Raw genomic sequence first — 48943 nt, 5'->3', positions numbered from 1 at the left:
ACGGTGGGCTCCGCCACGAGGAAGGCCCGGGCGATCTCCTCGGTCGTGAGGCCGCCGAGCAGGCGCAGGGTGAGCGCGATGCGCGCCTCGGCGGAGAGCACCGGGTGGCAGGCGGTGAAGACGAGACGCAGCAGGTCGTCGTCGATGTCTTCGGGGCCGGAGACGAGATCGGCGGGGTCGGGTTCGTACGCCGCTGCCGCCACCTCCAGGTCGCGGCCCATCTCGGTGAGCTTGCGGGCGTACGTGTCCCGGCGGCGTACGAGATCGATGGCGCGGTGCTTGGCGGTGGCCATGAGCCAGGCACCCGGGTTGTCCGGGACGCCTGCTTCGGTCACCGCTCAGAGGCTTTCGAAGGGTGGGACAATCCTCACTACGACGATCAGTTGTGCTCTGGGCGCGGCAAGAAAGTAGAACCACCCTCCGGCGGCGTCCATGCGGCGCAGACCACCCGGCCGTGGTCCCTCACCCATGTCCGTGACGTCGACGCCCATCTCCGCAAGCTCGACCAGCTGCCCCATGAGACGTTCGACTTCCGCGACGACAGCGTCCGGAAGGCCGCCTGCGACGTGCGCGTGGTCAGGGTCGTACTCCCACCGCCACGGCTCACTCACCGCCGGTCCCGGTCAGTGCCTCCCGGGCATCGTCAAGGAGTCGGCCGAGCTCGGCGGCGGCCTCGCGAACCTGATCGGCGTCCCCGCTCGCCGCCAGATGCTCCAGCTCACGGAAGCGGGCTGCCTGGCGTGGTCGGCGCTGGATCTCCACATAGACGGCCCAGTGTCTGGTGAAGCGCCTCAGCGGTGCGAGGTCCGAGCCCAGTCGCGCTTGGTCCGCAGCCTGATCCAGCTCGCGGGTGAACGCCGGCAGGGCGGCCGGGGCGATCTGCGCGACGGCCTGGCGCAGCGCCGCGACTGTCGGCGGCGGCTGCGGGATCAAAGGCTGCTCGGACGCACTGGCGGTCATACGTTCTCCCATAGCCGGGATTCTGAGCCGTGTGTCAACCCTATCGGGCAGGAACCTGTGACAGTCATTCCATCGGGCGACGCTCACACGTGGTCTTCAGAGAAATCGACGGACTCGAAGCGCCAGCGGTGCACCGGGCGGGTGATCAGGTCCGCGGCCGGCTCCGGGAGTTCGGGCGGCCCGGCGTCGCCGTCCGGCACCTCCCACCAGGTCAGCACCAGGACCCGCTCCCCGGGCGCCCGGAACGTCTCCCGTCGCAGGGGCGCCGCGTCGAGGGCCTGCGCCCGCGCCCACTCCAGCAGCTCGGCGCCCCGCCCCTCGGCCGCCCGCGCCTCCCACATCAGCGTGACGACGCTCATGAGTAGAGGTTGTCCTTGCTGATCTCATGCACATGGTCGTGATCGTGGTGGTGGCTGCCCGGGACGTGCGGGTCGGTCACCGGCAGGGAGGAGTCCGCGGACAGCTCCCAGTCCGAGGCCGGCCGGTTCCTGGCGACCATCTCCGCGCCGAGCGCGGCGACCATCGCGCCGTTGTCCGTGCACAGCTTCGGCCGCGGCACCCGCAGCCGGATCCCGGCCCGCTCGCAGCGCTCCTGCGCCAGCGCCCGCAGCCGCGAGTTCGCCGCGACGCCGCCGCCGATCATCAGGTGGTCGACGCCTTCGTCCTTGCAGGCCCGCACCGCCTTGCGGGTCAGTACATCCACCACGGCCTCCTGGAAGGACGCCGCGACGTCCCGTACGGGCACCTCCTCGCCCGCGTTCCGCTTCGCCTCGATCCAGCGGGCCACGGCCGTCTTCAGCCCGGAGAAGGAGAAGTCGTACGCCGGGTCGCGCGAACCGCTCAGCCCGCGCGGGAACGCGATCGCCGACGGGTCGCCCTCCTTCGCCAGCCGGTCGATGACCGGGCCGCCGGGGAAGCCCAGGTTCAGCACGCGAGCGATCTTGTCGAACGCCTCACCCGCCGCGTCGTCGATCGTCGCGCCCATCGGCCGCACGTCGTTCGTGATGTCGGGCGCGAGCAGCAGCGACGAGTGACCGCCGGAGACCAGCAGCGCCATCGTCGGCTCGGGCAGCGGGCCGTGCTCCAGCTGGTCCACGCAGATGTGGGACGCCAGGTGGTTCACCCCGTACATCGGCTTGCCCAGCGCGTAGGCGTACGCCTTCGCCGCCGATACGCCGACCAGCAGCGCGCCCGCGAGACCGGGGCCGGCGGTGACCGCGATGCCGTCGAGGTCGCGGGCGGAGACGCCCGCGTCCTTCAGAGCACGCTCGATGGTGGGCACCATCGCCTCGAGGTGCGCGCGGGAGGCGACCTCCGGAACGACCCCGCCGAAACGCGCGTGCTCGTCGACGCTGGAGGCGACGGCATCGGCGAGCAGGGTCGTCCCGCGGACGATGCCGACGCCCGTCTCGTCGCAGGACGTCTCGATGCCGAGTACGAGAGGTTCGTCAGCCATGGTTCTCGGTTCCTTGTACGTGTAGGCGCATGACGAGGGCGTCGATGTTGCCGGGCTGGTAGTAGCCGCGGCGGAAGCCGATGGGCTCGAAGCCGAAGCGCTCGTACAGCTTCTGGGCGCGGGTGTTGTCCACGCGGACCTCGAGCAGGATCTCGTCGCATTCGAAGGCGGTGGCGTGCTGCAGCAGATCGGTCAGGAGCTGGGCCCCGAGTCCGGTGCCCCAGTGGTCGCGGACGACGGCGATGGTCTGTACGTCGCCGAGTCCGCCGGCTGCGGCGAGGCCCGCGTAGCCGACGATCCGGCCGTCCCGGGGATCCTCGGCGACGACATAGCGGCGGGTGGAGCGCGGACCGCGAGCATGGGCCAGCTCGGACCAGAACATCCCGGGCGACCAGGCGTCCTCGGGGAAGAGCTCGTGCTCCAGCCGCAGCACCGGCTCGATGTCCCACCACCGCATCTCGCGCAGCACAGCGGCGGTCGTGGCGGTCATTTCGGCGTGACCACCTTGTAGTTCTTCGGGACCTGCGCATCCGGGCGGCGCAGATACAGCGGTCGCGGAGGCAGCATCTCCGCGCCGGCGGCCAGCTTCTCCGCGGCGAGCGACGCCAGCGCGGCGGCCGACTGGTGCTCGGGGGCGCGGGCGTCCGGGAAGACCTCGGGGTAGAGCAGCGCGCCCGCACCCACCGCCGGGAGCCCGGCGACCTGCTCGGCGATCTCGGCGGGACGGTCGACGCCCGGCTCGCTCACCCGGGTGCGGAAGCCGTCGTACCGCGCCCAGTAGACCTCCTTGCGGCGCGCGTCCGTCGCCACCACGAAAGGCCCGTCGAGCCCGGAGGCGTAGGCGAGGCCGTCGAGCGTGCACAGGCCGTGGACGGGGACGCCGAGCGCCGAGCCGAACGTCGTGGCGGTCACCAGACCGACGCGCAGCCCCGTGTACGGGCCGGGGCCGACGCCGACGACGAGGTCCGTGACGGCGTCCGGTTTCAGCCCCGCCGAGGCGAGCACCCGGTCGACGGCGGGCAGCAGCAGCTCCCCGTGCCGGCGCGCGTCGACCTGGCTCGACTCGGCGACGACTGAGTCGCCGTCGTGCAGGGCGACGGTGACGGCGGGGGTGGCGGTGTCAACAGCGAGGAGGAGCACGCAAACAGCCTACGGCCACCGGGACAGGGCACGGCGTCCCGTCCGCCCCGGCCCCTGCTGCTACCGTCACCCACGGACGGGCGTACGAAAGGGGAGCCAAGGTGGCAAGGAGCAGCTCGGGAATGGTGGCCGGGCTCACCACAGCGGCGATCGCCGTGGTCGCCTTCCTCGCCTACCAGGCCTCGGCGAACGTTCCGGGAAACCTGGGAAAGCCCGCCGCCACCTCCCCCGCCGTCCACCCCTCGGACGCCGCCAAAGCGCCGCGCAAGGACCCGCTGGCCGTCCCGGAGAAGTCCGGCAAGGGCGCCCGGGTCGTCTACTCGCTGGGGGAGCGCCGGGTCTGGCTGGTGGATGCGGACGGGCAGCCCACGCATACCTTCAAGGTCGTGCCGAGCACTGTCAGCCCGGTTCCGGGCGCGTACGTCGTCACGTCGCGGAGCGGCAGGATCCAGGGGTCGGACGGGGTGCCGATCGAGCACGTCGTACGGTTCGCGAAGGTCGATGACGTGTCGATCGGCTTCAGCGCCGCCATGGACGGTTCGCTGCAGAGCCCGGACCCGGACAAGAAGACGGGCGGCGTGCGGATGAAGCGGGTGGACGGCGACGCGATGTGGGCGTTCGCGACGATCGGCTCGAAGATCGTCGTCGTCCTCTAGGCCGTACTCCAAGCCGCCGTCAGGCTGTCTTCAGGCCGTCTTCAGGCCGCTTCTGGCCATCCTCCAGGCCGTGATGTGCCCCCGCGCACGGGCAGGGCGCGCGAGGGGTCCCGGGGCGCCCTGTCCATCACCAGAACGGGCTACGCCGCGTCGCGGCGCGCTTCACGCTCCTCGGCGACGGCGGCCTCCGTGCCCGCGTCGCGCCGACGCGGCGGAGTGGAGACCGCAGTGGCCGCCGCGCATGACGCCAGCAGATCGCTCATCGAGAACGCCGACGGCGACGGTGTCTGCGGCTTGGGCCGCGGCTGCGCCTCGCGCTCGGACGCCGACATGGATGCCTCCTGGGGCTCAGGGGGGCGTGGTTAGGTAGACCTAACCTTGTCTCGGTATCCATGTGACCATGCCTGGAGCAACAGACGCAACATTTTGCCGACGACTTGTCGGAACGTACACAAACGGCCGGTCGGCCCCCGGCCCTCGGCCTTCGGCTTCAGGCCAGGCGGGCGGCGAAATCCGGCCGTCAGGCCATCAGGCGGTGAGCCCCGCGAGCCCCGCGTCCACCCAGCGCGCCCCGAGCCCCGTCACGGTGACCTCGCGGCGTTCGTCGTCCGTGTTGCCCACGACGCGGTGGATGACCACGTGCAGCCGGTCCTCGGACAGGTCCTCGACCTTGTCGTCGCCCCACTCGACGACCACCACCGACTCCGGCAGCGACACGTCGAGGTCGAGGTCCTCCATCTCGTCGAGCCCGCCGCCCAGCCGGTACGCATCGACATGCACCAGCGCGGGGCCGCCCACCAGCGACGGGTGCACGCGGGAGATCACAAAGGTCGGGGAGGTGACGGCACCGCGCACGCCCAGGCCTTCGCCGAGCCCGCGCGTCAGCGTCGTCTTGCCTGCGCCGAGTTCGCCGGTGAGCATCACCAGATCACCGGGCCGCAGCAGCTTCGCGAGCCGGCGGCCCAGCTCCTGCATCTGGTCGGGCGAGGTGAGAGTGAGACGGGCGGCGGCCGGAGGGGCCGCCTCAGCCGCCGGGCTGTGCCTTGCTTCCATCGGTTTCCTCGTAGCGGCGCCTAGCGCCGTGGTAGCTTCTTCCGCCTTTTCGGAGGCCGGTTCGGGCTGGACCGCAACCCGGATGGGTTGGAAGCCCGCCGCATCAGCGGTGGGCGGAGTCACACGTGCCAACGTTAGCCGCACGGCAGGAGCACCCCGACACGCGCCAGCAGATCGGCCAGCCGGTCCGTGACCGTTTCGGGGTGCTCCAGCATCACCAGATGCCCGCCGTCGGGCACGATCACCAGCTCCGAGTCGGGAAGCACATCCGCGATCGCCTCGCTGTGCGAGCTGGGCGTGACCAGGTCCTTGTCCCCGGCCAGGACCAGCACCGGCACCTCCTGGAAGATGTCCAGCGCCGCCGCCTTGTCGTGCTCCGCGAACGCCGGGTAGAACTCGGCGACCACGTCGATCGGCGTCCCCTCGATCATCCGCTCCGCGAACCTGGCCACCGCCGGATCCACGTCCCGCGAGCTGAACGAGTACCGCTTGATCAGGCCCGCGAAGAGATCGGCCGTCGCCCGGCGCCCCCGCTCCACCAGCTCTGCCTGCGAGCCCAGCGCCTTGAGGACACCCGGCAGCACCCGCCGTACCGCGTTCACCCCCGCCACCGGCAGGCCGTAGTTCACCTCACCGAGCCTGCCCGCCGAGGTGCCGGCGAACGCGACGCCCACCACCCGCTCCCGGATCAGCTCGGGGTACGCGGCGGCCAGCGCCATCATCGTCATGCCGCCCATCGAATGGCCGACCAGCACCAGCGGCCCCTCGGGCGCGGCCGCGTCGATGACCGCCTTGAGGTCGCGGCCCAGCTGGTCGATGGAGACCGGCACACCGTCCGGGCCCGACTGGGCGGCCCCGCGCCCCGACCGGCCGTGGCTGCGCTGGTCCCAGTGGACGGTACGGATCAGACCGCGCAGGGCTGCCCGCTGGAAGTGCCAGGAGTCCTGGCTGAGGCAGTACCCATGGCTGAAGACCACGGTGACCGGCGCGGGGGCCTTGCGGCCGAAGAGCCGGCGCCTGCGCGGAGCGGCCTGGCCCGTCTCCGGGTCGACCTCGTCGGTCTCGTAGTACAGGGCCGTGCCGTCGTCGGCGACGGCCCTGCCCGGGGTGCCGCGCAGCGCCCCGTACGGCCCCGAGGCGTCCAGGGCGAGCCGGGCCTTCCTGCGCATGCCGCGGCCCACGGTCATCCGCTCTATCGCGACGCCCGCCGCCGCACCGGCGGCGATCACCCCTATGGCGGCGCCGGCGAAACCCGCCCGGCGCCAGTTGCCCGTGGCGGCGTCGGACACCGCCGCCGCCACGTCCCCCGCGCTGCTCTCGCTCACCGTGCCGCTCCTACTGGTCGTCCGGTCTCTCGTCGGATTCCGCATTGAGGTAGACGCGCGGGACGCGTGTCCCGATGCGTGTCACGATCTCGTACGCGATCGTGTCCGCCGCCTCCGCCCAGTCCTCGGCGGACGGCTCGCCCCGGTCGCCGGGGCCGAACAGCACCGCCTCCGCCCCTTCCCGTACCTTGCCGCCGTCCGGGCCGAGATCGACCACGAACTGGTCCATCGCGATCCGGCCCGCCACCCGCCGCCACGCGCCGCCGACCAGCACCGGGCCGCGTCCGGAGGCATGCCGCGGGATACCGTCCGCGTACCCGACCGGCACCAGGCCCAGGGTGGTCTCGCCCGGGGTGATGTAGTGGTGCCCGTAGCTGATGCCATGGCCCGCCGGGACCTGCTTGACCAGGGCCAGGGACGCCTTGAGCGTCATGACCGGGCGCAGCCCGAAGTCGGCGGGCGTGCCCAGCTCCGGGCTGGGCGAGATGCCGTACACCGCGATCCCCGTGCGCACCAGGTCGAAGTGCGTGTCCGGAAGGGTCAGCGTGGCCGGGGAGTTGGCGATGTGCCGGACCTCGGGCTCGATGCCCTCCTTCTCGGCGTACGCCACCAGATCCTTGAAGACGGACAACTGGGCGGCGATGGAGGGGTGGCCGGGCTCGTCGGCGCACGCGAAGTGCGACCACAGGCCGGTGACCTCGACGGTGCCCGCCTCTTCGGCGGCGCGGGCGGCGGCGACCAGTTCGGCCCAGTCGGCGGGCTGGCAGCCGTTGCGTCCGAGACCGGTGTCGGCCTTGAGCTGGATACGGGCCGGGCGACCCGCCTCCTGGGCCGCCCGCGTCACCTCGCGCAGCGCCCACATACCGCTCACCGACATGTCCAGATCGGCCTCGATGCCCTCGCGCCAGGGGCCGCCGGGCGTCCACAGCCAGCACAGCATCCGGCCGCCGATGCCGGCCGCACGCAGGGCGAGCGCCTCCTCGGGAGTGGCGGTGCCCAGCCAGGTCGCGCCCGCGGCCAGCGCCGCCTTCGCGCAGGGCACCCCCCCGTGTCCGTATGCGTCCGACTTGACCACGGCCATGACGGCGGCACTGCGCGCCCGCGCGCGCAGTGCGCGGACGTTGGCGCGCAGCGCGGCGAGGTCGATCTCGGCGCGGGCTCGGAAGGGTGCGTTCTGAGTCATCGCCGTCAGTGTCTCAGAGCCCCCCGGCATAGTTCGTACGGCAAGGACCACGAGTGGCCCTGGTCACCCGCCTGCTGTGCCGGGGGTGGGATGTCAGGGGCTCGTCACGTCACGCCAGGCCTGGGGAATCGCCATGGCCACGTCGTTCGCCGACACGGGGGCGTCGCGGGAGACGCGCCGGGCGGCCAGGCCGTGGAGGTACGCGGCCACGGAGGCGGCGTCCTGCGGCTGGAGGCCCGCGGCGAGCAGCGAACCGGCGAGCCCCGACAGCACGTCTCCGCTGCCGGCCGTGGCCAGCCACGACGTGCCCGTCGGGTTCACCCGGACCGCGCGGCGGGTGTCCGGATCGGCCACCAGCGTCGTCGAGCCCTTGAGCAGCACCGTCGCACCGTACTTCGCGGCCAGCGCCCGCACGGAGGTGAGCCGTGCCCCCTCGACCTCCTCGCGCGCCACGCCGAGCAGCGCCGCCGCCTCACCGGCGTGCGGGGTGAGCAGCGTCGGTGCACTGCGGCCGCGCACCTCGTCGGGGTCGAGGCCGCGCAGCCCGTCCGCGTCGACCAGTACCGGAACGTCGGAGTCCAGCAGATCCTGCACGCCGGGCCCGTCGCCCAGGCCCGGGCCGACGACCCAGGCCTGGACCCGGCCCGCCTTCGAGGGAGGCCAGCCGTGCACCAGCGCCTCCGGGAACCGGGCGATCACCGCGTCCGCCCCCGGGCCCACGTACCGCACGGCTCCCGCGCCGCCGCGCAGTGCGCCCGCCACCGCGAGGACGGCGGCGCCCGGGTAGCGCGGGGACCCGGCGACGACACCGACCACGCCTCTGCGGTACTTGTCGCTCTCCGCGGCGGGCACCGGCAACAGCTGGGCCACGTCCGCGTGTTGCAGGGCCTCCAGATCGGGCACGGACGGCAGATGCGGCTCCAGGCCGATGTCGACCAGCCGCACCGCTCCGGTGTGCTCCCGGCCGGGGTCGATCAGCAGGGCCGGCTTGTACGTACCGAACGTGACGGTCGCATCCGCCCGCAGCGCCTCCCCCGCGACCTCGCCCGAGTCCGCCTCGACCCCGCTCGGCAGATCGACGGCGAGCACGACCGCGCCGGAGCCGCGTGCGGCGCGGGCGACCGGTACGGCGTCGGGGCGGAGGCCGCCGTGGCCGCCGATCCCGGTGATGCCGTCCAGTACGAGGTCGGCCACGGCCAGCACCTCGAACGGGTCGTCGGCGACCCGCCCGCCGGATTTCAGCAGCGCGGCAAGACCGGCCCCGTGGGTCCGGTCGGGGGCGAGCAGCACCGCGGTCACCCGGGCGCCCCGGCGGGCGAGCCGCGCCCCCGCGTAGAGCGCGTCGCCCCCGTTGTCCCCGCTGCCGACGAGCAGGACGACGCGGGCCCCGTACACCCGCCCGAGCAATCCGGCGGCCGCGGCGGCCAGCCCGGCGGCGGCCCGCTGCATGAGCGCACCCTCCGGCAGCCGGCTCATCAACTCGGCCTCTGCGGCCCGTACGGTCTCCACGCTGTAGGCATGACGCATGCTCAGAAGTCTGCCGCGCCCCGCCCTCCCGGGCCACGCCACGAATCGCGCCAACACCGCCCGCGCGGCCGGGGCGGAAACGAAACGACCCCCAACACCCACGGTCCGCACTCGGCATCCGGACGGAACCCAGGACCAAGCCGACCCACCTCCCACAACCCGCAGTCGGGCGACGGCCAGGGGCGGGGCCGTGCAGGGTCGGCCCCGCAGGGGCGGCATCGTGCCGGGGCACATGGGTCCCGGGCCGGATGCCGCCCCGAGGAGTCGAGCCCGGAGGGGCCCCGCCCCACCACCCACCGCCGCACCCCAAGCCCGTCCGGCACTTGAGGACGGACACACCGGCCGCCGCCACGGCACCGCGCACACCGCCACCGCCCCCCGCCGGAAACGCACCGCACCCCCACCCACCGGCAGCAGCCCGCACCAAGCCCGTCCGGCGCTTGAGGACGGACACACCGGGTCACCCGCGGTACCGGCGCACCCCAAGCCCGTCCGGCGATTGAGGACGGACACACCGGCCGCGCCCACGGCACCGCGCACACCATCACCGCCCCCGCCAGAGGCGCACCGGGCACACCATCACCGCCCCGCCAGAGGCACCCCGCACCCCACGGCACGAGGCCCGCGGAGGGCCTACCCCTCCGCGATCACCACCGCCGACGCGACGCCCGCGTCATGGCTGAGCGACACATGCCACGACCGCACCCCTCGCTCCTCCGCCGCCGCCGCCACCGTGCCCCGCACCCGCAGTCGCGGCTGCCCGGAGTCCTCGACGTACACCTCGCAGTCCGTCCAGTGCAGCCCGGCCGGCGCGCCCAGCGCCTTCGCGACCGCCTCCTTCGCGGCGAAGCGGGCCGCGAGGGAGGCGACGCCGCGCCGCTCACCGCTGTCCAGGAACAGCTCGCTGTCGAGGAACAGCCGGCGCGCCATCCCCGGCGTCCGCCGCAGCGCGTCGTCGAAGCGGTCGATCTCGGCGACGTCGATCCCCACCCCGATGATCATTCGACCGTGACCGACTTCGCCAGGTTCCGCGGCTGGTCCACCTCGTTGCCACGGGCGGTCGCCAGCTCGCACGCGAAGACCTGCAGCGGCACGGTCGCGACCATGGGCTGGAGCAGCGCGGGCGTCGGCGGGATGCGGATCAGATGGTCCGCGTACGGCACGACCGCCTCGTCGCCCTCCTCCGCGATCACGATCGTCCGCGCACCGCGCGCCCGGATCTCCTGGATGTTCGACACGATCTTGTCGTGCAGCACGGACCGGCTGCGCGGCGACGGTACGACCACCACCACCGGCATATCGTTCTCGATCAGCGCGATGGGCCCGTGTTTGAGCTCACCCGCCGCGAAGCCCTCGGCGTGCATGTAGGCGAGCTCCTTGAGCTTCAGCGCGCCCTCCAGCGCGACCGGGTACCCGACGTGCCGGCCGAGGAACAGCACCGTGTTCTTGCGGGTCAGCGAGCGGGCCAGCTCCCGCACCGGCTCCATGGTCTCCAGGACCTGGTCCACCTGCGTGGCGATCTGCGACAGGTCCCGGATGACGGCCCGGATCTCGTCGCCCCACTTCGTGCCCCGGACCTGCCCCAGGTACAGCGCCACCAGGTAGCACGCCACCAGCTGGGTCAGGAACGCCTTCGTGGAGGCGACCGCGACCTCGGGGCCCGCGTGCGTGTACAGCACCGCGTCCGACTCGCGCGGGATCGTGGAACCGTTCGTGTTGCAGATGGCCAGCACCTTCGCGCCCTGCTCGCGCGCGTGCCGCAGCGCCATGAGGGTGTCCATGGTCTCGCCCGACTGGGAGATCGCGATCACCAGGGTCCGCGGGTCCAGGATCGGGTCCCGGTACCGGAACTCGCTCGCCAGCTCGACCTCGCACGGGATACGCGTCCAGTGCTCGATGGCGTACTTGGCGATGAGCCCGGCGTGGAACGCCGTACCGCACGCCACGATCACGATCTTGGTCGCTTCGCGCAGCACCGCAGCCGGAATCCGCACCTCGTCCAGGGTCAGCGAGCCGCTCGCGTCGATCCGGCCCAGCAGTGTGTCGGCGACCGCCTTCGGCTGCTCGGCGATCTCCTTGAGCATGAAGTAGTCGTAGCCGTCCTTCTCGGCGGCGGACGCGTCCCAGTCCACGTGGTACGCCCGCACTTCCGCGGGCGCGCCCTCGAAGTCCGTCACGGTCACGCTGTCGCGCCGCAGTTCGACGACCTGGTCCTGGCCCAGCTCGATCGCCGAGCGGGTGTGCGCGATGAACGCGGCCACGTCCGACGCGAGGAAGGCCTCACCGTCGCCGACCCCGACGACCAGCGGCGAGTTGCGGCGGGCCCCCACGACGACGTCCGGCTCGTCCGCGTGCACCGCGACCAGCGTGAACGCGCCCTCCAGCCGCCGGCACACCAGCCGCATCGCCTCGGCCAGCTCACCGCTCGACGAGAACGACTCGGCGAGCAGATGCGCCACGACCTCCGTGTCGGTCTCGGAGGCGAGGTCGTGCCCGCGCTCGGCCAGCTCGTCCCGCAGCGCCGCGAAGTTCTCGATGATGCCGTTGTGGACGACCGCCACCCGGCCCGCGTTGTCGAGGTGGGGGTGGGCATTGACGTCGGTGGGGCCGCCGTGGGTGGCCCAGCGGGTGTGCCCGATGCCCGTCGAACCGGCCAGGAGCGGCCGGTCGACCAGCTCCTTCTCCAGGTTGACGAGCTTGCCCGCCTTCTTCGCCGCGGCGAGCCCGCCGTCGGCGAGTACGGCCACGCCTGCCGAGTCGTAGCCCCGGTATTCGAGCCGCTTGAGCCCGGCGACGACGACATCGAGCGCGGACTGCGCTCCTACGTATCCCACGATTCCGCACATGGCCGCAGCCTACGACTCCGGCGGGCGCACCCGGGCCGCCCCGGTCCGTGGCCGCGCAACGCGTCCGGCGGAAAGGTGACGCGTCGACGTGAGCGACGCCACGCCGCGCTCCGCCCGTCCTGCGACCACAATGAGCATGTGATCACTTCGCCGCCACGAAGCCGTAGGCCCGAGAGGACAGAGTCGTCCCCCTACGTCGACCTCACCCGCGAGGAGTGGAGCGCGCTCCGCGAGAGAACGCCGCTCCCCCTGTCCGCGGCCGAGGTCGAAAAGCTGCGCGGTCTCGGCGACGTCATCGACCTCGACGAGGTACGCGACATCTATCTGCCGCTGTCCCGGCTGCTCAATCTGTACGTCGGCGCCACCGCCAATCTCCGGGGCGCCCTCAACACCTTCCTCGGCGAGGCGGGCAACGGCCACGGCACCCAGCGCGGCACCCCCTTCGTCATAGGCGTCGCGGGCTCCGTCGCCGTCGGCAAGTCCACCGTCGCGCGCCTCCTCCAGGCGCTGCTCGCCCGCTGGCCCGAGCACCCGCGCGTCGAACTGGTCACCACGGACGGCTTCCTGCTGCCGATGAAGGAGCTGCAGGAGCGCGGCCTCATGTCGCGGAAAGGTTTCCCCGAGTCGTACGACCGCCGCGCGCTGACCCGCTTCGTCGCCGACATCAAGGCCGGCAAGGACGAGGTCACCGCCCCCGTCTACTCGCACCTCATCTACGACATCGTGCCGGGCGAGCGCCTCACCGTCCGCCGCCCGGACATCCTCATCGTCGAGGGCCTCAACGTCCTCCAGCCCGCCCTGCCCGGCAAGGACGGCCGCACCCGCGTCGGCCTCGCCGACTACTTCGACTTCTCCGTGTACGTGGACGCACGCCCCGAGGACATCGAGCGCTGGTACCTCAACCGCTTCCGCAAGCTGCGCGCCACCGCGTTCCAGGACCCGTCCTCGTACTTCCTCAAGTACACCCAGGTGTCCGAGGACGAGGCGCTGGACTACGCGCGCACGATGTGGCGCACGATCAACGGGGTCAATCTGCTGGAGAACGTCGCACCGACCCGGGGGCGTGCCACCCTGGTCGTGCGCAAAGGCCCCGATCACAAGGTCCAGCGCCTGTCCCTGCGCAAACTCTGAACCGCCGAGGAGCGCCGCGTTGCTGCACCTGCGCCTGATCGTCCCGTCCGACCGCACCGAGAAGGTCGTCGACACCGTCGAGAAGACGGTCGGCACCACGCATCTCGCCGTCCTGCCCGGTGCCGCCCGCAACCCGTCGGGCGATCTGGTCCTGTGCGACGTGGCACGCGAGGCCGGCGACGAACTGATCGCACGCCTGCGGGAACTGGGCCTCGAGAAAGAGGGCTCGATCGCGGTCGAGAACATCGACCTGTCGCTGTCCAAGCGCGCCGACAAGGCGGAGGACGAGGCTCCGGGCGAGGGCGCGGACGCGGTGCTGTGGGAGCAGCTCACCGACGCGACCCACGAGGAGTCGACGCTCTCCTTCACCTACATCGCGTTCCTGACGCTGGCGACGATGATCGCCGCGTGCGGTGTGGTGCTCGACAACGCGATCCTCATCGTGGGCGCGATGGCCGTCGGCCCGGAGTTCGGGCCGCTCGCCGGATTCAGCACGGCCGTGGTGCAGCGGCTGCCGCGGCTGGCGTGGCGCTCGCTGGTGGCGCTGGTCGTGGGCTTCGCCGCGGCGATACTGCTCACGGTCCTCTTCAGCTATTTCATGAACGGCATCGGCCTCTTCGAGCGCTCGATGCTGGAGGCGGACCGGCCCAACACCGCCTTCATCTACGCTCCCAACGCGTTCTCGTTCGTCGTCGCCGTCCTCGCGGGCATCGCCGGCACTCTCTCGCTGACCTCGGCCAAATCGGGCGCGCTGGTCGGCGTGGCGATCTCGGTGACGACGGTCCCGGCCGCCTCGAACGCGGCGGTGGCCCTCAGCTACCGCGACTACGGGCAGGCCTGGGGCTCCAGCGAGCAGCTGCTGCTCAATCTGCTGGGCATCATCGTCGCCGGGACGCTCACGCTGTTCACCCAGAAATGGCTGTGGAAGATCCAGCGGCAGCGTACGGCGAGGTCAGCGGCCTGACAGTGTCTCCTGCAGCCAGTCGAAGACCACCTCGCAGTGCAGTTGCGGGGCCATCGGGGAGCAGTGCAGCTGGGCGCCCTCGGCCGTGGTGAGCTTCACGTAGTCCTTGGGAGCCGTCAGCTTGTCGAACATCTGGCGCGGCTGGGCGGGATAGAACTGCTCGTAGTCGTAGTCCAGGACCAGCGTGGGCATCTTGATGCGGCCCACGACATCGGTGATGGCCAGCGCCTGGACGCCCTGCGCGGGGGTCCACAGGTCGGTGAACATCTTGCCCTCGCGGGCGGCCAGCATCGCCGGGATGGAGAAGGGCTCGAAGCGCTTCTTGATCGTCGCGGCATCGGCCGGGGTCAGCTCGGGAACGACCTCCTTGTTCCAGATGGCGTTGGTCTCCTGCTTGTCCGGGGTGACCAGCGCCTGGAGCTCCGCGGGGAAACCCATCCACGGGTTCACACAGCCTGGCATCGCCACCAGTGCGGCGATCCGCTGCTCGAAGGCCGCGGCACGGGGCGCGAGGTCGCCGGCCATGCTCAGCCCGGTAAGGGCGATCTTGTCGGTGTCCACGTCCGGGCGGGCGACCAGCCAGTCGACGAGCGGGGTGACGACCTTCTCCCAGGTCGGGGTGAAGACCACCTGGTCCACGAAGAGCAGCTGTCCCTGACCGGGCCCGTCGTACACCAGGGCGTTCCAGCCACGGTCCAGGGCTGCCGACACGCCGTAGGTCCACATGTCGACGTTCTGCCCGTCACTGCCGTTGGTGAGGATCACGGTCGGGCGGCGCTGCTCGGCCTCGCCCGGACGGAAGAACCACACGGGCAGCGCGGACTTCCCGTACGGGACGTTCGTCTTCACCGGCGCCGGGTCGCACAGGTCGCAGAACCTGTCCCAGGCACCGCGTCCGGCCTTGTAGAGCTGCTCCTCGCTGCCGGGGTCGTCGGAGCCGAGGACGAAGAACAGAGCCTGGGCGTAGTACTGCGCGGCCCGCAGCGAACGGAAGCGCGCGGTCTGGTCGTCGGGCTTGCTGTCCTCGGGTGCCTCCATCAGCTGGTCGCCGAGCTTCCTGAAGGTCTCGACGTACGTCTGCGAGGAGAGGCCGGCCTTGTTGATGGTGTTCACGGCGGTGAGCACCTCGCCCACCTCAGCGGCGCCGAAGCCGGACCCGCCGAGAGCGAAGAGCCCGTTGAAGTTGAACGACGGGTCCTTGAAGAGCGTCATCACTCCGGGCGTCGGACCGCCCGCGGCGGCCGGGGCCGACGCCGTGGGGCTCGGGCTGGATGCGGGCGCCGCGTCCGAGCGTGTGCACCCGGCGACCATCGCAGCCCCACCGACGAGCCCGGCAAGCGCAGCGCGCCGACTGCGCAGCTCCCTCGATACGTCCGTCATACGACCTGAACGTACGAGCCCGGCCGGCGGCCCTCGCATCGCCACACACACGGCTGGGCCGAACGGCGGCCCATCGGCACCCCGACCGGACCTCAGCCGGCGGACGGACCGGACCCCACCCTTCCGGGCCGCAGTCGGGGGACGGCCCGGGGCGGGGCCGTGCAGGGTCGCCCCCACAGGAAATCGGGCGGTGGTGCCGGATGACGCCGTATCCACCGATTTCCGAGGAGGCGAGCCCGAAGGGGCCCCGCACCACCACCACCCACCCACAGCAGCCGCACCAAGCCCGTCCGGCGTTGAGGACGGACACACCGGCCGCGCCCACGGCACCGGCCACACCGCCCCGCCAGGGGGTACGCGCAGGGGGGCCACCCCCTGCGCACACGTCAGCGTCAGCCCAGCGCCGACTTCACCGCGTCAGCCAGCCGTCCCGCCACCGACCGCGCCTGGTCGATGTCCGCGGCCTCGACCATCACCCGGACGAGGGGCTCGGTGCCGGACGGGCGCAGGAGGACCCGGCCCGTCGAGCCGAGCTCGCGCTCCGCGTCGGCGACGGCGGCCGACAGCTCGTCGGAGGTGGCGACACGCGACTTGTCGACGTCCGGAACGTTGATCAGGATCTGCGGGAGACGCTCCATGACGCCCGCCAGCTCGGCGAGCGAGCGGCCCGTCGCCGCGACCCGCGCCGCCAGCATCAGACCGGTCAGCGTGCCGTCGCCCGTCGTGGCGTGGTCGAGGACGATGACGTGGCCGGACTGCTCGCCGCCCAGCGCGTAGCCCTCGGCCTTCATCGACTCCAGGACGTACCGGTCGCCGACCGCGGTCTGCACGAGCTGCACGCCCTCGCGCTCCATCGCCAGCTTGAAGCCCAGGTTGGACATCACCGTCGCGACGACCGTGTCGCCGCGCAGCGTGCCCGCCTCGCGCATGGCCAGCGCCAGCACCGCCAGGATCTGGTCGCCGTCGATCTCGTTGCCCGCCGCGTCCACGGCGAGGCAGCGGTCCGCGTCACCGTCGTGGGCGATACCGAAGTCGGCCTCGTGCTCGACGACCGCGGCCTTCAGCAGGTCCAGGTGCGTGGACCCGCAGCCGTCGTTGATGTTGAGCCCGTCCGGCTCCGCGCCGATCGTCACGACCTCCGCGCCCGCCCGCGTGAACGCCTCGGGCGAGACCCGGGCCGCGGCGCCGTGCGCCTCGTCGAGGACGACCTTCAGCCCGTCGAGCCGGTTCGGCAGAACCGCGATGAGGTGGGCGACGTACTTGTCGAAGCCCTCGTCGTAGTCGCGGACACGGCCCACACCGGAGCCGGTCGGCCGGTCCCACGGCGCACCGGTGCGGTGCTCCTCGTACACGGACTCGATCCGGTCCTCCAGGTCGTCGGCCAGCTTGTGGCCGCCGCGCGCGAAGAACTTGATGCCGTTGTCGGGCATGGCGTTGTGGCTCGCCGAGAGCATCACACCGAGGTCGGCGCCCAGCACGCCGGTCAGGTACGCCACCGCGGGCGTGGGCAGCACACCGACACGCAGGACGTCCACGCCCGCGCTCGCGAGACCCGCCACGACGGCGGCCTCCAGGAACTCCCCGGACGCGCGGGGATCACGCCCGACCACCGCCGTCGGCCGATGGCCCTCGAACGTACCCGCCTCGGCGAGTACGTGCGCCGCCGCGACCGACAGACCGAGCGCGAGCTCCGCCGTCAGATCCGCGTTGGCGACACCGCGCACACCGTCCGTGCCGAAGAGTCGTCCCACTGGTGTCCTCCGAAAATGCTCCGAAAACGCGAGCCTCTGGCGCTTTCCTGTGTTTATACGCCCGAGGCGTCGAGCTGTGTCACCCCGGGGGGTCTCCCCGGTGGCCGAAACAGAACGCCCCGGCAGCACGGAGTGCCGCCGGGGCGAACGTATGCCGTATGTGGCAAGCAGGCGGGATTAGCGCTTGCTGTACTGCGGGGCCTTGCGGGCCTTCTTCAGACCGGCCTTCTTGCGCTCGACGGCACGGTCGTCGCGGCTCAGGAAGCCGGCCTTCTTCAGCGGGCCGCGGTTGTTGTCCACGTCCGCCTCGTTCAGCGCGCGGGCCACGCCGAGGCGCAGGGCGCCGGCCTGGCCGGAGACGCCGCCACCCGAGATACGGGCGATGACGTCGTAGCGGTCGTCGAGCTCGAGCACCTTGAAGGGCTCGTTGACTTCCTGCTGGTGCACCTTGTTGGGGAAGTAGTCCTCAAGGGTGCGACCGTTGATCTTCCACTTGCCGGTGCCCGGAACGATCCGGACGCGGGCGATGGCGTTCTTGCGACGACCCAGGCCGGCGGCCGGCTGGGGCTCGCCGAAGCGGGACGCGAGCGACTCGCTCGTGTACTCGCCCTCGACGGGGACGTCGGACTCGAAGGTGGTGACCTCGGCGTAGGTCTCTTCGCCCTCGACGGGGGTTTCAGCGGTGGTCTCGGCCACGATGCTCCTCAGATTCTTTTCGTCTTAGGGGGTGGCCGGACTTACTGCGCGACCTGGGTGATCTCGAACGGAACCGGCTGCTGAGCAGCGTGCGGGTGGTTCTCGCCCGCGTAGACCTTCAGCTTCGAGAGCATCTGACGGCCCAGGGAGTTCTTCGGGAGCATGCCCTTGACGGCCTTCTCGATGGCCTTCTCGGGGTTCTTCTCGAGCAGCTCGTCGTAGCGGACGGAACGCAGACCACCCGGGTAGCCGGAGTGGCGGTACGCCATCTTCTGGGTCCGCTTGTTGCCGGACAGGTGCACCTTCTCGGCGTTGATGATGATGACGAAGTCACCAGCGTCAACGTGCGGCGCGTAGATCGGCTTGTGCTTGCCCCGCAGAAGGGTGGCGGCAGTGGTCGCCAGACGCCCCAGGACGACGTCCTGGGCGTCAATGACGTGCCACTGGCGGGTGACATCGCCGGGCTTGGGGCTGTACGTACGCACGGTCGTAGCCTTCGCTTCTCAGTGTTGGGGTATCCCCAAGCCCTAGGGCTTAGGGGAAGGGTCCTAAGGCCACCCGGACGATCACGACAGCCTTGGCCGCACATCGGGGACGCAACCCGAGTGCATGCCGCTGGTCATCGGCCCGGTGGACCGGCGTAAGGGCCCCTCGCGTGAGAACGACCAAGCCAATACGCATAACGAACCAGAAGAATACCTTCGGGCACCCACGCGGGTCAAAACGCCTCGGCCCCACGGCCGGGGAGCCGACCGAAGGCCGGGGCGGCGCTACCGCTCCCGCACCACCCTGCGCTCGTCCCAGACCGGCTCCGGGGAACCTCTCCCCCACGCCACCCTCGCACGGCTCGGCCCCAGGGGGCCTCCCCGGCTTCGGCCGGCTGCGCCGGACTCCGTCCGCCGACAGGGCGGCCGCCCGCCCCCTACCGCTCCCGCACCACCCTGCGCTCGTCCCAGACCGGCTCCGGAGTCTCCCGCACCACCCCGTCGGAGCCGAAGACCAGGTAGCGGTCGAAGCTCTTCGCGAACCAGCGGTCGTGGGTCACCGCCAGCACCGTCCCCTCATACGCCTCGAGCCCTTCCTGCAGCGCCTCCGCCGACTCCAGGTCCAGGTTGTCCGTCGGCTCGTCCAGCAGCAGCGCCGTCGTCCCCCGCAGCTCCAGCAGCAGGATCTGGAAGCGCGCCTGCTGCCCGCCCGACAGCCGGTCGAACGGCTGGTCGCCCTGCCGCTCCAGCTCGTACCGCCGCAACGCGCTCATCGCGCCCCCGCGGTCCTTCGCATGTTCCGTCCACAGGATGTCGACGAGCGTGCGGCCCAGCAGCTCGGGATGCGCGTGGGTCTGGGCGAAGTGCCCCGGCACGACCCGCGCGCCCAGCTTCCAGGTCCCCGTGTGCGCCACCTGCTCCCCCGCCAGCAGCCGCAGGAAGTGCGACTTCCCCGAGCCGTTCGACCCGAGGACCGCGACCCGCTCGCCGTAGAAGATCTCCAGCGAGAAGGGCTTCATCAGCCCCGTCAGCTCCAGGTTCTCGCAGGTCACCGCCCGCACGCCGGTACGCCCGCCGCGCAGCCGCATCCGGATGTCCTGCTCGCGCGGCGGCTCCGGCGGCGGGCCGGCCTCCTCGAACTTCCGCAGCCGGGTCTGGGCCGCCGCGTACCGCGACGCCATCTCATGGCTGACCGACGCGGCCTGCCGCAGATTGATCACCAGCTTCTTCAGCTGGGCGTGCTTCTCCTCCCAGCGCCGCTTCAGCTCCTCGAACCGCGCGAACCGCTCCCGGCGCGCCTCGTGGAACGTGCCGAAGCTCCCGCCGTGCACCCACACGTCGCTGCCCGCGGGCCCCGGCTCCACCGCCACGATCTTCTGGGCCGCGCGGGACAGCAGCTCCCGGTCGTGGGAGACGAAGAGCACGGTCTTACGGGTCTCCCGCAGCCGCTCCTCCAGCCAGCGCTTGCCCGGGACGTCCAGATAGTTGTCCGGCTCGTCGAGGAGCAGCACCTCGTCGGGGCCGCGCAGCAGCGCCTCCAGCACCAGCCGCTTCTGCTCACCGCCCGAGAGCGTCCGTACGAGCCGCCACTGCGCCTTCTCGTACGGGACGCCGAGCGCGGCCATGGTGCACATGTCCCAGACCGTCTCGGCCTCGTAGCCCTGCACCTCGGCCCAGTCGCTCAACGCCTGCGCGTACCGCATCTGCGCGGCCTCGTCGTCGACCGTCATGATCAGCTGCTCGGCCTCGTCGACCGCCCGCGCCGCCTCCCGGATCCGCGGCTGGGCCACCGAGACCAGCAGGTCCCGGACCGTGCGCTCATCCCGCACCGAGCCCACGAACTGCGGCATCACCCCGAGACCGCCGCTCACCGACACGGTCCCGCCGTGCGGCTTCAGCTCCGCGGAGAGCAGCCGCAGCAAGGTCGTCTTGCCCGCGCCGTTCGCCCCGACGAGGGCGACGACCGAGCCGTCCCCCACCCGGAAGGAGACGTCGCCCAGCAGCACCCGCCCGTCCGGCAGGTAGTACTCCAGATGCGCGGCCTCGAGATGTCCCATGGCGGGCATTGTCGCCGCCGGACACGCTCCCGCCCAACCGGTTTAGGATGCGCGGCATGAGCTTTGGGGGACCCCAGTGGCCGCAGGAGCCGCACCAGCAGTACGGACAGCAGTCACCGCAGTCGCAGCAGTCACAGTCTTTGCAGACGCCGGACTGGGCGGCGCTGGCCGACGCCTCGGCCGCCCGCACCCGCCGCAAGAGGTGGCTGCTGATCGGCGGCGGCGCGCTGGCGACCGCCGCGATCGCCGCGATCGTGGCCACGGCCGTCGTGACCACGAACAAGGGCGGCGAGTCCGGCAAGAACGCCACTGATCTGCCCACGGCGCCCGATCTGCCGAACGAGACCACCGAGCCCGAGCCGTCGTTCTCGTCGGTCGCGCCGCCGCCCCCGCCCAACCCGAAGGACTTCATCTCCAGCGAGAAGAAGGACAAGGCACCCCTCAGCGCCGACACCCTCTACCCGGGCAAGAAGCTGACGATGGGCGACCGGGTCTACGCCAAGGGCTCCACCGCCCGCACCACCAACTGCGCCTCGGCCACCCAGGGTTCGCTCGGCGCGGCCCTGCGGTCCCACGGCTGCGACCAGGTGATCCGCGCGACGTACACGAAGGACGGCGTGGCCGTCACCATCGGTGTCGCGGTCTTCCCGACGGAGGCTCAGGCACAGGCCGCCGTGAAGCAGTCGGCGCGCAACATCGCCCCGCTGGCCGGCTCGGGCGTCGGAGGCTTCTGCAAGGGCGGCCCGGTGTGCCGCTTCGTGGGCAACTCCTACGGCCGCTACGCCTACTTCACCGCGACGGGCTATCTGAACGGAAAGTCCGTCACCAAGGGAGACACCAAGGCGTTCCAGCCGGGCGACGACCTGGCGGAGTTCACGTTCCGTCAGATCGTGCGCCGGGGCGAGATGCAGGCGTCAGCAGCAGCCACCGCTCCCGCCGGTCAGTGACCCCGGCAACGACCGCTTGTTGCGGGCCGCCAGATTCCTCGCGGCCAGCAACTCGTCGGCGGGATAGCCGACTTCCTCCAGGGTGAGTCCGTGCGGCCGTACGACGTGTACGGCCGAGTCACGGACGCCCGCGGCCAGCACCTGTCCCGGCCAGTCCACGGGACGGTGCCCGTCGCCGACGAACAGCATCGCGCCGACCAGCGAGCGCACCATGTTGTGGCAGAACGCGTCGGCCTTCACGGTCGCGGTGAGGATCCCGTCCGCGCCGCGCTCCCAGCGCAGCCCCTGCAGGGTCCGGATGGTCGTGGCGCCCTCGCGCTTCTTGCAGTACGCCGCGAAGTCGTGCTCGCCGAGGAGCTTCTCGGCGGCGGCGTTCATGGCGTCCACGTCGAGCGGCCAGTCGTGCCACAGCACATGACCGCGCAGCAGCGGGTCGACGCCGCCGGGGTGGTCGGTGACGCGGTAGGCGTAGCGCCGCCAGATCGCGGAGAAGCGGGCGTTGAACCCGGCGGGGGCCTCCTCGGCCTTCCACACCCTCACGTCGTGCGACAGCCGCCCTGCGAGCCGTCGCAGCAGCTTCTCCCTGTGGTCGTCCCACACCGCCTGCGGCAGATCGACATGCGCCACCTGCCCCCGGGCATGCACCCCCGCGTCGGTGCGTCCGGCGACGGTCAGCTCGTACGTCTCCGACGACCGTGTCACCGTACGGATCGCGTCCTCGATCTCGCCCTGCACGGTCCGCTGCCCGCGGGTCTGCCTGGCCCAGCCCGAGAAGTCCTTGCCGTCGTACGACAGGTCCAGCCGCACCCGTACGAAGCCGGGCTTCACGTCATCGCTCACGTCTCGTAATCCCTTTCAGCAGGAACGGGCCCGCCCCCACAAAGGGGAACGGGCCCGTCCGTCAGCCGTAAAGCCGTCTCAGAACGCTCAGGCGTCCTTCGACTCCTCGGCCGGAGCCTCGGCGGCGTCCTCGGCCTTGGTCTCCTCGACCTCGGCCTCGTCAGCCTCCTTGACCGCGCGCTTGGTGGCGGCCTCGGCCTCGGCGACCGTGGCCTTCTTCGCGATCTCGCCCTCGACGAGCTCGATCACGGCCATCGGGGCGTTGTCACCACGACGGTTGCCGATCTTCGTGATCCGGGTGTAACCACCCGGACGCTCGGCGTAGCGCGGAGCGATCTCGGTGAAGAGCGTGTGGACGATGCCCTTGTCCGTGATCGTCTGCAGCACCAGGCGACGGTTGTGGATGTCGCCCTTCTTCGCCTTCGTGATCAGACGCTCGGCGACCGGACGCAGGCGGCGGGCCTTGGCCTCGGTCGTGGTGATGCGGCCGTGCTCGAACAGCGACTTCGCGAGGTTCGCGAGAAGCAGCTTCTCGTGCGCGGCGCTGCCGCCCAGACGGGCACCCTTGGCGGGCTTCGGCATGGTGTTTCTCCTTGTGATCTGCACCGGCCGTATCAGGTACCGATGTCAGTTCCCCCAGGCGGTCGCGAGGGGGCAGGTGCGGGGGCGCGAGCCCCCCGCAAATCTCTCAGTGCTGCTCGGTCTCGACGCTGCGTTGATCCGGGGGACAACCCCCGGACCCCCGGCCGAAGACGCGAGCCGCGACTCGGATCAGTACTGCTCGGTCTCCACGAAACCCGCGTCCGCGTCGTCGTCGGCGCCGAAGGCGTCGGCGGCGGCGGTCGGGTCGAATCCGGGCGGGCTGTCCTTGAGGGCCAGGCCCATGCCGGCCAGCTTCGCCTTGACCTCGTCGATCGACTTCGCACCGAAGTTGCGGATGTCGAGCAGGTCGGCCTCGGAGCGGGCGACGAGCTCACCCACGGAGTGGATGCCCTCGCGCTTGAGGCAGTTGTACGAGCGGACCGTGAGCTCCAGCTCCTCGATCGGCAGCGCCAGGTCGGCAGCGAGCGCGGCGTCCGTCGGGGACGGGCCCATGTCGATGCCCTCGGCGTCGATGTTGAGCTCGCGCGCCAGACCGAACAGCTCGACCAGGGTCTTACCGGCCGACGCCATGGCGTCGCGCGGACGCATGGCCTGCTTGGTCTCGACGTCGACGATCAGCTTGTCGAAGTCGGTGCGCTGCTCGACACGGGTCGCCTCGACCTTGTAGGTGACCTTGAGCACCGGCGAGTAGATGGAGTCGACCGGGATCCGGCCGATCTCCTGGCCCACCTGCTTGTTCTGCACGGCGGAGACGTAGCCGCGACCGCGCTCGACGGTCAGCTCCATCTCCAGCTTGCCCTTGCCGTTGAGCGTGGCCAGGACCAGGTCGGGGTTGTGGACCTCGACACCGGCCGGCGGGGCGATGTCGGCGGCGGTGACCAGACCCGGACCCTGCTTGCGCAGGTACATCACGACCGGCTCGTCGTGCTCCGAGGAGACGACCAGCTGCTTGATGTTGAGGATCATGTCGGTGACGTCCTCTTTGACGCCCGGCACGGTGGTGAACTCGTGCAGGACACCGTCGACGCGGATCGACGTGACCGCCGCACCCGGGATCGAGGAGAGGAGCGTACGGCGCAGAGAGTTGCCGAGCGTGTAGCCGAAGCCGGGCTCCAGCGGCTCGATGACGAACCGCGAGCGGTACTCGTCAACAACCTCTTCGGTCAGCGAAGGACGCTGAGCGATCAGCATGGTGTTTTTCCTTCAGTCGTGGACGCCCACTATTTGACGCCCGACGGAGTACTGCGTACTGCAAGGGTACGGGCGGTACGGCCCGAAAGGGGGCCGTACCGCCCGAACACTCAGGTCAAGCGCTACACGTCAGACGTGGCGGCGCTTGGGAGGGGACGGCAGCCGTGCTGCGATTTCGTGGGGGTAACCCCCACACCCCCAGCCGGGGGCCGCACCACGAGCAGCCGTACCGTCAGCGCGACGCGTCAGACGCGGCGGCGCTTGGGGGGACGGCAGCCGTTGTGCGGCGTGGGGGTGACGTCCTGGATCGAGCCGACCTCGAGGCCCGTGGCCTGGAGGGAGCGGATCGCGGTCTCACGGCCGGAGCCGGGACCCTTGACGAAGACGTCGACCTTGCGCATGCCGTGCTCCTGCGCGCGGCGGGCGGCCGACTCGGCGGCCATCTGCGCGGCGAAGGGGGTGGACTTGCGCGAGCCCTTGAAGCCGACGTGGCCGGCGGAGGCCCAGGAGATCACGTTGCCGGTCGGGTCGGTGATCGAAACGATGGTGTTGTTGAACGTGCTCTTGATGTGCGCGTGGCCGTGAGCGACGTTCTTCTTTTCCTTGCGGCGCACCTTCTTGGCAGCGCCCTGACGTCCCTTGGGGGGCATGTCTTAACTCCAGATGGAGAGGAGGTGGTCGGTCCTACAGCGAAGACCGCTGATGAGCGTCCGCTGTGGACTACTTCTTGCCCGGCTTCTTCTTACCGGCGATGGCGCGACGCGGGCCCTTGCGGGTACGAGCGTTCGTGCTGGTGCGCTGACCGTGGACGGGCAGGCCACGGCGGTGGCGCAGACCCTGGTAGCAGCCGATCTCGACCTTGCGCCGGATGTCGGCCTGGATCTCGCGACGGAGGTCACCCTCGGTCTTGAGGTTGGCGTCCACGTACTCGCGGATCTTGACCAGGTCCTCTTCGGCCAGGTCACGAACGCGGGTGTTCGGGTTCACACCGGTCGCGGCGAGAGTCGCCTTCGACTGGGTGCGGCCGATACCGAAGACGTAGGTGAGTGCGACCTCCACACGCTTGTCGCGCGGGATGTCAACACCGGAAACGCGTGCCATTCAATGGCTCCTGTGGTGTTCGGGGGTCTTCCGCAGTACCGCTCCCGACCGCCGACCTCTCCTTGCCGGAGAAGTGGTACGTCCGGGTCCCCGGCCCCCGCCGGAGGTGTCGTCAGCCGCGTGGTTCAAGAACCGTGCGGCTTGGACGGGCACTGCTTATGTACGTATTGCTTGCGTCGCGCGAAGTACTGCGAAGTGCAGGTTGGCGTGCGTCAGCCCTGGCGCTGCTTGTGGCGCAGGTTGTCGCAGATGACCATGACCCGGCCGTGACGGCGGATCACCTTGCACTTGTCGCAGATCTTCTTGACGCTCGGCTTGACCTTCATGGGATGTGAGGTTCTCCGGGTCAGTGCCAGCACCCCACGGGAGGGGGTGAGGGCAAGATCTACTTGTACCGGTAGACGATCCGGCCACGCGTCAGGTCGTACGGAGACAGCTCCACGACGACCCGGTCGTCCGGAAGGATACGGATGTAGTGCATCCGCATCTTGCCGGAGATGTGCGCGAGGACCTTGTGACCGTTCTGGAGCTCCACCTTGAACATGGCGTTCGGCAGGGACTCGATCACGGTGCCCTCAATTTCGATGGCACCTTGCTTCTTGGCCACGCTTCGCCCTTCGAATCGGCTACCTTGATCGACTCTCGTCGCCGCATGCGGACATACGGGTACACGAGAGCCGACGAGTCAGTCTACGTCAGGCCCCTGGAAAAGACGAATCAGAGGAGTTTGCCCAACGTGGAGATCATTAAGCGACAGGGGTCTCCCCCGGCCCTCAGGGCCTGGCGGAAGGGTCCGGGGCCGCCGTGACGCCCAGCTCCGCCAGCTTCGCCCTTCCGCCGTCCACGGCGGTGAGCACCAGCGGGCCCTCCTCCGTCAGCGCCACCGAGTGCTCCCAGTGCGAGGACCAGGTGCCGTCGATGGTGATGACCGTCCAGTCGTCCGAGAGGACCTCGGTGTGCGGGGTGCCGAGCGACACCATCGGCTCGATGGCCAGGCAGATGCCGGGGACCAGCTTCGGGCCCTTGCCGCGCTTGCGCGAGACGTAGTTCAGCAGGTGCGGGTCCATGTGCATCTCGGTGCCGATGCCGTGGCCCCCGTACTCCTCGATGATCCCGTACTTACCGCCGCCCGGCTTCGGCTGGCGGCGGATGTACGTCTCGATCGCCCGGGAGATGTCGACGAGCCGGTTGCCGTTCTTCATCGCGGCGATTCCGGCCCACATGGACTCCTCGGTCACCCGGGAGAGCTCGATCAGCTCCGGGGCGTGACCGTCACCCACGAAGGCGGTGTACGCGGCGTCGCCGTGCCAGCCGTCGACGATCGCGCCGGCGTCGATGGAGATGATGTCGCCGTCCTTGAGGACCGTCTTCTCGTCCGGGATGCCGTGGACCACGACCTCGTTCACCGAGGTGCAGATGGTGGCGGGGAAGCCGCCGTACCCCAGGAAGTTCGACTTGGCGCCGTGGTCGGCGATCACCTTGCGGGCGACCTCGTCCAGATCCTTCGTGGTGGCGCCGGGAACCGCGGCCTCACGGGTTGCCGCATGGATGGCGGCGACGACCAGCCCCGCCTCGCGCATCTTCGCGATCTGCTCGGGGGTCTTGATCTGCACCATGAGGGCCGGCGCCTTTCGGGTTCGGAGAGTGTTTCGTCGGTATGCGTCGGTAATCAACGATACGGCCGCGGCGTCTCTGGGACACCGCGGCCGTATCGCATAGAGCTTCAGAGGTACAGCGTGGCTCAGGCCTGCGCGGCCCGGTCCTTCTGCAGCGCCTCCATCGCCCGCTCGGTCACTTCGGTGACCTTGCCGAGCGCGGAGATGGTGACCACGAGGCCCTGGGCCCGGTAGTGGTCGATGATCGGCTCGGTCTGCGTGTGGTAGACCTCGAGCCGCTTGCGCACGGTCTCCTCGGTGTCGTCGTCGCGCTGGTACAGCTCGCCGCCGCAGACGTCACAGACGCCCTCGGTCTTCGCCGGGCTGTACGTGACGTGGAAGACGTGTGCGCTGTCGTTGCGGCAGATCCGGCGACCCGCGATCCGCTTCACGACCTCGTCCTCGGGGACCTCCAGGTCCAGCACCGCGTCCAGCTTCACGCCGTCGACCGCGAGCGCGGCGTCGAGCGCCTCGGCCTGGGAGACGTTGCGCGGGAAGCCGTCGAGCAGGAAGCCGTTCTCGGCGTCCGGCTGGGCCATGCGGTCCCTGGCCATCCCGATGGTGACCTCGTCGGGCACCAGGTTGCCGGCGTCCATGTACGCCTTGGCCTGCTTGCCGAGCTCCGTACCCTGGCTGATGTTGGCCCGGAAGAGGTCGCCCGTGGAGATGTGCGGGATCGACAGGTTCTTGGCAAGGAACGCGGCCTGCGTTCCCTTGCCGGCACCGGGCGGTCCGACGAGGACGATTCGCATCAGCGGAGGAACCCTTCGTAATTGCGCTGCTGGAGCTGGCTCTCGATCTGCTTCACGGTCTCGAGACCGACACCCACGATGATGAGGATGCTGGTGCCACCGAACGGGAAGTTCTGGTTCGCACCACCGAAGCCCGCCAACGCCATCGTCGGCACAAGAGCGATCAGACCCAGATACAGCGAGCCCGGCCAAGTGATCCGGTTGAGCACATAGCTCAGATACTCAGCAGTAGGTCGACCAGCCCGGATACCCGGGATGAAGCCACCATACTTCTTCATGTTGTCCGCGACTTCCTCGGGGTTGAACGAGATCGCCACGTAGAAGAAGGCGAAGAACACGATCAGAAGGAAGTACAGAGCGATGTAGTACGGGTGGTCACCCTTGACCAGATGGGTTTCGATCCACGTTTTCCAGCCCGCGTTGGAGTTCGAGAACTGCGCGATCAAGGCGGGAATGTAGAGCAGCGACGACGCGAAGATGACGGGAATCACACCCGCCTGGTTCACCTTGAGCGGGATGTATGTGGACGTACCGCCGTAGGACCTGCGGCCGATCATGCGCTTCGCGTACTGCACCGGAATACGGCGCTGGGCCTGCTCGACGAAGACGACGAGGGCGACCATCACGAAGCCGATCAGGATGACCGTGCCGAACTCGATCCAGCCCTTGGCGAGCTTGCCGCTCTCCTTGATGGCCCACAGCGCGCCGGGGAAGCCGGCCGCGATCGAGATGAACATGAGGATCGACATGCCGTTGCCGATACCGCGGTCGGTGATCAGCTCACCGAGCCACATCACCATGGCCGTACCGGCGGTCATCGTGATCACCATGGTGGCGGTCACGAAGATCGACTGATCGGGGACGATGTCACGGGCGGCCGAACAGCCGGAGAACAGCGCACCGCTGCGGGCGGTGGCCACCAGACCGGTGCCCTGGAGCACGGCCAGGGCGACCGTGAGGTAGCGCGTGTACTGCGTGATCTTCGCCGTGCCGGACTGGCCCTCCTTCTTGAGGGCTTCCAGGCGCGGGATGACCACGGTCAGCAGCTGCAGGATGATGCTCGCCGTGATGTACGGCATGATGCCGAGCGCGAAGATGGTGATCTGCAGCAGCGCTCCGCCGCTGAACATGTTGACGAGGCCGAACAAGCTGTTGTTGTTCTTCGAGGCCTGGTCCACACAGATCTGGACACTCTCGTAGCTGACACCGGGGACGGGGATGTGTGCGCCGATCCGGTACAGCACGATGATGCCGAGCGTGAAGAGCAGCTTCTTGCGCAGGTCGGGCGTCTTGAACGCCCGGGCGAACGCGGTGAGCACGGTGCCTCCTGCGACCCCCGCGCAAAGCGTCAGAGGTGACGGTCTTGAGGTTCGACGAATACGTATGGGTCAAGAGCCGCTCGGAGTGCCCTGCGGGCGGACCTCACGGCCAGGGGGTCGCCCCCCAAGGGGATAACAGCAACAACGCACGCCACCTTACCGGCGAGTGTGCCCCGCTTGGAACGACCAACCGGGGATGCCTCGATTGCGAGGCATCCCCGGTTGATGTTCAAGCCATCGGCTCGTCTCAGACGAGCTCGGTGACGGTGCCGCCTGCGGCGGCGATCTTCTCCTTGGCGGAGCCGGAAACGGCGTCAACCGAAACCTGCAGCGCCACGGAGATCTCGCCCTGGCCCAGGACCTTGACGAGGCTGTTCTTGCGCACCGCGCCCTTGGCGACCAGATCGGCCACCGTGACCTCGCCACCCTGCGGGTAGAGCGCGGCCAGCTTGTCCAGGTTCACGACCTGGTACTCGGTGCGGAACGGGTTCTTGAAGCCCTTCAGCTTCGGGAGACGCATGTGGAGGGGCATCTGCCCACCCTCGAAGCGCTCCGGAACCTGGTAGCGGGCCTTCGTGCCCTTGGTACCACGACCGGCCGTCTTACCCTTCGACGCCTCACCACGACCCACACGGGTCTTGGCGGTCTTGGCGCCCGGGGCGGGACGGAGGTTGTGGATCTTGAGCGGGTTGTTCTCCGCCATGATCAGTCGACCTCCTCAACCGTCACGAGGTGGCGGACGGTGTGCACCATTCCGCGGAACTCGGGGCGGTCCTCCTTGACGACCACGTCGTTGACCCTCTTCAGGCCAAGCGAACGCAGGGTGTCGCGGTGGTTCTGCTTGCTTCCGATGTACGACTTCGTCTGCGTGATCTTGAGGCGGGCCATTACGCACCCGCTCCCGCACGCGCACGAAGCAGGGCCGCGGGGGCGACGTCCTCGAGCGGCAGACCACGGCGAGCCGCGATCTCCTCGGGACGCTGCAGGCCCTTCAGGGCCTCCACGGTCGCGTGCACGATGTTGATCGCGTTGGACGAGCCGAGCGACTTCGACAGGATGTCGTGAACGCCGGCGCACTCCAGCACGGCACGCACCGGGCCACCGGCGATAACACCGGTACCGGGGGAAGCAGGCTTGAGCAGGACGACGCCCGCGGCCTTCTCGCCCGTGATCGGGTGCGGGATGGTGCCCTGGATACGGGGGACCTTGAAGAAGTGCTTCTTGGCCTCCTCAACACCCTTGGCGATGGCGGCCGGCACCTCCTTGGCCTTGCCGTAACCGACACCCACGGTGCCGTCACCGTCGCCCACCACGACCAGCGCGGTGAAGCTGAAGCGACGACCACCCTTCACAACCTTGGCGACACGGTTGATCGCGACAACGCGCTCAACGTAAGCGGTCTTCTCGGCGGCAGCTGCGCCGCCGTCACGGCCCTTCCGGTCCCGCCGCTCGCCGCCACCGGCACCGCTTCCGCGGCGCTGGGGTCCAGCCATTGGAATTACCTCTCTTCGTTTTCCGCTGAGCTACGGAACCGGCTCAGAACTTCAGGCCGGCTTCGCGGGCGGCGTCCGCCAGGGCGGCGATGCGCCCGGCGTACTGGTTGCCGCCACGGTCGAACACGACAGCCTCGACGCCGGCGGCCTTGGCACGCTCGGCCACGAGCTGGCCGACCTGCTTCGCCTTCGCCGACTTGTCGCCTTCGCCGCCGCGGATGGACGAGTCCAGGGTGGACGCCGACGCGAGGGTGTGACCCGCGAGGTCGTCGATGACCTGAGCCGTGATGCCGCGGTTGGACCGGGTGACGACCAGACGCGGACGCGCCGGGGTACCCGAGATCTTCTTGCGGATGCGGATGTGGCGACGCTTCAGGGAAGCGCCCTTGTAGGCCTTGCCCTTGGCAATCTTCACGCCGTATGCCATGGCTTACTTACCAGCCTTTCCGACCTTGCGGCGGATGACCTCGCCCGCGTACTTCACGCCCTTGGCCTTGTACGGGTCGGGCTTGCGCAGCTTGCGGATGTTCGCGGCGACCTCGCCGACCTTCTGCTTGTCGATGCCCTCGACCGAGAACTTGGTCGGCGACTCGACCTTGAAGGAGATGCCCTCGGGGGCCTCCACCAGGATCGGGTGGCTGTAGCCGAGCTGGAACTCCAGGTTGGAGCCCTTCGCGGCAACGCGGTAACCGACACCGCTGATCTCGAGCGCCTTGACGTACCCCTGGGTCACACCGGTGATCATGTTGGCCACCAGCGTGCGGGACAGGCCGTGCAGGGCCTTGTTCTGACGCTCGTCGTTCGGGCGGGTGACGTTGAGAACGCCGTCCTCACCCTTCGCGATCTCGATCGGCGCGGCAACGGTGTGGCTGAGGGTGCCCTTGGGACCCTTCACCTGGACCGTACGGCCATCGATGGTGACATCCACGCCGGCGGGAACCGAGATGGGGAGCTTGCCGATACGCGACATGTTTCTTCTCCTCCGTTCCCGACTACCAGACGTAGGCGAGGACTTCCCCGCCCACACCCTTCTTGCTGGCCTGCTTGTCGGTGAGGAGACCGTGCGACGTGGAGATGATCGCCACGCCCAGGCCGCCGAGCACCTTCGGCAGGTTGGTGGACTTCGCGTACACCCGGAGACCGGGCTTGGAGATCCGCTTGATGCCCGCGATGGAGCGCTCACGGTTCGGGCCGAACTTCAGCTCGAGGACGAGGTTCTTGCCGACCTCGGCGTCCTCGACCTTCCAGCCCGTGATGAAGCCCTCCTGCTGGAGGATCTCCGCGATGTGCGACTTGATCTTGCTGTGCGGCATCGTCACGGAGTCGTGGTACGCCGAGTTCGCGTTACGCAGACGAGTCAGCATGTCCGCGATCGGATCAGTCATGGTCATGAATTGGCCTTCGGCCTCTCTCGCCGGGGTTTCCTGTATGCGCCATCCCTCTCCCCACACATGGGCGGGACGGGTGCGGCGCGGGGACCTACGGCGTAGTAAGTCGATCAGGGCGGCGGGCGCCCAACCCCACAAGCCTACGGCATGTAAGGGAGGGCCCCGCCGTCCCGTTGCTTACCGAGAGCCTCCGGTAATTCCGGGAAACCCGGAATTACCAGGAGCTCTTGGTCACGCCCGGCAGCTCGCCACGGTGAGCCATCTCACGAAGGCACACGCGGCACAGGCCGAACTTGCGGTACACGGAGTGCGGACGGCCGCAGCGCTGGCAGCGGGTGTACGCACGCACACCGAACTTGGGCTTACGAGCAGCCTTGGCAATCAGAGCCTTCTTCGCCATCTCGCTTACGCCTCCTTGAACGGGAAGCCGAGGTGACGGAGAAGGGCACGGCCCTCAGCGTCGTTGGTCGCCGTGGTCACCACGGTGATGTCCATACCCCGGACGCGGTCGATCTTGTCCTGGTCGATCTCGTGGAACATGACCTGCTCCGTGAGACCGAAGGTGTAGTTGCCACGGCCGTCGAACTGCTTGGGGGACAGGCCACGGAAGTCGCGGATGCGCGGGAGCGCGAGCGACAGGGTGCGGTCCAGGAACTCCCACATGCGGTCGCCACGAAGCGTGACGTGGGCACCGATCGGCTGGCCCTCACGCAGCTTGAACTGCGCGATGGACTTGCGGGCCTTGGTGACGGCCGGCTTCTGACCGGTGATCGTGGTGAGGTCCTTGATGGCGCCCTCGATCAGCTTGGAGTCGCGGGCGGCGTCGCCCACACCCATGTTGACCACGATCTTCACGAGGCCGGGAACCTGCATGACGTTCTCGTAGGAGAACTCCTCACGCAGCTTGCCCGCGATCTCCTCGCGGTACTTCGTCTTGAGACGCGGAATGGTGGTGGTAGCCATCAGATGTCCTCACCCGTCCGCTTGGCAACGCGGATCTTGTTGCCCTCGTCGTCGAAGCGGTAACCGACGCGGGTCACGACCTTGTTGCCGTCCTTCTCCACGACGAGCTGAACGTTGCTCACGTGAATGGGGGCCTCGGTGGTGACGATGCCGCCGGCCTGCGACGCACGGCCCGGCTGGTTGGCCTTCGTGTGCTTCTTGACCCGGTTGACACCCTCGACCAGGACACGGTCCTCGCGGGGGAAGGCCGCGATGACCTTGCCCTGCTTGCCCTTGTCCTTACCGGTGATGACCTGGACCAGGTCGCCCTTCTTGATCTTCATGCTTACAGCACCTCCGGCGCGAGCGAGATGATCTTCATGAACTTCTTCTCGCGCAGCTCACGGCCCACCGGGCCGAAGATACGGGTGCCGCGAGGGTCGCCGTCGTTCTTCAGAATGACGGCGGCGTTCTCGTCGAAGCGGATGTACGAGCCGTCCTGGCGGCGGCGCTCCTTGACGGTGCGAACGATGACCGCCTTGACGACGTCACCCTTCTTCACGTTGCCACCGGGGATCGCGTCCTTGACGGTGGCGACGATGACGTCACCGATGCCCGCGTAGCGGCGGCCCGAGCCACCGAGAACACGGATGCAAAGGATCTCCTTGGCACCAGTGTTGTCGGCGACGCGAAGCCGCGACTCCTGCTGGATCACGTCTATCTCCTGTTTGTCTGCCGGTTCCCGGCCGGGGCTTCGCATGGAAGCCCCGGCCGAGCCTGGCGGAACTGACTCGAAGGGTTACCCCTTCAAGAATTACTTGGCCTTCTCGAGGATCTCGACGATGCGCCAGCGCTTCGTCGCCGACAGCGGACGCGTCTCCATGATGAGGACGCGGTCGCCGACGCCGGCAGCGTTCTGCTCGTCGTGCGCCTTGAGCTTGTTCGTACGGCGGATGACCTTGCCGTACAGCGCGTGCTTGACGCGGTCCTCGACGGCGACGACGACGGTCTTGTCCATCTTGTCGCTGACGACCAGACCCTCGCGGGTCTTGCGGAAACCGCGCTCGGTCTTGTTCTCAGTCACGTTGCTCTCGCTCATCAGGCGCTCTCCACCGTCTCGATGCCCAGCTCGCGCTCACGCATCAGGGTGTAGATCCGCGCGATGTCCTTGCGGACGGCCTTCAGCCGGCCGTGGTTCTCGAGCTGACCGGTCGCCGCCTGGAAGCGGAGGTTGAACAGCTCTTCCTTGGCCTCGCGGAGCTTGGCAACAAGCTCCTCGTTGCCCAGCTCGCGCAGCTCGGACGCCTTGGTACCGGCCGACATCACGCTTCACCTGCCTCGCGCTTGACGATCCGGCACTTCATCGGCAGCTTGTGAGCCGCGCGAGTCAGAGCCTCACGTGCAATCTTCTCGTTCGGGTAGGACAGCTCGAACATGACCCGGCCCGGGTGCACGTTCGCGACCCACCACTCCGGGGAACCCTTACCGGAACCCATGCGGGTCTCGGCAGGCTTCTTCGTCAGCGGGCGGTCCGGGTAGATGTTGATCCAGACCTTGCCGCCACGCTTGATGTGGCGGGTCATCGCGATACGAGCCGCCTCGATCTGGCGGTTGGTCACGTACGCCGGAGTCATGGCCTGAATGCCGTACTCGCCGAACGCAACCGTCGTACCACCCTTGGCCATACCGCGGCGCTTGGGGTGGTGCTGCTTGCGGTGCTTGACCCTGCGGGGGATCAGCATTTCGGTCAGGCCTCCGTTCCGGTGCTCTCAGCAGCCGGAGCGGCGGCGGGAGCGTCGGCCTTGGGGGCCTCGGCAGCCGGCGCGGACTGCTGCTGCGGCTTGCGACCGCGACCGCCACGCTCGCCACCGCGGCCACCACGGCCGGCCGGGCGGTCAGCGCCGCCACGGGCCGGGCGGTTGCCGGCGCGGGCAGCGGCGTTCTCGGCGCGGACCTCGGCGATGTTCTTGACGTCGCCCTTGTAGATCCAGACCTTCACACCGATGCGGCCGAAGGTCGTCTTGGCCTCGAAGAAGCCGTAGTCGACGTTCGCGCGGAGCGTGTGCAGGGGCACACGGCCCTCGCGGTAGAACTCCGAGCGGGACATCTCGGCGCCGCCGAGGCGGCCACCGCACTGGATCTTGATGCCCTTGGCGCCGGCCTTCATCGAGCTCTGCATGCTCTTACGCATGGCACGACGGAAGGAGACGCGGGAGGAGAGCTGCTCGGCGACGGCCTGGGCCACCAGCTGAGCGTCCACCTCGGGGTTCTTGACCTCGAGGATGTTCAGCTGGACCTGCTTGCCGGTCAGCTTCTCCAGCTCGCCACGGATGCGGTCGGCCTCGGCGCCACGGCGACCGATGACGATGCCCGGGCGGGCGGTGTGGATGTCAACGCGGACGCGGTCGCGGGTGCGCTCGATCTCAACCTTCGAGATACCGGCCCGCTCCATGCCCTTCGTCATCATGCGACGAATGGCGACGTCTTCCTTGACGTAGTCCTTGTACAGCTTGTCGGCGTACCACCGGGACTTGAAGTCCGTGGTGATGCCGAGCCGGAACCCGTGCGGGTTTACCTTCTGGCCCATTACCGGGTTCCTTCCTTGCTGCTGACGACCACGGTGATGTGGCTGGTCCGCTTACGGATCCGGTAGGCACGGCCCTGAGCACGCGGACGGAACCGCTTCAGGGTCGGGCCCTCGTCCACGTACGCCTCGCTGATGAACAGCGAAGAGGCGTCCGTGTGGTCGTAGTTGTGCGCGGCGTTGGCGATGGCGCTGTCCAGCACCTTGCCGACCGGCACGCTCGCGGCCTGCGGGGCGAAACGCAGGACCGCCTGAGCCTCCGTGGCATCCATGCCACGGATGAGGTCCACCACGCGGCGGGCCTTCATGGGCGTGACGCGGATGTACCGCGCCTGGGCCCTGGCTTCCATGGTTGTCCCTTCGGTGTAAGTCATAGTCGTTCCACCCCGCGATTAGCGGCGCTTCGACTTCCGGTCGTCCTTGACGTGGCCGCGGAAGGTGCGAGTCGGCGAGAACTCGCCGAGCTTGTGGCCGACCATCGACTCGGTGACGAACACCGGGACGTGGGTCTTGCCGTTGTGCACCGCGATCGTGTGGCCCAGCATGGCCGGGACGATCATCGAGCGACGGGACCAGGTCTTGATGACGTTCTTGGTGCCTGCCTCGTTCTGCACGTCCACCTTCTTGATGAGGTGGTCGTCGACGAAGGGCCCCTTCTTGAGACTGCGCGGCATCTAAACCCGCTCCTAGCGCTTCTTGTTCGTCTTGCGGCGGCGGACGATGTACTTGTTGCTCGCCTTCTTGGGAGAACGAGTACGACCCTCCTTCTGACCCCACGGGGAGACCGGGTGGCGACCACCGGAGGTCTTGCCCTCACCACCACCGTGCGGGTGGTCGACCGGGTTCATGGCGACACCGCGGACGGTCGGGCGGACGCCCTTCCAGCGCATACGGCCGGCCTTGCCCCAGTTGATGTTCGACTGCTCGGCGTTGCCGACCTCGCCGATGGTGGCGCGGCAGCGGACGTCGACCAGGCGGATCTCGCCGGACGGCATACGAAGGTGGGCCATGGAGCCCTCCTTCGCCAGCAGCTGCACGGAGGCACCCGCGGAGCGGGCGAACTTCGCGCCGCCGCCGGGCCGCAGCTCGATGGCGTGGATGGTCGTACCGACCGGGATGTTGCGCAGCGCCAGGTTGTTGCCGGGCTTGATGTCGGCGGCCGGGCCGTTCTCGACACGGTCGCCCTGGTTCAGGCCACGCGGCGCGATGATGTAGCGCTTCTCGCCGTCCGCGTAGTGCAGAAGAGCGATGCGCGCGGTGCGGTTGGGGTCGTACTCGATGTGCGCGACCTTGGCCGGCACGCCGTCCTTGTCGTGACGACGGAAGTCGATCACTCGGTAGGCGCGCTTGTGGCCACCGCCCTGGTGGCGAACGGTCACACGACCGGCGTTGTTACGGCCGCCCTTGCTGTGCAGGGGACGGACCAGCGACTTCTCCGGCGTGGACCGCGTGATCTCGACAAAGTCGGCGACGCTGGAGCCACGACGGCCCGGAGTCGTCGGCTTGTACTTGCGGATACCCATTTCTCAGTCCTCGTCCGATATTCGGACCAGGGCTCTCCGTTAGGAGGCCTGGCCGAAGATGTCGATACGGTCGCCCTCGGCAAGGGTCACGATGGCGCGCTTGGTGTTGGCGCGCTTACCGAAACCGGTGCGGGTGCGCTTGCGCTTGCCCTGGCGGTTGATCGTGTTGACCCCGGTGACCTTGACCTTGAAGACCGCCTCGACGGCCTGCTTGATCTGGGTCTTGTTCGCACGCGGGTCGACGACGAACGTGTACTTGTTCTCGTCCAGCAGCGCGTAACTCTTCTCGGAGACGACCGGCTTGATCAGCAGGTCGCGCGGGTCCGTGAAGCTCTTGCTGGTGATCGTGGCCTCGGACATCAGGCCTCGCTCCCTTCGGTCTCAGCGGCCTTGGGGCCAGACACGAAGGACTCGAAAGCGGCCTGGGTGAAGACCACGTCGTCGGAGACGAGCACGTCGTACGTGTTCAGCTGGCCCGGCTCCAGGATGTGCACCTGGGGCAGGTTGCGGGCGGACAGCCACGCGGCCTCGTCGCTGCGGTCGACGACCAGGAGCAGGTTCTTGCGCTCCGAGATCTTGCCGAACAGCGTCTTGGCGGCCTTGGTGGAGGCGGCACCCTCGACCACGCCGGAGACGACGTGGATACGGGAGTGACGGGCCCGGTCGGTGAGGGCACCGCGCAGGGCGGCGGCCTTCATCTTCTTCGGGGTCCGCTGCGAGTAGTCACGCGGCACGGGGCCGTGGACGACGCCACCGCCGGCGAACTGCGGCGCACGGGTCGAACCCTGACGGGCGCGGCCGGTGCCCTTCTGGCGGTAAGGCTTCTTGCCACCACCACGGACTTCGCCGCGGGACTTGGTCTTGTGCGTGCCCTGACGGGCAGCGGCCAGCTGCGCGACGACGACCTGGTGGATCAGCGGAACGCTGACCTTGGCGTCGAAGATCTCCGCGGGGAGCTCGACGCTACCGGCCTTGTCGCCAGCGGGCGAAAGGATGTCAATGGTGCTCATCGGTTACCTCAGGCCCCCTTGGCCGCGGTACGGACCAGGACGAGGCCGCCGTTCGGACCAGGAACCGCGCCCTTGATGAGCAGCAGACCCTTCTCCGCGTCAACGGCGTGGACGGTCAGGTTCTGGGTGGTGACCCGCTCGTTGCCCATACGGCCCGCCATGCGGAGGCCCTTGAACACACGGCCCGGGGTGGCGCAGCCACCGATGGAGCCGGGAGAGCGGTGCTTGCGCTGGGTGCCGTGACCGGCGCCGAGGCCCTTGAAGTTGTGACGCTTCATGACACCGGCGAAGCCCTTGCCCTTGCTCTTGCCGGTGACGTCGACCTTCACGCCCGCCTCGAAGACCTCGGCGGTGATCTCCTGGCCGAGGGTGTACTCGCCGGCGTCGGCGGTACGGATCTCGACGAGGTGACGACGGGGGGTGACGTCGGCCTTGGCGAAGTGGCCCTTGAGGGGCTTGTTCACCTTGCGCGGGTCGATCTCGCCGAAGGCGATCTGGACCGACTCGTAGCCGTCGGTGTCGTTCGTGCGGACCTGGGTGACGACGTTGGGGCCGGCCTTGACGACGGTGACCGGGACGACACGGTTGTTCTCGTCCCAGACCTGAGTCATGCCGAGCTTCTCGCCCAGGATGCCCTTGATCTGCTTAGCCATCTTGCGCGTCACCTCAGAGCTTGATCTCGATGTCGACGCCGGCCGGCAGGTCGAGACGCATCAGCGAGTCAACCGTCTTCGGCGTGGGGTCGAGGATGTCGATGAGGCGCTTGTGCGTGCGCATCTCGAAGTGCTCGCGCGAGTCCTTGTACTTGTGCGGCGACTTGATGACGCAGTACACGTTCTTCTCAGTGGGCAGCGGCACCGGGCCCGCGACCGACGCACCAGTGCGGGTCACCGTCTCGACGATCTTCTTCGCCGAGGAGTCGATGACCTCGTGGTCGTAGGCCTTGAGCCGGATGCGGATCTTCTGTCCCGCCATGGCTACTTCGTAGTCCTGTCTGTCTCGTAACGCTCTGGAACCCGGTGTTACCAGCCCTCTCCTCCGACCCACGCGGTCGGGCGTGTCGCACTCCCGCTACGCAGATATCCGGTGACGGATTCCCTGCTGGAGGGGATTGCGATCCGCAGAAGAGACCGCTGGACGGGGGCGAAGACCCACCGGGTGCCTGGCCGGGGCCCCGCTGACACTTCCCGGAAGATTCCCGTACGTCCGCCCCAGCGCTGCCGTGAGGCAGTTGGGACGACGAGTACTGTGGGACTCGCTTCCGGTCCTCCCGGCGGGAGGCGCGCAGCATCGGCACTCAACCGAGCAACCCCGATAGTCTGCCATACGGGGCGCTCGGGCCGCCAATCGAGCGGAAGACATTACCCCGACGGGGTTGGCTGTCAAACCGCGGCGCGCGAAGCCCCGCGGCTTGACAGGTTCTGCTCAGGTCCCGCCTCAGGCACGCAGACGGCCGCCCCGCGGCTCGGCGGGCACCGCTGGACAGGACTTACGAATCTAGGTTCGGGTGACCGTGCCGCATTCCTGCGGGAGGTCGGCGAGGTCCTGGCTGCGGTCGTACGGGTCCACGGCCGGGCCCGACGCCCCGGGCGCCGCACCACCCGCAAGATCCTCCGCGAACCGCGGCCGCAGGAAGCCGTCGCCGTCCTTGGCGCAGTCGGAGTTTCCGCTGGTCATCTCCCACCGGAGTACGTGCAGCCTGCCGCGGGTGGTCACCACCTTGGCTGGGTCGTACAGGGCGAACGTCATCTGGCGGCGGACGACGGTCCGCGTCACCTCGTCCGCTCCGGGCTTCGCCTTCACCACCGGATAGACGAAGGTGTAGTCGGCGTGCACCTGCACCTCGCCGCTGCGCTCCCCCTTGCCGAAGGTCATCCGCCCCCGCGTCTTGACCACGTCACCCACCAGACGCACCTCGGCCGGGTCGAAGCGGCTGAACATCGACAGCGGGTCCTGGTCCTTGCCGGGCTCGCGCAGCGCCCGCTCGAGCAGGCCGTGGACGTCCTTCTGGCGAGGGTCGAGCAGCGCCAGCGCGGCAGCCGGGCGGTCACCGCGGAGGGTGGCCGGATCGAGGTTCGAGGCGACCAGCAGCTCCTTGGTGCTGCGCAGCGCGTGGGCGACCTGGTCCTTGCTCATCCCGCCGACGGCCTTGGCCTCGGGCACCTGGATACCGGCGGCCCCGTCCGCCCAGCGGGCCGCGGGCGAGCCTCGGAACGGCTCCTTGAGGGTCGGCAGATCCGGGAACAGCTCCTCGGGCGGCGCGGCGGTGGGCCGGACCGTCTCGGCGGAGAGCGGCGCGGCGTTCTTGTCCGCGTCGCCGTGCAGCCGGTCGGTGGCCAGTTCCGGCCGTATGGCGACAACGGCGAGCGCGACGGTGGCCAGCGTCCCGAGCACCAGCGCGAGGCGGCGGCGCTTCTTCGCGCCCCCGTTCATCTCCTGCCACGCGGGCCCGGTCCGCCAGCCCTCCGGCTCGGCCGGCTTCCCTTCCCTACGGCGGCGCTCGTCCTCCGCGCGCAGCCGCTCGGTCACCATGCGCGCCCTGGCGGACGGCTCTTTCGGTGCGCCGGCACCGCCGTCCTTCTCGGCTCGGCCGACGAACTGCGCCCACTCCTCGTCCGACACCGACGACCCGCCTTCGGGCCGCCCCTCCGGTGCGTTCTGCCCCACTGTCCCCACCCTGAGTTCCGCACACTGTCGTGGACATTCCACGAACAAGTGGGCGCAGGATACAAGCCGGCCGATCACGGTGCGCGCGCGTGCTGTCGGTCAGGGCCAGGAGACGTACGCGACGAATTCGGCCCATGCGGCCGGCGCGACGGCGAGCCCAGGGCGCGCCGTGACGCACAGAGGTCCGCTCGTTCCCGTCCGGGATCGCACGGACCTCCTGTCACGTGCTGCGCCACCTCATGCGGGCGGGGCACGTGGCGCTCGTCGGACGGCTGTACGCGCGCCGGGCCCTGCGCCCGCTGCACCTCAATCCCTGGTCATGTCCGGCACCGACTACGCCCGGCTCGCCCGGCCACGCGTCGAGCACATCGCGGCTCCCGCCTCGCCGCGATGACCATGCCACCCGTCAAAGCAGCGCGCCCCGTACTTGGGATCAACCAGGTGCGGGGCGAAAGGAGTTGAGGGTCAGCTCTGCGACGCGTACGTCACGAAGTCCGCCCACGCGGTGGGGGCGACGGCGAGGCGGGGGCCGGGGATGTTCTTGGAGTCGCGGATGTGGACGGTGCCGGGGGTGGCGGCGACCTCGACGCAGTCATTGCCGTTGCTTGTGTCGCTGTAGCTGCTCTTGAACCAGACGAGCTCGTCGGATTCCCCGGCAGAGGTCTTGCGGATCATGTCTCTCCCAGCACTTCCTCGATGAGGGCCAGCGACTCCCCAGGCGTGAGGGCCCGAGCCCGGATGATGCCATAGCGCAACTCAAGGACCCGGAGCCGCTTCAGATCGGAGACGGGACGCCCCCCGTACTCATCGTCAGTGCGACCGATCGCGGAGCCGTCACCGAATTTGAGTACCTGAATCCTCCCACCCGTTCCAGGGTGCTCCCAGCGGTCGGTCGGCATCACCTGGATCTCGACGTTCCGCATCTGCCCTACCTCCAACAGGCGTTCGAGCTGCTGGCGTTGCACCATTGTGCCTCCGGTGGGGCGGCGCAGGGTCACCTCTTCCAGGACAAAGCCGAGCTCTGGCGCGGGAGACCGGTCGAAGATGGTCTGCCGAGCCATGCGGGCTTCCAACATCCGCTCCAACTCGTCCGCCGCATAAGCGGGCCGACGAGTCCCCAGCAACGCACGGGCATACGCCTCCGTCTGCAGCAGACCATGCAGCGCGTGGCTGCCGTACGAGAGCAGCTCGACTGCCTTCGCCTCCATCTTGGCCAGGTCCCGCACCTTCTTCGGGTACCGAACCTCCGCCACGTCCTTCTTCATCGCGGCGATAAGCCCGCCCGCCCCCAGCACCTCGTCCGCCTTGTCCAGGTACTCCGGCCTGGGAATCCGCTTCCCGGCCTCGACCTTGTAGACCAGGTCCTCCCCGTATCCGATCGCCACGCCGAACTCGGCCGCCCGCATGCCGGACGCTTCGCGGCGAAGCTTGAGCTGCCGCCCCACCGTCGCGACGACGGCCGCACCCGACTCGTCATCGGGATCGACCTCCCAACCGGGCTCGTCCCCGTCACCCATGGGCCGCTCCGTACCGTCCACTTCCACGCTCACCCGCGCCACCTCCGACGTACCGCCGCAACTGGATGCCCCCTGCCCGTACGCCCTTCGGGACAGCCCGGACACGACCGGACAAGCTCCGGACAGTCACGGTACGCATCCGCTGCGTCACTGGTCAGCGTAAGCAGGCCACACCACGCTAAGTGACGTGAACCAGAAAGCCGCCCAACTCGGCACCCCCACACATCACTTCACTGTGCAGCTGTCCCCCACGCCACGCGGTGCCCGCCTCGCGCGCCTGCTCGCCACCGAGCGGCTGCACGCCTGGGACCTGCCGTACGGGGTGGCCGAAACGGCGGCCCAGCTCGTTGCCGAGCTCGCCGCGAACGCCGTCACCCACGCCCGCCTGCCCGGCCGGGACTTCCTCCTCGCTGTCTGCACGACGGACGCCGAGCGCATCCTCCGCGTCGAGGTGACCGACACGCGCGGCGACCGGCTCCCGGGCCTCCGCCCCCAGCCGCCCTCCGCCGACAGCGAGTCGGGGCGCGGGCTGCTGCTCGTCGAAGTTCTCGCGGACCGCTGGGGCGTGACGTCGGGTCCCGTCCCGCGCAAGACGGTGTGGGCCGAGCTGGACCTCGCACCGACGGGCGCCGGGCGCCCTCACCCCCTCGGGTGAACATCCCCAATTCGCGGGCAACCAGGCCGCGTTGGCCGCCTACGCTCGCCAACGAGACACGCCTTGGGCATGTGCCATAGGCAACTCTCCGTACCAGCCCGCACAACCAGAGGAACCCGCATGGTCAGCTCGCCCCACGAGGCGATGCACCGCATCTTCCAGGGGCACCCGGAGCTCTTCTCCCGGGTCTCCGAGGTTTTGGGCCTCACCTTCGCCGCGCCCACCTCGATCACGGTCCTGCCCACCGACCTCACCGAAACCCGGCCCCTCGAACGCCGCGTCGACACCCTGTTACGCCTCGACACAGAGGACGACGAGTCCTTTCTCCTCGCGGTCGAGGCTCAGGGCAAGAAGGACCCGGCCAAGCCCGCCAGCTGGGCGTACTACCTGTCATATCTGCACACGAAGTACCCCTTGCAGCCCCTGCTACTGGTCGTCTGCCAGGACCGTGCCACGGCCGAGTGGGCCGCGCGGCCCGTCCACATCGGCCCCCGACAGTGGCCCGCGCTGACCCTGCGCCCCCTTGTGGTGGGCCCGCACAACATGCCCGTGATCACCAACTCGGCCGAGGCCCGCAAGGACCTCGCACTCGCCACACTTGCTGCGATCACACACATCACGGACCCGGACATCGGGGCCATACTCAAAGCAGTGTCAACCGTTCTGCGGGACACACCGCGGGACGTCGCCGATCCCATCATCGAACTCATCGCGCAGGGCATGGGCAAGCACCCAGCCGCAGAACAGTGGAGGAAACTGGTGGCCGTGGACCTCTCTTTCTACAAATCGCCGCTCTCGGACAGCCTCCGCGCCGAAAGCCGCGCCGAGGACATCCTGCTCGTCCTCGAGCAGCGCGGCATCGACGTCCCCGACGTGGCACGCGAGCGCATCACCGGCTGCGAGGACCCCGCGATCCTGCGCTGCTGGCTCGCCCGTGCTGTCACCGCCCCAACCGCCGAGGAGATCTTCGGCGACGAGTAGCCGGGTGCCGCCCAAGGCACACACAACCCTCGATCAGGCCCGGCCGCACATTGCGGCCGGGCCTGATCGCGTTACGGGCCGACCGCGCTCGCAGCGCCGTACCGCGCGTAATACCAGGTCGCACCGGATCGTGGCCCTCCGCGACCCGGTGGACCGCGACCCGGCGTCCCACGACACAAGAAAGAGAAAAGAACCAGGGAAAGAACCTTCCCAACCCCTCCAGCCTCCCCGTCACCCACATGGGTGGACTGCGCCAACTCGGCTGGATTTGAGGCGGGTTGGCTGGCATATGCTCGCCGCGACAACCCCAGACATACGTCGGCCCCCGGCCGGGACTGGCATCCCGATCGAGGGCCTGACCACCGAGGAAGTTAGGGCTTCCCGATGGCTCTTCAGCACCTTAGCGCGCGCTCGCGCGCCCAGTCCCCCGTTCGCCGACCGGCCGCCCGATCCGGTGTCGTCCACGTCAACGTCCGGCACACCAGCCGCTGCACGGTCGTCGGCAACCACCTTGCCCAGCACCGCGAGTTGAGCCTCATCGCAATTGGGCTCGCCGTCCACATCCAGTCGCTCAAGGCCGGGTCCGAGGTCACCATCAAGTGCTTCACGGCACGCTTTCCGGAGAGCGAGGCGCGCATCGCCGAAGCCATGCGGGAGCTGGAGGCCGCCGGATACCTCGCGCGTCCCTGCGAGCGGCTGGCCAATGGCCGGCTCGTCACGCGGACCATCTCGTACAACCGGCCGGGCGCGAGCCCTGCCCCGCACCCGCCCGAGCCCAAGCCGGAGCGGGTGCCGGTGGCGGTGGCGGTGCCTGGGCCCCCGCCCAACCCCAAGCCGGTGCCGGTCGCGCCACCGGAGCCCCCGCCCGAGCCCGAACCCGCGCCTCGCCGCGCATCACCGCCTCTCCCCTCGCCGCAATCGGACGACCTGACCCTCCACGGGACGGCCGTCGCCCTGCTCACCGATCTGCGCCGGGACCATCCCCGTCTGCTCCTCTCCGAGCCGGACGTGCGGCGCCTCGCCCCGGCCGTCGAGGCCTGGCTGGAACGGGACACCACCCCCGAGGCCGTACGCCGCACCCTGACCGCGAACCTCCCGCCCGACCTCAGCCACCCGGCGGGCCTGCTCGCCCACCGCCTCACCGCGCTCCTACCACCGCCCCTACCAGCCGCCCCTGTCATCGTGCGCCCGGACCCTCTCCAGACCTGCGACACCTGCGACCGTGCCTTCCGCGCCCCGGAACCGGGCCACTGCCGCGACTGCCGCCCGGACACTGGGGAGGCCGCGACACCGGTAAGGCAATGGGGTGCTGAGGGGCCCCGCTGACGAGGCCCCCCGCCCCGCCACACCGCGGTCGGGTCGAGAGAGGTGAGCGGCGCGACGGCCGGCTTATTCGTTCGATCACCGCTCCCCCGCGCTCCTAGAGTGACCGGGCACCACATGCCGACAACCGGGGGGCCGATCATCATGCGGACGCACTATCCGCGGACGCCGCATCTGCCGTGGTCGCCCGGCGCGGCCTCCGACGACGTACGGGTCGCCGATCTGTCGGGGTTCACAGGACGGGAGGTCGTCGTCACCGAGAAGCTCGACGGCGAGAACACGACGCTGTACGCCGACGGGCTGCACGCGCGGTCGCTGGATTCGGCGCATCATCCGTCGCGGGCCTGGGTGAAGGGGCTTCAGGGGCGGATCGCGGATCGGATCCCCGCGGGGTGGCGGGTGTGTGGGGAGAACATGTACGCGCGGCACTCGATCGCGTACGAGGAGCTGGAGAGCTGGTTCTACGGATTCTCCGTCTGGGACGCGGACGGTCGCTGTCTGGACTGGGACCGGACCGTGGGATTCCTACGGGGACTGGGGGTCCCCGTACCGCTGGTGCTGTGGCGGGGCACTCTCGACAGGGTGGCCGAGCGGGCGCTGCGCGGGATCAGGCTGGAGACCGGGCGCCAGGAGGGGTACGTCGTACGGACGGTCGACGGCTTCGGCCCGGAGGAGTTCGGGCGGCGGGTCGCCAAGTGGGTGCGGCCCGGGCACGTACAGACCGGTACGCACTGGATGCACGCCGCTGTCGTGGCGAACGGGCTGGGGCCGGCCGCGGCGCTGTGGGCGGTCAGGTCGGGGGCCGCGCCGGACACCGAGGCGCTGTCGGCCGCCGTGGGGGTGCCGGACGGGGACGAGGCCGCCGCCGCCGAAGTAGGCGCCCGCCTCGACAGGACCGGGGACGCGAGGCTCGCCGGGGTGCTGGCCGCGCTGCTGCACAAGAGCCGGCGCGGGTCGCTCGCGGGGCGCCTCGCGGGGCCGCTCGGCCTGCCGCTCGCACGGCGCGTCGCGGACCTGGTCGGGCTGCACACCGGGCTGCACCGCCCGTATCCCGACGAGGAGCGCAGGTCCGGGCTCGTACGGATGTCGTTCGCCGTCGACCTGGACGTGCTGCACGCCGTCGCCGGGGCGGTCGCGCCCGACGCCGAAGCGCGCGACCAGGTGGAGTGGTCCGCGCTGCACGCGCAGGACGCCGGGCCGCTGGACGCGCTGAAGGAGGCGTTCGCCGATCTGGAGGCGGACACGGCCGGGCGCTGCTGGGCCGAGGCGCGGGACGCCTACGCGCACGGGCGGATCCGGACCGTCGAGGAGGCCGTAGCGGCGACCTGGCGGTGGCGGTCCGGGGACTTTCCCCGGCTGATCCACATGGTCGGCCCGTCGGGCAGCGGCAAGAGCACCTTCGCGCGGAGCCTCGGCGGAGCCGACACGTACGTCTCTCTCGACGAGCTGCGCGAGAACCGCGGCTCACGCGCCGACCAGCGTGCGAACGGGGAGGTCCTGCGCGCGGGCCTCGACCGGCTCGGCACGGCACTCGCGGAAGGTGGGACCGTGGTGTGGGACGCCACATCCCTCAACCCGCACCAGCGTTCCCTGGTGCACGCGGTCGCGCACCGCCGCGACGCCTTCGTCACGCACGCGGTGGTGCTGGTCGGCGAGGACGAGCTGGTCCGGCGCAATGCGGAGCGGGCGCACCCGGTGCCGCCCGAGGTACTCACCGCGCAGTTGCACCGGTTCGTCCCGCCGTACCCCGCACAGGCGCACCGCACCTGGTACATCGGCGCGGGCGGGACCGTCGAGGAGGAGGCGTAGGTGCGTACCAGCGAGGAGATCTACCACCGGGTCCAGTGGGATCCGCGGTTCGACCCGGCCCGCTTCGTGATGGGGATCAACCAGCGCGGCGCCGCGCCCAAGCGGATGCCGCTGGACGACTTCGACCCGGCCGGCGAGATCCCGTGGCACCGGGTGCTGTTCTTCGAGGCCGACGGCGAAGTGGTCTGGGACCGGTCCGCGGGCGTGGACCGCATCGACGCGACGGACGCCGGGCGGATACGGGACCCGCGACGGCTGCGGTCGCCGTTCTTCTCGGCCCGGACGCCGTACGTGTGGGACGCGGCGCGCGGCTGGGTGGCCGCGGACGCGGACGCGCCTCGGGGCGTCCCGGCGGCCGGCGGGCTGCGCGTACTGACCTGGAACACGCTGTGGGACCGGTACGACAGCGACCGCATCGACACCGTCCGGCGCCGGCCGATGCTGCTGGCGGCTCTTCGCGAGGCCGACGCGGACGTCATCGCCCTCCAGGAGGTCGAGGCGGAGCTGCTCGCGATGCTGCTGGACGCGCCCTGGGTGCGGGAGGCGTACACGCTCGGCACCGACCCGGCCGGGAAGGACGTCGACGACTGCGGAGTGCTGCTGCTCAGCCGGCTGCCGGTGCGGGAGGCGGGAATCCACGTCCTCGGCCCGCACAAGGCCGTCACGGCGGTGGTCGTGGACACGGCGGCCGGCCGGGCCGTCGTCGCCGCGACCCATCTGAGCAGCGATCACTCCGAGGGCGGGGCGGCACGGCGGGAGGCCGAGCTGGTGCGGCTCGCCGAGGGGCTGGCAGGTGTCGAGGGTGACATGGTCCTGCTGGGCGACTTCAACGACGGCGGGGACGTGCCGGAGACGACGCTCGGCATGCGGGACGCCTGGAGCGAGGCGCACGGGCACGGCGACCGGACGCCCACCTTCGACCCGGGCGTCAATCCGCTGGCCTCGGTGTCGTCGCTGTCCGGGCGGGCGTCCCGGCTGGACCGCGTGCTGCTGCGGGCTGACGGACCGGGGGCGGAGGGGCTCCGGGTGGACGGGGCGGCCCTGCTGGGCGACACCCCGGCGCCCGACGGGCTGTACGCCTCGGACCACTACGCCGTGGCGGCGGACCTGAGCTTCGGCGGCGATGAGCCGGCCGAGGTGCTCGCCGTCCGGGCGACGGCACGGACAGCCGTCGCCTGGATCCCCCCGCGGGAGCTGTGGCCGCCGATCCAGCACATCCGACGCGAGCACGACCGGCAGATCCACCGCTGGCCGCCGCATGTCAATGTGCTCTTCGGGTTCGTACCGGAGTGCGACTTCGAGCGGGCGGCACCGCTGCTCTCCGCGGCGGCGGCGGGGACACCGCCGTTCACCGCACGGCTCGAAGGGGTGCACAGCTTCGGGCACCGGGAGGACGCCACCGTCTGGCTCGACCCCGCGGCGGCCGACGCGACGCCCTGGGCGGAACTGCGCCGCGCGCTGGAAGAGCGCTTCCCCCGCTGCGGGGGCCGCGCCACGGGTTTCACCCCGCATCTCTCGCTGGGCCGGACCCGTGATCCGCAGCAGCTCGCCGCCCATTGCGAAGCCCTGCTCGACGGCATGACGGCACGCGTCGGTGACGTGGTCCTGCTGTCCCGGCGGGGCGACGAGCCGATGCGGGTGCGGGCGACGGTCGCGCTGGGGACGGGCGAGGTGCGGTGGGTGCCCGAGGAGGGCGCCGTCACACCGGCCCCCGAGGACCCCGACCGCGAAGCACACGCCCGGCGCACCGTGCAGCGCATCTCCGACGCGCTGGCCGACGGCATCGTCCACGTCGTCGGCTCACGGCGCATGGGATGCGCCCTGGCCGGTGCGGATCTGGATCTGGTGGCCGCACTGCCGGGCGGGACCGGAGCCGCACTGCCGGGCCGGACCGGAGGCGGGAGCGGAACCAGAGCCGCACTGCCGGGCGCGGCCGTCGGCGGGACCGGAGCCGCACTGCCGGGCCGGACCGGAGGCGGGAGCGGAACCAGAGCCGCACTGCCGGGCGCGGCCGTCGGCGGGACCGGAGCCGC

Annotated in this window: 62 protein-coding genes; 9 read left to right on the top strand and 53 right to left on the bottom strand. The window is 69.9% G+C overall.

Annotated elements, in window-relative coordinates:
* The 7 genes from ACWGI8_RS02580 to tsaB all read right to left on the bottom strand — a co-directional run.
* Positions 1-293, bottom strand: a 293-nt coding sequence (locus ACWGI8_RS02580; protein ID WP_453657943.1) for a sigma factor-like helix-turn-helix DNA-binding protein, incomplete at its 3' end; no start/stop codon positions are given.
* 45 nt (positions 294-338) lie between these two features.
* Positions 339-611 carry a hypothetical protein gene (locus tag ACWGI8_RS02575; RefSeq protein WP_453657934.1) on the bottom strand — a complete coding sequence of 91 codons (273 nt, stop codon included), beginning with the start codon at positions 609-611 and terminating at the stop codon, positions 339-341.
* Positions 604-960 carry a hypothetical protein gene (locus tag ACWGI8_RS02570; RefSeq protein ID WP_453657932.1) on the bottom strand — a complete coding sequence of 119 codons (357 nt, stop codon included), beginning with the start codon at positions 958-960 and terminating at the stop codon, positions 604-606. The genes ACWGI8_RS02575 and ACWGI8_RS02570 overlap by 8 nt, the downstream gene beginning before the upstream one ends.
* Positions 961-1043: 83 nt before the next feature.
* Complete coding sequence (locus ACWGI8_RS02565) at positions 1044-1319, bottom strand: hypothetical protein (RefSeq protein ID WP_453657930.1); 276 nt, start codon at positions 1317-1319, stop codon at positions 1044-1046.
* Positions 1316-2416: a tRNA (adenosine(37)-N6)-threonylcarbamoyltransferase complex transferase subunit TsaD gene (gene tsaD / locus ACWGI8_RS02560; protein ID WP_453657928.1), complete on the bottom strand. Its 1101-nt coding sequence runs from the start codon at positions 2414-2416 to the stop codon at positions 1316-1318. The genes ACWGI8_RS02565 and tsaD overlap by 4 nt, the downstream gene beginning before the upstream one ends.
* Positions 2409-2906, bottom strand: coding sequence for a ribosomal protein S18-alanine N-acetyltransferase (rimI, locus tag ACWGI8_RS02555; RefSeq protein WP_453657926.1), 498 nt, complete (start codon positions 2904-2906; stop codon positions 2409-2411). The genes tsaD and rimI overlap by 8 nt, the downstream gene beginning before the upstream one ends.
* Positions 2903-3556 (bottom strand): tRNA (adenosine(37)-N6)-threonylcarbamoyltransferase complex dimerization subunit type 1 TsaB, encoded by a 654-nt coding sequence (gene tsaB, locus ACWGI8_RS02550; RefSeq protein ID WP_453657924.1) that lies wholly within the window; start codon positions 3554-3556, stop codon positions 2903-2905. Before tsaB ends, rimI begins: the two co-directional genes overlap by 4 nt.
* A gap of 122 nt (positions 3557-3678) precedes the next feature.
* Here tsaB and ACWGI8_RS02545 point away from each other — a divergent pair, with 122 nt between their 5' ends.
* Entirely contained in the window at positions 3679-4212 is a 534-nt protein-coding gene (locus ACWGI8_RS02545; RefSeq protein WP_453657941.1) for a hypothetical protein, read from the top strand.
* Positions 4213-4352: 140 nt separating this feature from the next.
* Here ACWGI8_RS02545 and ACWGI8_RS02540 read toward each other — a convergent pair whose 3' ends face one another.
* From ACWGI8_RS02540 to glmS, 7 genes are all read right to left on the bottom strand, one after another.
* Positions 4353-4544: a hypothetical protein gene (locus ACWGI8_RS02540; RefSeq protein WP_453657922.1), complete on the bottom strand. Its 192-nt coding sequence runs from the start codon at positions 4542-4544 to the stop codon at positions 4353-4355.
* Between the two features lie 196 nt (positions 4545-4740).
* Positions 4741-5265 carry a tRNA (adenosine(37)-N6)-threonylcarbamoyltransferase complex ATPase subunit type 1 TsaE gene (tsaE, locus tag ACWGI8_RS02535; RefSeq protein ID WP_453657920.1) on the bottom strand — a complete coding sequence of 175 codons (525 nt, stop codon included), beginning with the start codon at positions 5263-5265 and terminating at the stop codon, positions 4741-4743.
* Positions 5266-5399: 134 nt separating this feature from the next.
* The gene (locus ACWGI8_RS02530) at positions 5400-6590 is read right to left on the bottom strand and encodes an alpha/beta fold hydrolase (RefSeq protein ID WP_453657918.1); all 1191 of its coding nucleotides are present in this window, start codon (positions 6588-6590) and stop codon (positions 5400-5402) included.
* A 10-nt stretch (positions 6591-6600) separates the two neighbouring features.
* The gene (alr, locus tag ACWGI8_RS02525; RefSeq protein WP_453657916.1) at positions 6601-7773 is read right to left on the bottom strand and encodes an alanine racemase; all 1173 of its coding nucleotides are present in this window, start codon (positions 7771-7773) and stop codon (positions 6601-6603) included.
* Positions 7774-7866: 93 nt separating this feature from the next.
* Positions 7867-9300 carry an NAD(P)H-hydrate dehydratase gene (locus ACWGI8_RS02520; RefSeq protein ID WP_453657914.1) on the bottom strand — a complete coding sequence of 478 codons (1434 nt, stop codon included), beginning with the start codon at positions 9298-9300 and terminating at the stop codon, positions 7867-7869.
* Between the two features lie 633 nt (positions 9301-9933).
* Positions 9934-10302, bottom strand: a complete 369-nt coding sequence (locus tag ACWGI8_RS02515) for a holo-ACP synthase (RefSeq protein WP_453657912.1) — start codon at positions 10300-10302, stop codon at positions 9934-9936.
* Positions 10299-12146, bottom strand: a complete 1848-nt coding sequence (gene glmS / locus ACWGI8_RS02510; RefSeq protein ID WP_453657910.1) for a glutamine--fructose-6-phosphate transaminase (isomerizing) — start codon at positions 12144-12146, stop codon at positions 10299-10301. Before glmS ends, ACWGI8_RS02515 begins: the two co-directional genes overlap by 4 nt.
* Positions 12147-12284: 138 nt before the next feature.
* On the opposite strand from glmS, the gene coaA reads away from it, so the two are divergent.
* Together coaA and ACWGI8_RS02500 are read left to right on the top strand one after the other, a co-directional pair.
* Complete coding sequence (coaA, locus tag ACWGI8_RS02505) at positions 12285-13277, top strand: type I pantothenate kinase (RefSeq protein ID WP_453657908.1); 993 nt, start codon at positions 12285-12287, stop codon at positions 13275-13277.
* Positions 13278-13296: 19 nt separating this feature from the next.
* On the top strand, positions 13297-14241 hold the full coding sequence (locus ACWGI8_RS02500; protein ID WP_453657906.1) for a DUF389 domain-containing protein: 945 nt from the start codon (positions 13297-13299) through the stop codon (positions 14239-14241).
* On the opposite strand, the gene ACWGI8_RS02495 is transcribed toward ACWGI8_RS02500, so the two are convergent.
* The 5 genes from ACWGI8_RS02495 to ACWGI8_RS02475 form a co-directional block, all read right to left on the bottom strand.
* Entirely contained in the window at positions 14230-15621 is a 1392-nt protein-coding gene (locus ACWGI8_RS02495) for an alpha/beta hydrolase family protein (protein WP_453657904.1), read from the bottom strand. The genes ACWGI8_RS02500 and ACWGI8_RS02495 overlap by 12 nt on opposite strands.
* A 392-nt stretch (positions 15622-16013) precedes the next feature.
* Complete coding sequence (gene glmM, locus ACWGI8_RS02490) at positions 16014-17372, bottom strand: phosphoglucosamine mutase (protein WP_453657902.1); 1359 nt, start codon at positions 17370-17372, stop codon at positions 16014-16016.
* Between the two features lie 177 nt (positions 17373-17549).
* A complete protein-coding gene (rpsI, locus tag ACWGI8_RS02485; protein ID WP_453657900.1) occupies positions 17550-18068 on the bottom strand; it encodes a 30S ribosomal protein S9 in 519 nt (172 codons plus the stop codon).
* Between the two features lie 41 nt (positions 18069-18109).
* Positions 18110-18553: a 50S ribosomal protein L13 gene (gene rplM, locus ACWGI8_RS02480; protein WP_453657898.1), complete on the bottom strand. Its 444-nt coding sequence runs from the start codon at positions 18551-18553 to the stop codon at positions 18110-18112.
* Between the two features lie 437 nt (positions 18554-18990).
* Positions 18991-20619 (bottom strand): ABC-F family ATP-binding cassette domain-containing protein, encoded by a 1629-nt coding sequence (locus tag ACWGI8_RS02475; RefSeq protein ID WP_453657897.1) that lies wholly within the window; start codon positions 20617-20619, stop codon positions 18991-18993.
* A 47-nt stretch (positions 20620-20666) separates the two neighbouring features.
* Here ACWGI8_RS02475 and ACWGI8_RS02470 point away from each other — a divergent pair, with 47 nt between their 5' ends.
* Positions 20667-21557 (top strand): hypothetical protein, encoded by an 891-nt coding sequence (locus ACWGI8_RS02470; RefSeq protein WP_453657895.1) that lies wholly within the window; start codon positions 20667-20669, stop codon positions 21555-21557.
* On the opposite strand, the gene truA is transcribed toward ACWGI8_RS02470, so the two are convergent.
* The 34 genes from truA to ACWGI8_RS02300 all read right to left on the bottom strand — a co-directional run bounded on the left by truA (position 21525) and on the right by ACWGI8_RS02300 (position 42142).
* Positions 21525-22397, bottom strand: a complete 873-nt coding sequence (truA, locus tag ACWGI8_RS02465; protein WP_453657893.1) for a tRNA pseudouridine(38-40) synthase TruA — start codon at positions 22395-22397, stop codon at positions 21525-21527. The genes ACWGI8_RS02470 and truA overlap by 33 nt on opposite strands.
* 87 nt (positions 22398-22484) lie before the next feature.
* Positions 22485-22979 (bottom strand): 50S ribosomal protein L17, encoded by a 495-nt coding sequence (gene rplQ / locus ACWGI8_RS02460; protein WP_453657891.1) that lies wholly within the window; start codon positions 22977-22979, stop codon positions 22485-22487.
* 189 nt (positions 22980-23168) lie between these two features.
* Positions 23169-24191 (bottom strand): DNA-directed RNA polymerase subunit alpha, encoded by a 1023-nt coding sequence (locus ACWGI8_RS02455; RefSeq protein ID WP_401452398.1) that lies wholly within the window; start codon positions 24189-24191, stop codon positions 23169-23171.
* A gap of 245 nt (positions 24192-24436) precedes the next feature.
* Positions 24437-24841, bottom strand: coding sequence for a 30S ribosomal protein S11 (rpsK, locus tag ACWGI8_RS02450; protein ID WP_003948617.1), 405 nt, complete (start codon positions 24839-24841; stop codon positions 24437-24439).
* A gap of 70 nt (positions 24842-24911) precedes the next feature.
* Positions 24912-25292, bottom strand: coding sequence for a 30S ribosomal protein S13 (gene rpsM, locus ACWGI8_RS02445; RefSeq protein WP_004946638.1), 381 nt, complete (start codon positions 25290-25292; stop codon positions 24912-24914).
* A gap of 212 nt (positions 25293-25504) precedes the next feature.
* Positions 25505-25618 (bottom strand): 50S ribosomal protein L36, encoded by a 114-nt coding sequence (rpmJ, locus tag ACWGI8_RS02440; RefSeq protein WP_003956441.1) that lies wholly within the window; start codon positions 25616-25618, stop codon positions 25505-25507.
* Between the two features lie 59 nt (positions 25619-25677).
* Positions 25678-25899 carry a translation initiation factor IF-1 gene (gene infA / locus ACWGI8_RS02435; RefSeq protein ID WP_003956442.1) on the bottom strand — a complete coding sequence of 74 codons (222 nt, stop codon included), beginning with the start codon at positions 25897-25899 and terminating at the stop codon, positions 25678-25680.
* Between the two features lie 166 nt (positions 25900-26065).
* Positions 26066-26908, bottom strand: coding sequence for a type I methionyl aminopeptidase (gene map, locus ACWGI8_RS02430; protein ID WP_453657888.1), 843 nt, complete (start codon positions 26906-26908; stop codon positions 26066-26068).
* A gap of 125 nt (positions 26909-27033) precedes the next feature.
* Positions 27034-27699: an adenylate kinase gene (locus tag ACWGI8_RS02425; protein WP_453657886.1), complete on the bottom strand. Its 666-nt coding sequence runs from the start codon at positions 27697-27699 to the stop codon at positions 27034-27036.
* Positions 27699-29018, bottom strand: a complete 1320-nt coding sequence (gene secY / locus ACWGI8_RS02420) for a preprotein translocase subunit SecY (protein WP_453657884.1) — start codon at positions 29016-29018, stop codon at positions 27699-27701. Before secY ends, ACWGI8_RS02425 begins: the two co-directional genes overlap by 1 nt.
* Before the next feature lie 247 nt (positions 29019-29265).
* A complete protein-coding gene (gene rplO, locus ACWGI8_RS02415) occupies positions 29266-29721 on the bottom strand; it encodes a 50S ribosomal protein L15 (protein WP_351226540.1) in 456 nt (151 codons plus the stop codon).
* Positions 29722-29723: 2 nt separating this feature from the next.
* Positions 29724-29906, bottom strand: a complete 183-nt coding sequence (rpmD, locus tag ACWGI8_RS02410) for a 50S ribosomal protein L30 (RefSeq protein WP_071273185.1) — start codon at positions 29904-29906, stop codon at positions 29724-29726.
* Positions 29906-30511 (bottom strand): 30S ribosomal protein S5, encoded by a 606-nt coding sequence (gene rpsE / locus ACWGI8_RS02405; protein ID WP_020132624.1) that lies wholly within the window; start codon positions 30509-30511, stop codon positions 29906-29908. Before rpsE ends, rpmD begins: the two co-directional genes overlap by 1 nt.
* Before the next feature lie 43 nt (positions 30512-30554).
* Positions 30555-30938 carry a 50S ribosomal protein L18 gene (gene rplR / locus ACWGI8_RS02400; RefSeq protein WP_336547169.1) on the bottom strand — a complete coding sequence of 128 codons (384 nt, stop codon included), beginning with the start codon at positions 30936-30938 and terminating at the stop codon, positions 30555-30557.
* Between the two features lie 3 nt (positions 30939-30941).
* Complete coding sequence (gene rplF / locus ACWGI8_RS02395; RefSeq protein ID WP_453657880.1) at positions 30942-31481, bottom strand: 50S ribosomal protein L6; 540 nt, start codon at positions 31479-31481, stop codon at positions 30942-30944.
* A gap of 22 nt (positions 31482-31503) precedes the next feature.
* Positions 31504-31902, bottom strand: a complete 399-nt coding sequence (gene rpsH, locus ACWGI8_RS02390) for a 30S ribosomal protein S8 (RefSeq protein ID WP_017949652.1) — start codon at positions 31900-31902, stop codon at positions 31504-31506.
* Between the two features lie 211 nt (positions 31903-32113).
* Positions 32114-32299 (bottom strand): type Z 30S ribosomal protein S14, encoded by a 186-nt coding sequence (locus ACWGI8_RS02385; RefSeq protein WP_003956452.1) that lies wholly within the window; start codon positions 32297-32299, stop codon positions 32114-32116.
* A 5-nt stretch (positions 32300-32304) separates the two neighbouring features.
* Complete coding sequence (rplE, locus tag ACWGI8_RS02380) at positions 32305-32862, bottom strand: 50S ribosomal protein L5 (protein WP_453657878.1); 558 nt, start codon at positions 32860-32862, stop codon at positions 32305-32307.
* On the bottom strand, positions 32862-33185 hold the full coding sequence (gene rplX, locus ACWGI8_RS02375; protein ID WP_105868304.1) for a 50S ribosomal protein L24: 324 nt from the start codon (positions 33183-33185) through the stop codon (positions 32862-32864). Before rplX ends, rplE begins: the two co-directional genes overlap by 1 nt.
* A 2-nt stretch (positions 33186-33187) precedes the next feature.
* Positions 33188-33556, bottom strand: coding sequence for a 50S ribosomal protein L14 (gene rplN, locus ACWGI8_RS02370; protein WP_003956455.1), 369 nt, complete (start codon positions 33554-33556; stop codon positions 33188-33190).
* Between the two features lie 99 nt (positions 33557-33655).
* Positions 33656-33940: a 30S ribosomal protein S17 gene (rpsQ, locus tag ACWGI8_RS02365; RefSeq protein WP_318103813.1), complete on the bottom strand. Its 285-nt coding sequence runs from the start codon at positions 33938-33940 to the stop codon at positions 33656-33658.
* Positions 33940-34164 (bottom strand): 50S ribosomal protein L29, encoded by a 225-nt coding sequence (gene rpmC / locus ACWGI8_RS02360; RefSeq protein WP_017949657.1) that lies wholly within the window; start codon positions 34162-34164, stop codon positions 33940-33942. The genes rpsQ and rpmC overlap by 1 nt, the downstream gene beginning before the upstream one ends.
* Positions 34164-34583, bottom strand: a complete 420-nt coding sequence (gene rplP, locus ACWGI8_RS02355; RefSeq protein WP_005313579.1) for a 50S ribosomal protein L16 — start codon at positions 34581-34583, stop codon at positions 34164-34166. Before rplP ends, rpmC begins: the two co-directional genes overlap by 1 nt.
* A gap of 5 nt (positions 34584-34588) precedes the next feature.
* Positions 34589-35428, bottom strand: coding sequence for a 30S ribosomal protein S3 (rpsC, locus tag ACWGI8_RS02350; RefSeq protein WP_453657875.1), 840 nt, complete (start codon positions 35426-35428; stop codon positions 34589-34591).
* Complete coding sequence (gene rplV, locus ACWGI8_RS02345; protein ID WP_009327087.1) at positions 35428-35775, bottom strand: 50S ribosomal protein L22; 348 nt, start codon at positions 35773-35775, stop codon at positions 35428-35430. The genes rpsC and rplV overlap by 1 nt, the downstream gene beginning before the upstream one ends.
* A 42-nt stretch (positions 35776-35817) precedes the next feature.
* Positions 35818-36099: a 30S ribosomal protein S19 gene (rpsS, locus tag ACWGI8_RS02340; protein ID WP_003956461.1), complete on the bottom strand. Its 282-nt coding sequence runs from the start codon at positions 36097-36099 to the stop codon at positions 35818-35820.
* 12 nt (positions 36100-36111) lie between these two features.
* On the bottom strand, positions 36112-36948 hold the full coding sequence (gene rplB / locus ACWGI8_RS02335; RefSeq protein ID WP_384935305.1) for a 50S ribosomal protein L2: 837 nt from the start codon (positions 36946-36948) through the stop codon (positions 36112-36114).
* Between the two features lie 39 nt (positions 36949-36987).
* Complete coding sequence (rplW, locus tag ACWGI8_RS02330; RefSeq protein WP_453657873.1) at positions 36988-37308, bottom strand: 50S ribosomal protein L23; 321 nt, start codon at positions 37306-37308, stop codon at positions 36988-36990.
* On the bottom strand, positions 37308-37958 hold the full coding sequence (gene rplD, locus ACWGI8_RS02325; RefSeq protein ID WP_453657871.1) for a 50S ribosomal protein L4: 651 nt from the start codon (positions 37956-37958) through the stop codon (positions 37308-37310). The genes rplW and rplD overlap by 1 nt, the downstream gene beginning before the upstream one ends.
* Before the next feature lie 8 nt (positions 37959-37966).
* A complete protein-coding gene (gene rplC, locus ACWGI8_RS02320) occupies positions 37967-38611 on the bottom strand; it encodes a 50S ribosomal protein L3 (protein ID WP_450723883.1) in 645 nt (214 codons plus the stop codon).
* A gap of 13 nt (positions 38612-38624) precedes the next feature.
* Positions 38625-38933, bottom strand: coding sequence for a 30S ribosomal protein S10 (rpsJ, locus tag ACWGI8_RS02315; protein ID WP_003948644.1), 309 nt, complete (start codon positions 38931-38933; stop codon positions 38625-38627).
* Between the two features lie 522 nt (positions 38934-39455).
* Positions 39456-40625 carry a hypothetical protein gene (locus ACWGI8_RS02310; protein ID WP_453657869.1) on the bottom strand — a complete coding sequence of 390 codons (1170 nt, stop codon included), beginning with the start codon at positions 40623-40625 and terminating at the stop codon, positions 39456-39458.
* Between the two features lie 465 nt (positions 40626-41090).
* Entirely contained in the window at positions 41091-41300 is a 210-nt protein-coding gene (locus ACWGI8_RS02305; protein ID WP_453657867.1) for a DUF397 domain-containing protein, read from the bottom strand.
* Positions 41297-42142 carry a helix-turn-helix domain-containing protein gene (locus ACWGI8_RS02300; RefSeq protein WP_453657938.1) on the bottom strand — a complete coding sequence of 282 codons (846 nt, stop codon included), beginning with the start codon at positions 42140-42142 and terminating at the stop codon, positions 41297-41299. Before ACWGI8_RS02300 ends, ACWGI8_RS02305 begins: the two co-directional genes overlap by 4 nt.
* 187 nt (positions 42143-42329) lie before the next feature.
* Here ACWGI8_RS02300 and ACWGI8_RS02295 point away from each other — a divergent pair, with 187 nt between their 5' ends.
* From ACWGI8_RS02295 to ACWGI8_RS02275, 5 genes are all read left to right on the top strand, one after another.
* The gene (locus ACWGI8_RS02295; RefSeq protein WP_453657865.1) at positions 42330-42797 is read left to right on the top strand and encodes an ATP-binding protein; all 468 of its coding nucleotides are present in this window, start codon (positions 42330-42332) and stop codon (positions 42795-42797) included.
* A gap of 120 nt (positions 42798-42917) precedes the next feature.
* The gene (locus ACWGI8_RS02290) at positions 42918-43778 is read left to right on the top strand and encodes a hypothetical protein (protein WP_453657863.1); all 861 of its coding nucleotides are present in this window, start codon (positions 42918-42920) and stop codon (positions 43776-43778) included.
* A gap of 384 nt (positions 43779-44162) precedes the next feature.
* Entirely contained in the window at positions 44163-45104 is a 942-nt protein-coding gene (locus tag ACWGI8_RS02285) for a helix-turn-helix domain-containing protein (protein WP_453657861.1), read from the top strand.
* A gap of 141 nt (positions 45105-45245) precedes the next feature.
* On the top strand, positions 45246-46910 hold the full coding sequence (locus ACWGI8_RS02280; RefSeq protein WP_453657859.1) for an RNA ligase family protein: 1665 nt from the start codon (positions 45246-45248) through the stop codon (positions 46908-46910).
* The coding region (locus ACWGI8_RS02275; RefSeq protein WP_453657857.1) for an RNA repair domain-containing protein at positions 46911-48943 on the top strand (2033 nt) is incomplete at its 3' end. It lies immediately after the preceding gene.

This window comes from Streptomyces sp. NPDC054841, assembly GCF_053611045.1.
Note: the sequence above shows the minus strand (reverse complement) of the source record. Positions and strands in the feature narration are given on the sequence as shown.

Coding starts and splice junctions, on each gene's coding strand:
- ACWGI8_RS02570 (WP_453657932.1), bottom strand. CDS start 960: ATGACCGCCAGTGCGTCCGAGCAGCCTTTGATCCCGCAGCCGCCGCCG.
- ACWGI8_RS02565 (WP_453657930.1), bottom strand. CDS start 1,319: ATGAGCGTCGTCACGCTGATGTGGGAGGCGCGGGCGGCCGAGGGGCGG.
- tsaD (WP_453657928.1), bottom strand. CDS start 2,416: ATGGCTGACGAACCTCTCGTACTCGGCATCGAGACGTCCTGCGACGAG.
- rimI (WP_453657926.1), bottom strand. CDS start 2,906: ATGACCGCCACGACCGCCGCTGTGCTGCGCGAGATGCGGTGGTGGGAC.
- ACWGI8_RS02545 (WP_453657941.1), top strand. CDS start 3,679: ATGGTGGCCGGGCTCACCACAGCGGCGATCGCCGTGGTCGCCTTCCTC.
- ACWGI8_RS02540 (WP_453657922.1), bottom strand. CDS start 4,544: ATGTCGGCGTCCGAGCGCGAGGCGCAGCCGCGGCCCAAGCCGCAGACA.
- tsaE (WP_453657920.1), bottom strand. CDS start 5,265: ATGGAAGCAAGGCACAGCCCGGCGGCTGAGGCGGCCCCTCCGGCCGCC.
- alr (WP_453657916.1), bottom strand. CDS start 7,773: ATGACTCAGAACGCACCCTTCCGAGCCCGCGCCGAGATCGACCTCGCC.
- ACWGI8_RS02520 (WP_453657914.1), bottom strand. CDS start 9,300: ATGCGTCATGCCTACAGCGTGGAGACCGTACGGGCCGCAGAGGCCGAG.
- ACWGI8_RS02515 (WP_453657912.1), bottom strand. CDS start 10,302: ATGATCATCGGGGTGGGGATCGACGTCGCCGAGATCGACCGCTTCGAC.
- glmS (WP_453657910.1), bottom strand. CDS start 12,146: ATGTGCGGAATCGTGGGATACGTAGGAGCGCAGTCCGCGCTCGATGTC.
- ACWGI8_RS02495 (WP_453657904.1), bottom strand. CDS start 15,621: ATGACGGACGTATCGAGGGAGCTGCGCAGTCGGCGCGCTGCGCTTGCC.
- ACWGI8_RS02475 (WP_453657897.1), bottom strand. CDS start 20,619: ATGCCCGCCATGGGACATCTCGAGGCCGCGCATCTGGAGTACTACCTG.
- ACWGI8_RS02470 (WP_453657895.1), top strand. CDS start 20,667: ATGAGCTTTGGGGGACCCCAGTGGCCGCAGGAGCCGCACCAGCAGTAC.
- rplQ (WP_453657891.1), bottom strand. CDS start 22,979: ATGCCGAAGCCCGCCAAGGGTGCCCGTCTGGGCGGCAGCGCCGCGCAC.
- ACWGI8_RS02455 (WP_401452398.1), bottom strand. CDS start 24,191: ATGCTGATCGCTCAGCGTCCTTCGCTGACCGAAGAGGTTGTTGACGAG.
- rpsK (WP_003948617.1), bottom strand. CDS start 24,841: ATGCCCCCCAAGGGACGTCAGGGCGCTGCCAAGAAGGTGCGCCGCAAG.
- rpsM (WP_004946638.1), bottom strand. CDS start 25,292: ATGGCACGCGTTTCCGGTGTTGACATCCCGCGCGACAAGCGTGTGGAG.
- rpmJ (WP_003956441.1), bottom strand. CDS start 25,618: ATGAAGGTCAAGCCGAGCGTCAAGAAGATCTGCGACAAGTGCAAGGTG.
- map (WP_453657888.1), bottom strand. CDS start 26,908: ATGGTGCAGATCAAGACCCCCGAGCAGATCGCGAAGATGCGCGAGGCG.
- ACWGI8_RS02425 (WP_453657886.1), bottom strand. CDS start 27,699: ATGCGAATCGTCCTCGTCGGACCGCCCGGTGCCGGCAAGGGAACGCAG.
- rplO (WP_351226540.1), bottom strand. CDS start 29,721: ATGGCGGAGAACAACCCGCTCAAGATCCACAACCTCCGTCCCGCCCCG.
- rpmD (WP_071273185.1), bottom strand. CDS start 29,906: ATGGCCCGCCTCAAGATCACGCAGACGAAGTCGTACATCGGAAGCAAG.
- rpsE (WP_020132624.1), bottom strand. CDS start 30,511: ATGGCTGGACCCCAGCGCCGCGGAAGCGGTGCCGGTGGCGGCGAGCGG.
- rplR (WP_336547169.1), bottom strand. CDS start 30,938: ATGGCATACGGCGTGAAGATTGCCAAGGGCAAGGCCTACAAGGGCGCT.
- rplF (WP_453657880.1), bottom strand. CDS start 31,481: ATGTCGCGTATCGGCAAGCTCCCCATCTCGGTTCCCGCCGGCGTGGAT.
- rpsH (WP_017949652.1), bottom strand. CDS start 31,902: ATGACCATGACTGATCCGATCGCGGACATGCTGACTCGTCTGCGTAAC.
- ACWGI8_RS02385 (WP_003956452.1), bottom strand. CDS start 32,299: ATGGCGAAGAAGGCTCTGATTGCCAAGGCTGCTCGTAAGCCCAAGTTC.
- rplE (WP_453657878.1), bottom strand. CDS start 32,862: ATGGCTACCACCACCATTCCGCGTCTCAAGACGAAGTACCGCGAGGAG.
- rplX (WP_105868304.1), bottom strand. CDS start 33,185: ATGAAGATCAAGAAGGGCGACCTGGTCCAGGTCATCACCGGTAAGGAC.
- rpsQ (WP_318103813.1), bottom strand. CDS start 33,940: ATGAGCGAGAGCAACGTGACTGAGAACAAGACCGAGCGCGGTTTCCGC.
- rpmC (WP_017949657.1), bottom strand. CDS start 34,164: ATGTCGGCCGGTACCAAGGCGTCCGAGCTGCGCGAGCTGGGCAACGAG.
- rplP (WP_005313579.1), bottom strand. CDS start 34,583: ATGCTGATCCCCCGCAGGGTCAAGCACCGCAAGCAGCACCACCCCAAG.
- rpsC (WP_453657875.1), bottom strand. CDS start 35,428: ATGGGCCAGAAGGTAAACCCGCACGGGTTCCGGCTCGGCATCACCACG.
- rplV (WP_009327087.1), bottom strand. CDS start 35,775: ATGGAAGCCAGGGCCCAGGCGCGGTACATCCGCGTCACGCCCATGAAG.
- rpsS (WP_003956461.1), bottom strand. CDS start 36,099: ATGCCGCGCAGTCTCAAGAAGGGGCCCTTCGTCGACGACCACCTCATC.
- rplB (WP_384935305.1), bottom strand. CDS start 36,948: ATGGGTATCCGCAAGTACAAGCCGACGACTCCGGGCCGTCGTGGCTCC.
- rplW (WP_453657873.1), bottom strand. CDS start 37,308: ATGTCCGAGGCCACGATCACCAGCAAGAGCTTCACGGACCCGCGCGAC.
- rplD (WP_453657871.1), bottom strand. CDS start 37,958: ATGAGCACCATTGACATCCTTTCGCCCGCTGGCGACAAGGCCGGTAGC.
- rplC (WP_450723883.1), bottom strand. CDS start 38,611: ATGGCTAAGCAGATCAAGGGCATCCTGGGCGAGAAGCTCGGCATGACT.
- rpsJ (WP_003948644.1), bottom strand. CDS start 38,933: ATGGCGGGACAGAAGATCCGCATCCGGCTCAAGGCCTACGACCACGAG.
- ACWGI8_RS02305 (WP_453657867.1), bottom strand. CDS start 41,300: ATGATCCGCAAGACCTCTGCCGGGGAATCCGACGAGCTCGTCTGGTTC.
- ACWGI8_RS02300 (WP_453657938.1), bottom strand. CDS start 42,142: ATGGGTGACGGGGACGAGCCCGGTTGGGAGGTCGATCCCGATGACGAG.
- ACWGI8_RS02290 (WP_453657863.1), top strand. CDS start 42,918: ATGGTCAGCTCGCCCCACGAGGCGATGCACCGCATCTTCCAGGGGCAC.
- ACWGI8_RS02285 (WP_453657861.1), top strand. CDS start 44,163: ATGGCTCTTCAGCACCTTAGCGCGCGCTCGCGCGCCCAGTCCCCCGTT.
- ACWGI8_RS02280 (WP_453657859.1), top strand. CDS start 45,246: ATGCGGACGCACTATCCGCGGACGCCGCATCTGCCGTGGTCGCCCGGC.